At 64.2% G+C, this 56,185-nt stretch carries 53 protein-coding genes, 1 tRNA gene and 5 pseudogenes (1 of these 59 cut by a window edge); 41 read left to right on the top strand and 18 right to left on the bottom strand.

Going from position 1 to position 56,185, the window contains the following annotated elements:
* On the bottom strand, positions 1-96 hold the 5' portion of the coding sequence (edd, locus tag ACP7DD_RS19890; RefSeq protein ID WP_426176528.1) for a phosphogluconate dehydratase. 1,821 nt of this gene lie to the left of the window's left edge; only the first 96 of its 1,917 coding nucleotides appear in the window; its start codon is at positions 94-96; its stop codon lies off the left edge, out of view.
* Between the two features lie 212 nt (positions 97-308).
* Between edd and pgi the strand changes: the two genes are divergently transcribed.
* The 8 genes and pseudogenes from pgi to ACP7DD_RS19850 all read left to right on the top strand — a co-directional run bounded on the left by pgi (position 309) and on the right by ACP7DD_RS19850 (position 9,900).
* Positions 309-1,952 (top strand): glucose-6-phosphate isomerase, encoded by a 1,644-nt coding sequence (gene pgi / locus ACP7DD_RS19885; protein ID WP_426176527.1) that lies wholly within the window; start codon positions 309-311, stop codon positions 1,950-1,952.
* Complete coding sequence (locus tag ACP7DD_RS19880) at positions 1,949-2,842, top strand: SMP-30/gluconolactonase/LRE family protein (protein ID WP_426176525.1); 894 nt, start codon at positions 1,949-1,951, stop codon at positions 2,840-2,842. The genes pgi and ACP7DD_RS19880 overlap by 4 nt, the downstream gene beginning before the upstream one ends.
* 135 nt (positions 2,843-2,977) lie before the next feature.
* The gene (locus ACP7DD_RS19875) at positions 2,978-4,534 is read left to right on the top strand and encodes an ATPase domain-containing protein (RefSeq protein ID WP_426176524.1); all 1,557 of its coding nucleotides are present in this window, start codon (positions 2,978-2,980) and stop codon (positions 4,532-4,534) included.
* A complete protein-coding gene (locus ACP7DD_RS19870) occupies positions 4,531-5,766 on the top strand; it encodes a sensor histidine kinase (protein ID WP_426176523.1) in 1,236 nt (411 codons plus the stop codon). The genes ACP7DD_RS19875 and ACP7DD_RS19870 overlap by 4 nt, the downstream gene beginning before the upstream one ends.
* Before the next feature lie 160 nt (positions 5,767-5,926).
* Positions 5,927-7,393 carry a glucose-6-phosphate dehydrogenase gene (gene zwf, locus ACP7DD_RS19865; RefSeq protein ID WP_426176522.1) on the top strand — a complete coding sequence of 489 codons (1,467 nt, stop codon included), beginning with the start codon at positions 5,927-5,929 and terminating at the stop codon, positions 7,391-7,393.
* Complete coding sequence (locus ACP7DD_RS19860) at positions 7,393-8,247, top strand: SIS domain-containing protein (protein WP_426176521.1); 855 nt, start codon at positions 7,393-7,395, stop codon at positions 8,245-8,247. Before zwf ends, ACP7DD_RS19860 begins: the two co-directional genes overlap by 1 nt.
* 253 nt (positions 8,248-8,500) lie before the next feature.
* Positions 8,501-9,204: pseudogene (locus tag ACP7DD_RS19855) on the top strand (C4-dicarboxylate ABC transporter); the annotation flags it as partial.
* An 87-nt stretch (positions 9,205-9,291) separates the two neighbouring features.
* Positions 9,292-9,900: pseudogene (locus ACP7DD_RS19850) on the top strand (TRAP transporter small permease subunit).
* A gap of 29 nt (positions 9,901-9,929) precedes the next feature.
* Here the strand turns inward: ACP7DD_RS19850 and ACP7DD_RS19845 are convergent.
* Positions 9,930-10,453: pseudogene (locus ACP7DD_RS19845) on the bottom strand (glutathione S-transferase family protein).
* A gap of 9 nt (positions 10,454-10,462) precedes the next feature.
* Positions 10,463-10,585, bottom strand: a complete 123-nt coding sequence (locus tag ACP7DD_RS19840) for a hypothetical protein (RefSeq protein WP_426176520.1) — start codon at positions 10,583-10,585, stop codon at positions 10,463-10,465.
* Positions 10,586-10,730: 145 nt separating this feature from the next.
* Here ACP7DD_RS19840 and ACP7DD_RS19835 point away from each other — a divergent pair, with 145 nt between their 5' ends.
* A complete protein-coding gene (locus ACP7DD_RS19835) occupies positions 10,731-11,231 on the top strand; it encodes a GAF domain-containing protein (RefSeq protein WP_426176519.1) in 501 nt (166 codons plus the stop codon).
* A 63-nt stretch (positions 11,232-11,294) separates the two neighbouring features.
* Here the strand turns inward: ACP7DD_RS19835 and ACP7DD_RS19830 are convergent, their stop codons facing one another.
* A complete protein-coding gene (locus tag ACP7DD_RS19830) occupies positions 11,295-11,801 on the bottom strand; it encodes a porin family protein (protein WP_426176518.1) in 507 nt (168 codons plus the stop codon).
* A gap of 172 nt (positions 11,802-11,973) precedes the next feature.
* On the opposite strand from ACP7DD_RS19830, the pseudogene ACP7DD_RS19825 reads away from it, so the two are divergent.
* Positions 11,974-12,126, top strand: a pseudogene (locus ACP7DD_RS19825) (IS1595 family transposase); the annotation flags it as partial.
* 113 nt (positions 12,127-12,239) lie between these two features.
* Here ACP7DD_RS19825 and ACP7DD_RS19820 read toward each other — a convergent pair.
* Complete coding sequence (locus ACP7DD_RS19820; RefSeq protein ID WP_426176517.1) at positions 12,240-12,641, bottom strand: hypothetical protein; 402 nt, start codon at positions 12,639-12,641, stop codon at positions 12,240-12,242.
* Between the two features lie 208 nt (positions 12,642-12,849).
* On the opposite strand from ACP7DD_RS19820, the gene tal reads away from it, so the two are divergent.
* The 3 genes from tal to ACP7DD_RS19805 all read left to right on the top strand — a co-directional run bounded on the left by tal (position 12,850) and on the right by ACP7DD_RS19805 (position 15,253).
* Positions 12,850-13,782: a transaldolase gene (gene tal, locus ACP7DD_RS19815; protein ID WP_426176516.1), complete on the top strand. Its 933-nt coding sequence runs from the start codon at positions 12,850-12,852 to the stop codon at positions 13,780-13,782.
* A gap of 234 nt (positions 13,783-14,016) precedes the next feature.
* Positions 14,017-14,613 carry a DUF4360 domain-containing protein gene (locus ACP7DD_RS19810; protein WP_099791217.1) on the top strand — a complete coding sequence of 199 codons (597 nt, stop codon included), beginning with the start codon at positions 14,017-14,019 and terminating at the stop codon, positions 14,611-14,613.
* 76 nt (positions 14,614-14,689) lie between these two features.
* Positions 14,690-15,253 carry a DUF4360 domain-containing protein gene (locus tag ACP7DD_RS19805; protein ID WP_426176515.1) on the top strand — a complete coding sequence of 188 codons (564 nt, stop codon included), beginning with the start codon at positions 14,690-14,692 and terminating at the stop codon, positions 15,251-15,253.
* A 62-nt stretch (positions 15,254-15,315) separates the two neighbouring features.
* On the opposite strand, the gene ACP7DD_RS19800 is transcribed toward ACP7DD_RS19805, so the two are convergent.
* Entirely contained in the window at positions 15,316-15,930 is a 615-nt protein-coding gene (locus tag ACP7DD_RS19800; RefSeq protein WP_426176514.1) for a TetR family transcriptional regulator, read from the bottom strand.
* Positions 15,931-16,095: 165 nt separating this feature from the next.
* Between ACP7DD_RS19800 and ACP7DD_RS19795 the strand changes: the two genes are divergently transcribed.
* The 4 genes from ACP7DD_RS19795 (at position 16,096) to ACP7DD_RS19780 (ending at position 23,635) form a co-directional block, all read left to right on the top strand.
* A complete protein-coding gene (locus tag ACP7DD_RS19795) occupies positions 16,096-17,262 on the top strand; it encodes an efflux RND transporter periplasmic adaptor subunit (RefSeq protein ID WP_426176513.1) in 1,167 nt (388 codons plus the stop codon).
* 21 nt (positions 17,263-17,283) lie between these two features.
* On the top strand, positions 17,284-20,442 hold the full coding sequence (locus tag ACP7DD_RS19790; RefSeq protein WP_426176512.1) for an efflux RND transporter permease subunit: 3,159 nt from the start codon (positions 17,284-17,286) through the stop codon (positions 20,440-20,442).
* Complete coding sequence (locus ACP7DD_RS19785; protein WP_426176511.1) at positions 20,442-21,842, top strand: efflux transporter outer membrane subunit; 1,401 nt, start codon at positions 20,442-20,444, stop codon at positions 21,840-21,842. Before ACP7DD_RS19790 ends, ACP7DD_RS19785 begins: the two co-directional genes overlap by 1 nt.
* A gap of 188 nt (positions 21,843-22,030) precedes the next feature.
* Positions 22,031-23,635, top strand: coding sequence for a methyl-accepting chemotaxis protein (locus ACP7DD_RS19780; RefSeq protein ID WP_426176510.1), 1,605 nt, complete (start codon positions 22,031-22,033; stop codon positions 23,633-23,635).
* Positions 23,636-23,689: 54 nt separating this feature from the next.
* On the opposite strand, the gene hemW is transcribed toward ACP7DD_RS19780, so the two are convergent.
* From hemW to ACP7DD_RS19755, 5 genes are all read right to left on the bottom strand, one after another.
* Positions 23,690-24,925 (bottom strand): radical SAM family heme chaperone HemW, encoded by a 1,236-nt coding sequence (gene hemW, locus ACP7DD_RS19775; RefSeq protein WP_426176509.1) that lies wholly within the window; start codon positions 24,923-24,925, stop codon positions 23,690-23,692.
* Positions 24,922-25,506 (bottom strand): RdgB/HAM1 family non-canonical purine NTP pyrophosphatase, encoded by a 585-nt coding sequence (gene rdgB / locus ACP7DD_RS19770; protein ID WP_426176508.1) that lies wholly within the window; start codon positions 25,504-25,506, stop codon positions 24,922-24,924. Before rdgB ends, hemW begins: the two co-directional genes overlap by 4 nt.
* A 61-nt stretch (positions 25,507-25,567) precedes the next feature.
* Complete coding sequence (rph, locus tag ACP7DD_RS19765) at positions 25,568-26,296, bottom strand: ribonuclease PH (protein ID WP_426176507.1); 729 nt, start codon at positions 26,294-26,296, stop codon at positions 25,568-25,570.
* Positions 26,297-26,316: 20 nt separating this feature from the next.
* Positions 26,317-27,267, bottom strand: a complete 951-nt coding sequence (locus tag ACP7DD_RS19760; RefSeq protein ID WP_426176506.1) for a PP2C family protein-serine/threonine phosphatase — start codon at positions 27,265-27,267, stop codon at positions 26,317-26,319.
* Between the two features lie 14 nt (positions 27,268-27,281).
* Positions 27,282-28,265, bottom strand: a complete 984-nt coding sequence (locus ACP7DD_RS19755; protein ID WP_426176505.1) for a serine/threonine protein kinase — start codon at positions 28,263-28,265, stop codon at positions 27,282-27,284.
* A gap of 102 nt (positions 28,266-28,367) precedes the next feature.
* Here ACP7DD_RS19755 and ACP7DD_RS19750 point away from each other — a divergent pair, with 102 nt between their 5' ends.
* From ACP7DD_RS19750 to ACP7DD_RS19730, 5 genes are all read left to right on the top strand, one after another.
* Positions 28,368-29,255 carry a YicC/YloC family endoribonuclease gene (locus tag ACP7DD_RS19750; protein ID WP_426176554.1) on the top strand — a complete coding sequence of 296 codons (888 nt, stop codon included), beginning with the start codon at positions 28,368-28,370 and terminating at the stop codon, positions 29,253-29,255.
* A 79-nt stretch (positions 29,256-29,334) separates the two neighbouring features.
* Complete coding sequence (gene gmk, locus ACP7DD_RS19745) at positions 29,335-29,982, top strand: guanylate kinase (RefSeq protein ID WP_426176504.1); 648 nt, start codon at positions 29,335-29,337, stop codon at positions 29,980-29,982.
* Between the two features lie 41 nt (positions 29,983-30,023).
* Positions 30,024-30,227 (top strand): DNA-directed RNA polymerase subunit omega, encoded by a 204-nt coding sequence (gene rpoZ, locus ACP7DD_RS19740; RefSeq protein ID WP_094441537.1) that lies wholly within the window; start codon positions 30,024-30,026, stop codon positions 30,225-30,227.
* Between the two features lie 80 nt (positions 30,228-30,307).
* Positions 30,308-32,554: a RelA/SpoT family protein gene (locus ACP7DD_RS19735; RefSeq protein WP_426176503.1), complete on the top strand. Its 2,247-nt coding sequence runs from the start codon at positions 30,308-30,310 to the stop codon at positions 32,552-32,554.
* Positions 32,555-32,697: 143 nt separating this feature from the next.
* Positions 32,698-33,177 (top strand): VOC family protein, encoded by a 480-nt coding sequence (locus ACP7DD_RS19730; protein WP_426176502.1) that lies wholly within the window; start codon positions 32,698-32,700, stop codon positions 33,175-33,177.
* A 10-nt stretch (positions 33,178-33,187) separates the two neighbouring features.
* On the opposite strand, the gene ACP7DD_RS19725 is transcribed toward ACP7DD_RS19730, so the two are convergent.
* The 5 genes from ACP7DD_RS19725 to ACP7DD_RS19705 form a co-directional block, all read right to left on the bottom strand.
* Complete coding sequence (locus tag ACP7DD_RS19725; protein ID WP_426176501.1) at positions 33,188-33,433, bottom strand: hypothetical protein; 246 nt, start codon at positions 33,431-33,433, stop codon at positions 33,188-33,190.
* Between the two features lie 37 nt (positions 33,434-33,470).
* On the bottom strand, positions 33,471-33,842 hold the full coding sequence (locus ACP7DD_RS19720) for a hypothetical protein (RefSeq protein ID WP_426176500.1): 372 nt from the start codon (positions 33,840-33,842) through the stop codon (positions 33,471-33,473).
* Positions 33,843-33,955: 113 nt separating this feature from the next.
* Positions 33,956-34,996 carry an alpha/beta hydrolase gene (locus ACP7DD_RS19715; RefSeq protein ID WP_426176499.1) on the bottom strand — a complete coding sequence of 347 codons (1,041 nt, stop codon included), beginning with the start codon at positions 34,994-34,996 and terminating at the stop codon, positions 33,956-33,958.
* 214 nt (positions 34,997-35,210) lie between these two features.
* A tRNA-Thr gene (locus ACP7DD_RS19710) sits at positions 35,211-35,287 on the bottom strand.
* Between the two features lie 147 nt (positions 35,288-35,434).
* On the bottom strand, positions 35,435-35,596 hold the full coding sequence (locus ACP7DD_RS19705; RefSeq protein WP_426176498.1) for a hypothetical protein: 162 nt from the start codon (positions 35,594-35,596) through the stop codon (positions 35,435-35,437).
* Between the two features lie 7 nt (positions 35,597-35,603).
* Between ACP7DD_RS19705 and ACP7DD_RS19700 the strand changes: the two genes are divergently transcribed.
* Positions 35,604-36,023, top strand: a complete 420-nt coding sequence (locus ACP7DD_RS19700) for a hypothetical protein (RefSeq protein WP_426176497.1) — start codon at positions 35,604-35,606, stop codon at positions 36,021-36,023.
* Positions 36,014-36,328: a DUF1993 family protein gene (locus ACP7DD_RS19695; protein ID WP_426176496.1), complete on the top strand. Its 315-nt coding sequence runs from the start codon at positions 36,014-36,016 to the stop codon at positions 36,326-36,328. The genes ACP7DD_RS19700 and ACP7DD_RS19695 overlap by 10 nt, the downstream gene beginning before the upstream one ends.
* A gap of 118 nt (positions 36,329-36,446) precedes the next feature.
* Here the strand turns inward: ACP7DD_RS19695 and ACP7DD_RS19690 are convergent, their stop codons facing one another.
* A complete protein-coding gene (locus tag ACP7DD_RS19690; RefSeq protein WP_426176495.1) occupies positions 36,447-36,878 on the bottom strand; it encodes a YciI family protein in 432 nt (143 codons plus the stop codon).
* 339 nt (positions 36,879-37,217) lie between these two features.
* On the opposite strand from ACP7DD_RS19690, the gene ACP7DD_RS19685 reads away from it, so the two are divergent.
* The gene (locus ACP7DD_RS19685; protein ID WP_426176494.1) at positions 37,218-37,781 is read left to right on the top strand and encodes an RES family NAD+ phosphorylase; all 564 of its coding nucleotides are present in this window, start codon (positions 37,218-37,220) and stop codon (positions 37,779-37,781) included.
* On the opposite strand, the gene greB is transcribed toward ACP7DD_RS19685, so the two are convergent.
* The gene (gene greB / locus ACP7DD_RS19680; RefSeq protein WP_426176493.1) at positions 37,747-38,313 is read right to left on the bottom strand and encodes a transcription elongation factor GreB; all 567 of its coding nucleotides are present in this window, start codon (positions 38,311-38,313) and stop codon (positions 37,747-37,749) included. The genes ACP7DD_RS19685 and greB overlap by 35 nt on opposite strands.
* 73 nt (positions 38,314-38,386) lie before the next feature.
* Here greB and ACP7DD_RS19675 point away from each other — a divergent pair, with 73 nt between their 5' ends.
* The 16 genes and pseudogenes from ACP7DD_RS19675 to nirB all read left to right on the top strand — a co-directional run.
* Positions 38,387-38,983, top strand: a complete 597-nt coding sequence (locus ACP7DD_RS19675; RefSeq protein ID WP_426176492.1) for a hypothetical protein — start codon at positions 38,387-38,389, stop codon at positions 38,981-38,983.
* Between the two features lie 16 nt (positions 38,984-38,999).
* On the top strand, positions 39,000-40,130 hold the full coding sequence (locus tag ACP7DD_RS19670; protein WP_426176491.1) for a histidine kinase: 1,131 nt from the start codon (positions 39,000-39,002) through the stop codon (positions 40,128-40,130).
* On the top strand, positions 40,127-40,774 hold the full coding sequence (locus tag ACP7DD_RS19665) for a response regulator (protein ID WP_426176490.1): 648 nt from the start codon (positions 40,127-40,129) through the stop codon (positions 40,772-40,774). The genes ACP7DD_RS19670 and ACP7DD_RS19665 overlap by 4 nt, the downstream gene beginning before the upstream one ends.
* Positions 40,775-40,895: 121 nt before the next feature.
* Entirely contained in the window at positions 40,896-42,479 is a 1,584-nt protein-coding gene (locus ACP7DD_RS19660) for a GGDEF domain-containing protein (RefSeq protein ID WP_426176489.1), read from the top strand.
* Between the two features lie 442 nt (positions 42,480-42,921).
* The gene (locus tag ACP7DD_RS19655) at positions 42,922-44,850 is read left to right on the top strand and encodes a flagellin (protein ID WP_426176488.1); all 1,929 of its coding nucleotides are present in this window, start codon (positions 42,922-42,924) and stop codon (positions 44,848-44,850) included.
* A 74-nt stretch (positions 44,851-44,924) separates the two neighbouring features.
* Complete coding sequence (locus ACP7DD_RS19650) at positions 44,925-45,284, top strand: flagellar protein FlaG (protein ID WP_426176487.1); 360 nt, start codon at positions 44,925-44,927, stop codon at positions 45,282-45,284.
* A gap of 141 nt (positions 45,285-45,425) precedes the next feature.
* Positions 45,426-46,916, top strand: coding sequence for a flagellar filament capping protein FliD (gene fliD, locus ACP7DD_RS19645; protein ID WP_426176486.1), 1,491 nt, complete (start codon positions 45,426-45,428; stop codon positions 46,914-46,916).
* A 34-nt stretch (positions 46,917-46,950) separates the two neighbouring features.
* Positions 46,951-47,430 (top strand): flagellar export chaperone FliS, encoded by a 480-nt coding sequence (gene fliS, locus ACP7DD_RS19640; protein WP_426176485.1) that lies wholly within the window; start codon positions 46,951-46,953, stop codon positions 47,428-47,430.
* A gap of 3 nt (positions 47,431-47,433) precedes the next feature.
* On the top strand, positions 47,434-47,757 hold the full coding sequence (locus tag ACP7DD_RS19635; RefSeq protein ID WP_426176484.1) for a flagellar protein FliT: 324 nt from the start codon (positions 47,434-47,436) through the stop codon (positions 47,755-47,757).
* A gap of 82 nt (positions 47,758-47,839) precedes the next feature.
* Positions 47,840-49,129 carry a flagellar hook-length control protein FliK gene (locus ACP7DD_RS19630; RefSeq protein WP_426176483.1) on the top strand — a complete coding sequence of 430 codons (1,290 nt, stop codon included), beginning with the start codon at positions 47,840-47,842 and terminating at the stop codon, positions 49,127-49,129.
* On the top strand, positions 49,122-49,451 hold the full coding sequence (locus ACP7DD_RS19625; RefSeq protein ID WP_426176482.1) for an EscU/YscU/HrcU family type III secretion system export apparatus switch protein: 330 nt from the start codon (positions 49,122-49,124) through the stop codon (positions 49,449-49,451). Before ACP7DD_RS19630 ends, ACP7DD_RS19625 begins: the two co-directional genes overlap by 8 nt.
* A 43-nt stretch (positions 49,452-49,494) precedes the next feature.
* Complete coding sequence (locus tag ACP7DD_RS19620; RefSeq protein ID WP_426176481.1) at positions 49,495-50,229, top strand: flagellar brake protein; 735 nt, start codon at positions 49,495-49,497, stop codon at positions 50,227-50,229.
* Positions 50,230-50,295: 66 nt separating this feature from the next.
* The gene (locus ACP7DD_RS19615; protein WP_426176480.1) at positions 50,296-50,940 is read left to right on the top strand and encodes an ANTAR domain-containing response regulator; all 645 of its coding nucleotides are present in this window, start codon (positions 50,296-50,298) and stop codon (positions 50,938-50,940) included.
* A gap of 25 nt (positions 50,941-50,965) precedes the next feature.
* Positions 50,966-52,165: a CmpA/NrtA family ABC transporter substrate-binding protein gene (locus ACP7DD_RS19610; protein ID WP_426176479.1), complete on the top strand. Its 1,200-nt coding sequence runs from the start codon at positions 50,966-50,968 to the stop codon at positions 52,163-52,165.
* A gap of 318 nt (positions 52,166-52,483) precedes the next feature.
* Positions 52,484-53,806, top strand: a complete 1,323-nt coding sequence (locus tag ACP7DD_RS19605) for an MFS transporter (protein WP_426176478.1) — start codon at positions 52,484-52,486, stop codon at positions 53,804-53,806.
* 11 nt (positions 53,807-53,817) lie between these two features.
* Positions 53,818-56,070 (top strand): annotated as a pseudogene (gene nirB / locus ACP7DD_RS19600) (nitrite reductase large subunit NirB); the annotation flags it as partial.
* Positions 56,071-56,185 lie beyond the last annotated feature (115 nt).

Genomic DNA, 56,185 nt, shown 5'->3' with positions numbered 1-56,185 from the left:
CGCCGCGTCGAGGTGCGCAAGATAAGCCCCGCGCGACGGCCGGCTGCGTTTGACAATGCGGTCGGTAATCGCCTGAACCACTGGATGGAGCGCCATGATCGTCCCTTAAAAATTCGATTTCTGAAATTTTACTACGTTTTCAAATCCTTGGCCGTTTTGCGTACATCTAGCAATAGCTGGCAAGCGCCAGCCCATATGTAAGACAGCTGGAAAAGCTGATGGTTCGGCGATTCTTTTGGCTACCTCGTAGTGAATTTACGTTCATTTCAGGTATTATTCACTCAACCACAAACCGACCAAGAATCGACATGCGCCAGCCTGCCCTTACCTCTACCGCCAGCTTCCAGGCGCTTGCCACTCACGCCGTCGATATCAAGGATACGCGCATGCGCGACCTGTTCGGCGCCGACCCGCAGCGCTTCAAGACGATGTCGCTGGAAGCGGCCGGCCTGTTCCTAGACTATTCAAAAAACCGCCTTGACGGGCGCACGCTTGAACTGCTGGCGGAGCTGGCGCGCGAGCGCGGCGTCGAAGCGCGGCGCGAGGCGATGTTCGCCGGCGAGAAAATCAACCTCACCGAACAGCGCGCGGTACTGCACACCGCCCTGCGCGCACCAAGCGACGCCATGCTCAGCGTCGACGGCCAGGACGTCATCGCCGATGTCCATTCGGTGCTGGCGCGGATGCGCGCGTTCAGCGACGCGGTGCGCTCCGGCGCGTGGCTGGGCCACAGCGGCAAGCCTGTCACCGACATCGTCAACATCGGTATCGGTGGCTCCGACCTGGGCCCCAAGATGGTGTGCCTGGCGCTGCGCCAGTACGCCCATCCGCGCCTGGCGATGCACTTCGTGTCGAACGTCGACGGCCACGACATCGACAACACGCTGTCGCGGGTCGACCCCGAAACCACGCTGTTCATCGTCGCCTCCAAAACGTTCACCACCAGCGAGACGATGCTCAACGCGCAGACCGCGCGCATGTGGTTCCTGGCGCACGCCAAGCCGGCCGCGCTGGCGCGCCACTTCGTGGCCGTCTCCACCAACGTCGAGGCGATCAAGCAATTCGGCATCGACCCGGCCAACATGTTCCCGTTCTGGGACTGGGTTGGCGGGCGCTATTCGGTGTGGTCGGCGATCGGGCTGCCGATCGCGCTGGCGGTCGGCTTTGGCTACTTCAGCGATTTTCTCGCCGGCGCGCATGCGATGGACCAGCACTTCGCCCTGGCGCCGCTCGAACAGAACATGCCCGTGCTGCTCGCGCTGGTGGGCTTCTGGAACCGCCAGTTCCTCGACTGCGCGTCGGTCTCCATCGCGCCTTACCACCAGGACCTGAACCGCTTTCCGGCCTACCTGCAGCAGCTCGAAATGGAGAGCAACGGCAAGCGCGTGACCCGTACCGGCCAGCCGGTCGACACGGCGACCTGCCCGGTCATCTGGGGCGACTGCGGCACCAACGGCCAGCACGCCTACTTCCAGCTGCTGCACCAGGGCAGCGACCTGACGCCGATCGACTTCATCGCCAGCCTGCGTCCAGGGCATGAGCTGGCGCAGCACCACGCCGCGCTGCTGGCGAACTGCTTCGCGCAGTCGGAAGCGTTCATGCGCGGCAAGGACATCGACGAAGTGCGCGCCGACCTGCAGGCGCAGGGCCTGACGGCGGCCGAAGTCGAGCGCCTGGCGCCGCACAAGACCTTCCCTGGCAACAGTCCCAGCAACACCATCCTGATGGAGTACCTGACGCCGTACACGCTGGGCGCGCTGGTGGCGCTGTACGAACACAAGACGTTTGTGCAGGGCGTGCTGTGGGACGTGAACAGCTTCGATCAGTGGGGCGTCGAACTGGGCAAGGTACTGGCGAAAAACATCGAGGCCGAACTGACCGGCGCGCCGCGGCCGGACCTGCACGACAGTTCCACCAATGGCCTGATCGCCATGGCCAGGGCGGCGGTATGAACGACGGCCTGCAGGTAGCATACGAGAAGCCGATGGCGGTCGGCGAATGTCCGCTGTGGGATGCGGCCGCGTCGATCCTGTACTGGGTCGACATCGACGGCTTCGCGGTGCACAGCCTTGAGCCGGCCAGCGGCGCGTATCGCGCCTGGCCGATGGTCAGCGAGCCGGCGGCGATTGCGCTGCATGCCGGCGGCGGCCTCCTGGTGGCGCTGCGCTCCGGCTTCGCCCATCTCGACACCGGCAGCGGCGCGCTGACGGAGATAGCGCCGGCGCCGTACGACACCACACTGTATCGCTTCAACGATGGCCGCGCCGATGCAGCCGGGCGCTTCTGGGTCGGCACCTTGTACGAGCCGCGCACGCAGGCGGTGGCCGAGATGTTCTGCCTCGAGCGCGGTGAAGTGCGGTGCGCCTGGTCGGGCGGGATGACGGTGTCGAACGGCCTGGCCTTCAGCCCGGACGGCAAATACATGTACCACGCCGACACCACCAGCCACCGCATCGATCGCTACGGGTTCGACGCCGGCAGCGGCGTGGCGTCGGCCCCCGAGCCGTTCCAGCGCTTCGACACCGACAAGGCGGCGCCGGGCTATGGCGGGCGCCCGGACGGCGCGGCGGTCGACAGCGAAGGCGCCTACTGGTGCGCGATGTTCGAAGGCGGCCGCGTGCTGCGCTTTTCGGCCGATGGCGCCCTGCTGCGCGAAGTGAAGGTGCCGCTGCGCTGCCCGACGATGGTGGCGTTTGGCGGCGACGACCTGCGCACGCTGTACATCACCAGCGCCGGCCTGAAGCGGCCCGACGCCGAGCGCGAACAGTATCCGCTCAGCGGCTGCCTGCTGTCGCTGCGAGTCGATGTGGCAGGCCTGCCGGAGCCGCTATACCGTCCCTAGGCGCTTGCCTGACTTCAGCAGTCCACCATCGCAGCCGTGGCCATATAGCAACACTATTCCTTGCGTGCGCCTGCGTACAAAGCGGCGCTGTAACATGGCAACCGATTTTAGTTAGTTGCGTCGGGGGAAATCTACGTGGATACGGTCAAAACGGGCATCGCCGGACTCGATGAAGTTCTGCTCGGCGGTGTGCCGCGCCACAACAACCTGATCGTCGAGGGCCCGCCGGGCTCGGGCAAGACGACGCTCGGCCTCGGCTTCATCTATGCCGGCGCCACCGAATACGACGAACCGGGCGCGATTGTCTCGTTCGAGCTCGATGCGGCCAAGCTGCTGCGCGACGCGGGCGGCTTCAACTGGGACTTGCAGGGCCAGATCGACGCCGGCAGGATCAAGGTGATCCAGACCAGTCCCGCAGTGCTACTGAGCGAATTTCGCAATCCGGACGGCGCGTTTGCCGCGTCGCTGCGGGCGATGGGCGCCAAGCGCCTGCTGATCGACGGCCTGACGCCGATGCGGCTGTACGCCGAAGTGCACGACCTGCCGTTTCGCGAAGACATTCACGTGCTGATTGAAGGCCTGAACCGGCTCGGCGTGACCACCATGGTCACGGCCGAACGCGACGACAGCCTCGACGCGGTGCCGGCGCACGAGCGCTTCGTGTTCGACACTATCGTCTCGCTGACGCGCGGCGAGAACAAGCGGCGCGTGCAGCGGCGCCTGACGGTGCTCAAGTCGCGCGGCCAGGATTTCATCGGCGGCAGCCACACGATGCGCATCGAAGCGGGCCGTGGCATCCACGTCTACCGGCGCGCGCAATCGCGCCCGGTGTACTCGAACGACCAGCCGACGTCCGACGTGCGCCTGTCGATCGGTTCGGCGGCGATCGACACGATGATGGACGGCGGCATTTACCAGGGCTCGGTGACGATGGTCAGCGGTATCTCCGGCACCGGCAAGACGGTGCTCAGCGTGCAGTTCCTGTCGTCGGCGATCGCGGCCGGCCACAAGACGCTGCTGGTGAGCCTCGACGAGCACCCGCGCCAGCTGATGCGCAACGCCGGCTCGCTCGGCTTCGACCTGGCCGGCATGGTCGAACGCGGCGACCTGTTTATTCATTATGAGTCGCCGCTCGAACTCGAACTCGACGTCCACTTCGACCGCATCATCAAGCTGGTCGAAGAACAGGGCATCGACTGCGTGGTATTCGATTCGTGCGCGGTGTACGAGATGACCAGCCCGGAAGAAGTGGCCGACTACCTGTACGCGATGGCGACGTTCTTCAAGAACCGGCTGGCGACGGTGTTCTTCAACTACGAGAGCCCGGAGCTGCTCGGCTTATCGCAGATCAGCCAGGAGCTTAACGGCTCGCACCTGGTCGACAACATCATCCTGCTGAACTACGTCGAAATCTCCACCATCCTGCGCCGCGCAATCGCCATCCCGAAGGTGCGCGGCAGTCACAACCTGCAGATCACGCGCGAGTACGTCATCGCCGTCGGCGGCCTGCAGCTGCTCGATGAAGCGAGCGGTGACGGCGACTCCGCGGTGGTGCCGCAGCTGCCGTTCTCGTCGTACTACGGCCTGCTGTCGCGCTCACCGTCGCGCCAAAGCCCGCTGATCGAGGACGCCGTCGCGCATGGCACCAAGATGCCCGACTCGATTCAGCTGCCGACGCAAACCCAGTCGTGATCAGCGTCGGCCGGCCGCAGCACCCTGAAGTCCACTGGGAGGAATGGGGTCCGCCGTTGCACCAGTTCGGGCAGGCCACCGGCCTGACTGTATCGGTCTATGACGCCGGCGGCATTCGCATGGTCGGCCCGCTGGTGGCGTCGCGCACCGCGCGCTTTCTGCAAGCGTCGACGCTGTGGCACGACGATGGTCCCGGCAGCGAACTTGAACAGCGCATCGTCGCCGCCGTCGCCGCCAGTGGCAAGGCCATGGAAGACGAAGACTTTCACGGCCTGCGCGTGTGCAGCCTGCCGCTGACCCAGTTCGGCAAGGTGTACGGCGTGCTGGTGTTCGGCTGGTGTTTTCGCGACTTCAGTTCGCCGATGGCGTGCGAGCAGATCGCGCGCCTGATCGGCGCGCCCGGACACGCCATGTGGAACGAAGTGCGGCTCGAGACGCCGATGTCGGACGCGCGCATGGCCACCAACGTGGCGCTGCTGCGCACGCTGGCCGGCTCCATCGACCGCCAGCGCGAGACGATCGAACAGCTGAACCGGGTCAGCCGCACGCGCGACCTGTTCCTCGCCACCGTGTCGCACGAAATGCGCACGCCGCTGGCGGCGCTGTCGATGCGCGTCGAACTGATTATCAAGACCCACCCCGACCTGCCGCCGGCAGTGGCCAGCGGCCTGAATGCAATGCGCGTGCACGTGCGCCAGGAAGCGGCAATGGTCGACGACCTGATCGACGCCGCGCGCACGCTCACGGGCCAGCTGTCGGTGCTGCGCGCGCCGGTCACGCTGGGGCGCATCGTGCGCGACGCGGTGTCGACGATCGAAGTGAACGCCCACGAAAAAGGCATCTCCTTCAGCGTCTCGCCGCTCGATTACGGCGACGGCATCGCCATCGCCGGCGACGCGCGGCGGCTCCAGCAGGTGCTGTGGAACCTGCTGCTCAACGCGATCAAGTTCACGCCGGCGGGAGGATCGATCCAGGTCAACATCAGCGCCACCGCCGGCCAGGTGCGCATCGACGTCGTCGACAGCGGCCAGGGCATCGACGAGGACGACCTGCCGATCGTGTTCGGCGCCTTCACGCTGCAAACGCACGCCAACGCCACCGGCCTTGGCCTCGGCCTGTACATCGCGCGGCGCATCGTCGAACTGCACGGCGGCGAGCTGACGGTGAGCAGCGGCGGCATCGGCCAGGGAAGTACCTTCACGATCCGGCTGCCGCGCGAGCTGATACGCTAAGTTGCCACGGCCGTTGCCGTAGTAAAATTTCTTGATAATCGCGCTTTTGTGTAGTAAATTTACATAGACAGCATTTCGCTTAGATTGTCGCTGCCGTGCGCCAGCGCGGGCGCGATAGCGGCATCATCCAACCGGCTCCTTTTTTTGCGATCACACTACTATGGCTCTTAACGATTTTGACCTCGTCCTGTTTGGCGGCAGCGGCGACCTGGCGATGCGCAAGCTGCTGCCGGCTATGTACTCGCGCAACGTCGCCGGCGACCTGCCGGACGGATCGCGCATTATCTGCGTCGGCCGCCACCAGTGGTCGCAGGAAGAATTTCTGCGGGAAGTCGAGACCACGTCGAAGCCGCACGTCAAGTCGCCGGCCGAGCCGCAATGGGCGCAGTTCCTCGAGCGCGTGGTGTACGTCACGCTCGACGCGACCAACGTCGCCAGTTACGGCGCGCTGGCCGACGCCCTGCGCAAGGACGCCAGCCTGACGCGCGTGTACTACCTGGCCACGCCGCCGCACCTGTTCGCGCAGATCTGCGACAACCTCGCGGAGGCCAAGCTGGTGACGCCGAATTCGCGCGTGGTGCTGGAAAAGCCGCTCGGGCGCGACCTCGCCAGCGCCAAGCGGATCAACGCCGAAGTGGGCAAGGTGTTCGCCGAATCGCAGATTTACCGTATCGACCACTACCTTGGCAAGGAGACCGTGCAGAACCTGCTGGCGCTGCGCTTCGGGAACATCCTGTTCGAGCCGCTGTGGCGCCGCGAATGGATTTCCGACGTCCAGATCACCATCGCCGAGAAGATCGGCGTGGGCAACCGGATGGGTTACTACGACACCTCGGGCGCGCTGCGCGACATGCTGCAAAATCACCTGCTGCAGCTGCTGTGCATCGTCGCGATGGAGCCGCCGACGTCGATCTCGTCGGATGCCGTGCGCGACGCCAAGTTGCAGGTACTGCGGTCGCTGAAGCGCTTCACGCCGACCACGCTGGCGCAGAACATCGTGCGCGGCCAGTACCGAGCCGGCCACGTCGAAGGCCAGGCGGTACCGAGCTACCGCGACGAGCCGGACGCGCCGGAAAAATCGAGCACCGAGACCTTCGTCGCGCTGAAGGCGGAGATCGATACCTGGCGCTGGGCCGGCGTGCCGTTCTATCTGCGCACCGGCAAACGGATGGCCGACCGGCTGGCCGAGATTGTCGTGCGCTTCAAGCCGATTCCGCATTCGATCTTCAACCAGCCGACATCGAGCTTCCAGCCAAACAGCCTGGTGATCCGACTGCAGCCTGACGAGGGCCTTTCGCTGAACCTGATGGCCAAGACGCCGGGCGACAGCATGCGCCTGAAGCAGGCCGAGCTCGAACTCGACTTCCGCGAGCAGTTCAAGACGCCGCGCATGGACGCGTACGAGCGCCTGCTGCTCGACGTGCTGCGCGGCCAGCTGACGCTGTTCATGCGTGGCGACGAACTGGAAGCGGCGTGGGAATGGGTCGAGCCGATCCTCGACTACTGGGAGCAGGACGACAGCAATCCGACGCCGTACACGGCCGGTACCTGGGGACCGGCTGCGGCCAGCGCGCTGATTGGGCGTGATGGACTGCAGTGGCGCGAAGAAGCGTTACCGGAGGACTAATGCTTCTAGACTCGATCCGTACTCAGCTCGACACGCTCTCCAAGTCGGAGCGCAAGGTCGCGCTGGCGGTGTTGGAACAGCCTTCGGCCACGGTAAGCCAGAACATCACGGCGCTCGCCAAAAGCGCGCAGGTGTCCGAACCGACCGTGGTGCGTTTTTGCCGCACGCTGGGCTACGATGGCTGGCACGAATTCAAGCTGAAGCTGGCGCAAGGCCTGGCGCTGGCGCTGCCTGGCGTGAGCGAGCAGCCGGCCCAGGACGACCTGGCGTCGGACCTGGTCAACAAGATCTGCAGCCGCTCGATCAACACCCTGCTCGACCTGCGCAACAACCTCAATCCGGAAGCGATCCAGAAGGCGCTCGATATTCTGTCGCGCGCGAACAAGATCGAGTTCTACGGCCAGGGCACATCGGGTATCGTTGCCGCCGACGCGCAGCACAAGTTCTTCCGCTCCGGCGTGCCGACGGTCGCATATGCCGACCCGAACATCCACAGCATCGCCGCGGCGCTGCTGCACGGCGGCGATGCGGTGGTGGCCATTTCGCAGCGCGGCAACAGCCCGGCGCTGGTGCGCTCTGTGAAGCTGGCCCGCCGCGGCGGCGCTGATGTCATCGTCCTCGCGCCGTCGGGCACGCCGCTGGCGGAACTGGCGACGGTGCTCATTCCGATCGATCTGGTATTTAACACCGATCCCTACACGCCGATTTCGGCGCGGCTGGCGTATTTGGTGGTGATAGACGTGCTGGCTGTTGGCCTGGCGCTGCAGCGCGGTCCCGAGTTTCGCAAGAAGATGCAGAATGCCCAGAAGGCGTTGCAGGAATTCGACATGCAGTTCGATTCGTTTATTGGCTGACCTTGTCAGCCAACGGATTTCGATCCGTGCGGAGGCACCACGGTCCATGCCGCGCATGTCGAGCAGCAGCGCGCCTTCGCCGAACTGCTGCCCGCCCATCGCATGGCGGCCGCCACAGATCGAGACCGGCAGGCCGCGGGCCGCAGTGTCGGCAATTGCCGCCTGAATGCCGGCCGCGCTGCGCGGGAAGATCATGTCGGCGACACGGTTGGCGTTCTGCAAGGAGTGCACATCGTTGACCAGCAATTCGGCGGTGCACAACTCGATCGGCGCCAACGTGGTCTCCTACCTTACCGGCCCGATGCCGACCCAGCCGCTGGGCTGGTTCAAGAAACCGATCACCAGGCAGGAAGACTTGAAAGGCATGAAGTTCCGCACCAACGGCCTGGCGATCGACCTGTTTACCGCCATGGGCGCGGCGGTCAATGCCTTGCCCGGCGGCGAGATCGTGCCGGCCATGGACCGCGGCCTGCTCGATGGCGCCGAGTTCAACAACGCCTCCTCCGACCTCCTGCTCGGCTTCCCCGACGTCTCCAAGGTGTGCATGCTGCAAAGCTTCCATCAAAGCTCGGAACAATTTGAAATTTCTTTCAACAAGACCAAGTTCAACGCGTTGCCGCCGAAGATAAAGACGATCATCGACAACGCCGTCGAGGCGTCGTCGGCCGACATGTCGTGGAAGGCAATCAACCGCTACTCCCAGGATTACCAGCAGTTGCAGTCCAAGCACGGCGTGAAGTTCTACAAGACGCCGGACGCGCTGCTGCAGCAGCAACTAATGGTCTGGGACACGGTGGTGGCCAAGAAAGGCGCCGACAATGCGCTGTTTCGCGAAGTGGAAAATCGCAGCGCGACTTTGCCGAGCGCGCCATGAAGTGGGACATGGACACCAACAATCCACGCCGCATGACCTACAACCACTACTTCGCCCGCAAAGCGGCGCCGAAGAAGGCGTAACAGCGCCGTCCTGGGCGCCAAGAAAAGCTCCTTCCGGCGCCGCCGGACGGAGCGCTCGCGTGCGGCCCGTGTACCAGCAGTAGCTCAATGCAGAACGTATTGTTTTTTGTCGACAGGCTCAGCAGTTGGATAGGCCAGGCATTTTCCTGGCTGATCGTCGCCCTCACCTTCCTGATCAGCTGGGAAGTGTTCTCGCGCTACGCCTTCAACAATCCAAATCCGTGGGCCTTCGACCTGATGATCATGATGTAGGGCGCCGCATTCATGATGGCCGGCGCCTACACGCTTGCCAAGAACGGCCACGTACGGGGCGACGTACTGTACAGTTTCTTCCCGCCGCGCCTGCAAGCGGGGCTCGACTTGCTGCTGTATTTCGTTTTTTTCATTCCCGGCGTGGTGGCGCTGGTGTGGGCCGGCTACGCCTACGCCGCCGAGTCGCTTGCAATTAACGAACACTCGACCCTCACCGCCAACGGACCGCCGCGGTACCCATTCAAGATGGTGATCCCGATATCGGGCGCCTTGCTGCTGCTGCAAGGTCTGGTCGAGGTTGCCCGCTGCATCATTTGCCTGCGCACGGGCGCCTGGCCGGCGCGCGAACGCGACGTCGAAGAAGTCGAGCGAGACCGGGCCCGCCCGTTCCCAGGCAAAGCGCCGCACCGAATACTGCACGCCGTACAGACTTGCGCAATATAAAAGCAATGGCACATCTCATTGCACTCATTTCAATCAACACTCGTTTGGCTTGCGTGGTAAGCCCCCAATTGGGCAGAAAAAGAGCGCTGGTAGGCAGGCCGTGCTTCACCGCGGGCGACTAACGCGGCAAGGTTTGCATAGTCGTCCAGAATGCCCGATGAGCGCAACCTGAGCAGCACCGACACCATCAGCAGGCGCCGGCACTGAACGCGCCGTCTAGCGATTCGGCATCGCCCAGGCGCCGCGAAAGCTGGCCGAGCCGCTGGCGAACGCGATCGTCCATCAGCGGCAGGCGGTCCGCGTACCAAGGCTTGTCGCGCTCCGTGATCATGGCGCCGGTCAGTTCAAGGATCGGCGGTTCCACCGTATTGAGTGCGGCAAACATCCAGGTGATCGCGCGGGCCCGGGCATTCGGCGCGTGCGGCAGCAAGCCGGCATGGCGCTCGGCGATATGAAACACGATGGCGCCCGTTTCGAAAATCGCCAGATCGCCTTCCTCGTAGGTCGGAAGCTGCCCGAAAGGATGCAGTGCCAGGTGCGCCGGCTCCTTGATCGCATTGAATCACAGCAGGCGCACTTCGTACGGCTCCCCTGCTTCTTCCAGCGCCCAGCGAACGCGCGTGTCGCGCGCCAGTCCTTTGCCGCGATCGGGCGATGCTTCAAAGGCGGTGATGGTAATCGTCATTCGGCGGCTCCTTGGGCCGAATCAGCTAAATGGGTTGGCAAAGTATAAGCAACTACCCGCTGTCACCGCCAAGTCGGCTGCCGCGCCCGCTCGATGGCAGCCCGATCAGATAAAATAGCTGTTTCGAAACCAAGCCACTACGACCATGCACATCACTCCCGCCGCCAGCACCAAGCCCGACTACGCAATGCTGGTACGCCAGGTCGACAGCATCCTCGAAGGCGAGCGCGACCTGACTGCCAACGCGGCGCAGTTCTCGGCCTTCATCTACGACACCATCGCTGAACTGAACTGGGCGGGTTTCTACCTGACGCGCCCGGCCAAAAAGGGCAATGGCCAGGAACTGCTGGTCGGCCCGTTCCAGGGCAAGGTTGCGTGTGCGCGGATCCCGTTCGGGCGCGGCGTGTGCGGCGCCGCGGCAGCTGAACAGCGCACGATGCTGGTGGCGGACGTGCATGCGTTTCCCGGCCACATTGCGTGCGACTCGGCCTCGAATGCCGAAATCGTTATTCCGCTGATGAAAGACGGCGTGGTGCTGGGGGTGTTCGACATCGACAGCCCGACGATGAACCGGTTCAGCGAGGAAGACCAGGCGGGACTGGAAGCGCTGGTCCACGCGTTCATGGCAGCCACTGATTTTATTTGAGCAAGAGGCGGACGGCGCCGATCGGCGGCCGGGCGCCGTCCTGTAGAGACAACGAAGCGGTCGTTAGAACTTGTACGACACGCCGATGCTGACGTTGCTCGAATCGCTGCTTGGCTTCTGGACTTCAACGCGCGCGGCAATCTTGGCGTTGAACGCGTAGCCGACGCCGACGCCGTACAGCACGCCGTTGGTCGAGTCGGCAGCGCTGAAACCGGAAACGCTGCCTTTCGCTTCCAGGTGGTTGTAGCCAAGGCGGCCGAACACGTTGAAACCGCTCGACAGCGGCAGCGTACCGATGAACGATACAGCGGTCTGGTTCAGCTTGACGCCGACCTTGGTGCCGCTGACGACGGTGTCGAAGTCAGCCAGGCTGCGGTAGCCGAGTTCTACTGCCATGTTCTGGTGGAACTGATAGCCGATGAAGCCGCCGAAGCTGGTCTCGCGGTCGGAGAAACCGTCGAGCTTGGTCGAGCCGACGTCGACGCCGGCGTAGACCGATGGATTCTCAGCAGCGAACGACGAGGTCGACAGGATTGCCAGTGCGGCGGCGAAAGCGATCTTCTTCAACATGGTAAAGCCCTTTAGAGAATTCAAAAAAAGGCCGGCCGATGGCAACCATTGTCCGGCGGGCCGCATTATTGCACAGTTTTGCCGCAAAGCAATTACGAGCCAGATTTCTGCTCAAGAAAAATAGCTATGTCACCGTTAGGCGGGGGATTTTGAACTACCGCCCAACCGTTCGCTTGCGGGCATCACCGAAGCGGACGAGACATATTTGCTCGAGTCAAAAAAGGGATCGCGCTGCCTGGACCGGCCGGCGCGCCGTCGTGGCGGATCGGCCCGGCGACGCGGCATCTCGCGTGAGCACGACTATATCCTGGTGGCCCGTGACCGCTGCCTGGCGCCGGCCGTCGCCGCCGATATCGCGCTGGTCACCGACTCTTGGCGGTGACATAGCCAAAAAAAACCCCTGAAACCAGGGGCTTTTTTCGCTCCGCGGAAGCGAACTTACATGCTCGCCGCTTTAGCCGCCTTGGCTGCCTTGGCCGCCTCGGTGGTGCCGCCGGCTGACGAGTGGTCGTTCGCCTCGCCCGTGACCGGCGCTTTTACCTTGCCGCTTTTGACCTTGTCGCCCATTGGCTTGACCTTCGGGGTACCGGTCCGGGTGGCGTTGGGCGACGTGTGATCATTTGCCTCGCCTACTTTGGGCGCCTTCACCGCGCCGCTCTCGCGGGCGTGATTCATTGGCCTCACCTTGCCCTCCGGGCGCTTCTCGGCGCCGGCCGACGTATGGTCGTTCGCCTCGCCGGTGACCGGCGCCGCCTTTTGCGCCTGGGCAGAGAATGCGCCCAGCAGGACGACGGTGGCGGAAACGCCGAGCAGTGACTTGATGACGGTATTTTTGAACATGTGTATCTCCTGAAGAGGTGAATGGAAGGAACAAGCCTGGGAGAAAATTAATTGGAATTAACAAGCCCAGGCCAGTGTAACGTTGGCAACTACTGCGCAGCGCGCGTTTGCAATCGGGCAACTTATGGCGCTCGCCAAAGCGCGCACCAACCGCCCTGGCCCTGCTTGGTACAATACAACCTCGACTACCATCAACGGCGTGCACACCATGAATCAACTCGAACAGCTCAAGCAATTCACCACCGTCGTCGCCGATACGGGCGACTTTCAGTCGATCAAGGCGTACGCGCCGCGCGATGCGACCACCAACCCATCGCTGATCTTGAAGGCGGTGCAAAAGCCTGAATACCGCCCGTTGCTGGAACAGGCCGTGCGCGACTTCCCCGACCTGTCGACCGGCGACGTGATCGACCGTGTACTGATCGCTTTCGGCGTCGAGATCCTGAAGATCATTCCGGGCCGCGTCTCCACCGAGATCGATGCGCGCCTGTCGTTCGATACGGAAGCGACCGTGGCCAAGGGCCGCGAGCTGATCGCGCTGTACCAGGCGGCCGGCATCGGCCGCGAGCGCGTGCTGATCAAGATAGCGTCGACTTGGGAAGGCATCCGCGCCGCCGAGATCCTCGAACGCGACGGCATCCGCTGCAACATGACCTTGCTGTTCGCGCTGCCGCAGGCAATCGCCTGCGCCGAAGCCGGCGCCCAGCTGATCTCGCCGTTCGTCGGCCGCATCTACGACTGGTACAAGAAATCGACCGGCATCGAATACACCGGCGCGGACGACCCGGGCGTGCAGTCGGTCAAGCGCATCTATAACTACTACCGCAAGTTCGGCTACAAGACCGAGGTGATGGGCGCGAGTTTCCGCAACACGTCGCAGATCCTGGAACTGGCCGGCTGCGACCTGCTGACCATTTCGCCGGACCTGCTGCAACAGATGGCCGACACCGAAGCGCCGGTCGCGCGCAAGCTGGCCAAGGACGCCGCCGGCGTCTCGGTCGACAAGGTGTCGATCGACGAAAAAACGTTCCGCTTCATGATGAATGAAGACGCCATGGCAACCGAAAAACTGGCCGAAGGCATCCGCGCGTTCTGCGCCGATTCGGGCAAACTGAAGCAAATCATCGCCGGCATGCGCTAGCGCGAGCGTCACGTGCAGCTGGCAAGGCCAGCTTGCATGCATGGCGATACGGCGCGAGCTGCACTCTGGCGTCGTCTGCAGCACGGATGTATTTACCAACGCTTACAGATGACACACGCGAAATACACCTGAGATATGTCTCGGCGGCTATTGTTCCTCCACGCACTCGGCTCAACCGCAGGTTGAAGCCAGGCGCGATAGCCTTCCGCAGTTCATCCTCTCAAGGAGATTTCCATGAAATCAGGTGTTTTCGTATTCTCAGCCCTCATCCTTTCGGCCCCGGCGTTCGCGGCGAATGACATTTCTCTTGGCACGCCTGGTTACGGCGGCACCGGTTGCCCTTCAGGATCCGTGTCGGCCACCCTTAGCCCGGACGCCAAATCCCTAAGCCTGCTGTTCGATCAGTACCAGGTCGCCGTCGGTGGCACCACCGGCAAGAGCTTCGATCGCAAGAGCTGCAACATCGCCATTCCCGTGCACGTGCCGCAAGGGATGAGCGTTGCGGTGATGAAGATCGACTACCGCGGCTTTAACCGATTGCCGGCAATGGCGTCGTCGCAGTTCAATGTCGAATACTTCTTCGCCGGCACCAGGGGCCCCGCATTTACGCGCAGCTTCCGCGGCGTGCTCGACGAGGACTACCTGATCAACAACGAATTGGTCGCCGAGTCGATGGTCTGGTCCGGATGCGGCGCCGACGTCAACTTGCGGACCAATTCGAGCATGAAGGTGCAGACCTCTGCCAATAAAGAAGCGGTTTCCTCGATCGATTCGCAGGACGTCAATGCCGGCATCATTTACCAGCTGCAATGGCGCAAGTGCGGCAGCTGATCAGCTGCCGATCCGGTTGGCCCCCGCGCGGGCCACATTCACGACCAGGAGGATCACCATGAGGTCGAAAATAGCGATGTTGCTGGCATGTGGTGCAGTATTTGCGCTACCGGCGCAGGCGGCGCAGGATGGTTGTCCTCAGGGCAGTTATTCGGTGGTCGTCTCCCCCGACCATACCACCCTCAGCATCTTGTTCGACAAGTTCCACCTCGACGGCGGCGGCGCCGCATCGGCCGCCGGCGGCACCGTGAGCAGGCTGTGCCATATTGAACATCCGCTGATGCTCCCGGCCAATATGTCGCTGGGCGTGTACAAGGTGGACTACCGCGGATTTGCCAAGCTCGCGGCGAACGAGCAAGCGTCCCTCGAGGTCCGCTATGCGCTGAGCCCGCACGGCAATGAGCAGGGCCGCGTGTTCCGGCGCAAGGTCAAGGGCGCGCACGACGGCGACTATCTGTTTTCTGAAAACCTCGGCGCAGGGCAGATGAAGCGGGTCGGATGCGGCGCCGGCGCCAAGCTCGACATCACTATCGCCCTGGCGCTCACTGCTGGCGGCGAGGCAATGGCATCGCTCGACACCAGCGATGGTGTGGGGGCGGCAATGGTCTATCACCTGAATCTGAAAAAATGCGACGCGTAGTGTGCAGGCGCTGCCCGCTTGTGTTGCACTAGATTCTCCGCGCCCGTGCGGCCGCTGCACTGCTACGGTGCGCGGATCGATCGCAGGTGGGTATCGACGATCCGTGCGCCCAACGCAGCCAGATCGAACGCCTGCTGGTCCAGCAGCCAGGCGCGCAGCAGGCCGTCGACGATCGCCCATAACCCCAGCGCCACCGCGTAAGGGTCGACGTCGCCGCTTACCTGACCGTTCGCCTTGGCCTGGCGAACACGCGCTTCCGCGCGATCCATCCACGCCTGCTGATTCTGCTGCCGGCGTTCCCGCACCGCGTTCAGTTCATCGGTAAATTCCAGTTTCAGCGTCGCAATCTCGAACACCGCGCGCGCCTTCGGGTCCGTCACCGTCACCCGAAACACGCACATCACGTTCTCGCGCAGTGCTTCGAGCGGATCGGCCGCGTTGGCCTCCTCGCGCAGCATGGCTGACTCGAGCGGCATCTTGACCCGTTCCATCATGGCGTTGAACATCGCGCCCTTGTCGAGGAAGTGCCAGTAGATTGCGCCGCGCGTCACGCCCGCCGCCGTTGCGATATGCTGCAGGGTCGTCCCTGACACCCCCTGCTTTACGAACAACTTCTCCGCCGCATCTAAAATGCTGTCGCGAGTCGCCAACGCATCTTCCTTGGTCCTGCGTGCCATCGACATCCTTTCGTTCTTGGGGCCCTGCAACGCTTAACATACAGTCGTGATAGTATATATCAAATTCGACAAATGCCAGCGATGCGGGCGCCTATCCGGTGCCTGCCCCGCCGATACCATAAGGATGCACCCGCAATGCGCCACGCCCACCCCTCCACTTTGTCCATGACGCGCATCGCCGTCTGTACCCTCGCGGCACTGGCCGCCCTGACCGCTTGCGGCCCGAAAGACGCTGCCGCACCCGGCGGCGCCCGGCCGGCGCCTGAAGTCGGCGTCATCGTCACAAAATTTGAACCGGTCGCGCTGCAGACCGAGCTGCCGGCGCGCGTCGAGCCGGTGCGCGTGGCCCAGGTCCGCGCCCGCGTCAACGGCGTCGTGCTCAAGCGCACGTTCCAGGAAGGCAGCGAAGTCAAGGCGGGCCAGACGCTGTTCCAGATCGATCCGGCGCCGTACCAGGCCGCGCTCAACAGCGCCCGCGCCAACGTCGGCAAGGCCGAAGCAAACCTGCACCAGGCCGCCACCCAGGCCGCGCGCTACAAGCCGCTGGTCGAGGCGAACGCCGTCAGCAAGCAGGAATACGTCAATATCGTCGCTGCCCAGAAATCGGCGGAAGCGGACGTCGCGGCGCAGCGCGCGGCGTTGCAGATCGCCCAGATCAACACCGGCTACGCCAACGTGCAGGCGCCGATTGCCGGGCGCATCGGCCGCGCGCTGGTCACCGAAGGCGCGCTCGTCAGCGCCACCGAGGCGACCCAGCTGGCGGTGATCCAGCAGACCAGCACCGTGTACCTGAACATTACCCAGTCGGCCACCGACCTGCAGCGCCTGCGCAAGAACGCCGGCAGCAAGCTCGGCGGCGCTCTGCCGGTCACCGTGCTGATGGAAGACGGCGCCGAACTGCCGCGCAAAGGCAAGCTGCTGTTTTCCGACGTGACGGTGGACCCGACCTCGGGACAGGTCACCTTGCGCGCCGAAGTGGCCAACCAGGACGGCCTGCTGTTGCCGGGCCAATATGTGCGCGTGCGCCTGTCGCAGGCTGAGCTGCCGGCGGCGATCTTCGTGCCGCAACAGGCAGTTACCCGCGGCACCCAGGGCGACACCGTCATCGTCGTCGGCGCCGACGGCAAGCCGGCACCGCGCCCGATCAAGATCGGTTCGCAACAAGGCGCGAACTGGATCGTCCTCGAAGGGCTCAAACCAGGCGAGCAAGTCGTCGTCGATGGCTTCCAGAAGATGATGGTGCCGGGCGCCCCGGTCAAGGCCGTGCCATGGACAGCAACGGCGACCGCCGTCGCTGCCGCACCAGCCGCCGCGCCTGCCGCCAGTCGTTAATAAATTTACAGGAATCCCTTCATGGCTCGCTTTTTTATTGACCGCCCGATTTTTGCATGGGTGATCGCATTGTTCATCATGGTGGTGGGCGGCGTGGCAATTACCCAGTTGCCAGTCGCCCAGTACCCTACCGTCGCGCCGCCGTCCATCGTGGTCAGCGCCGCCTATCCGGGCGCGTCCGCCCAGACGCTCGAAGACAGCGTCATCAGCGTCATCGAACGCGAAATGAACGGCTCGCCCGGCCTGATCTACATGGAGTCGATCAGCCAGGCCAACGGCACCGGCTCGCTGACCTTGTCGTTCGAGACCGGCACCAATCCGGAGCTGGCCCAGGTCGACGTGCAGAACCGGCTCGGCCGCGCGTCCCCGCGCCTGCCGCAGGCGGTGGTGCAGCAAGGCGTGCGGGTCGACCAGGCCCGCGCGAACTTCCTGATGTTTACCATCCTGTCGTCGGACGACCCGAAATGGGACCCGATCGCGCTCGGCGACTACGCCTCGCGCACCGTGCTGCCTGAAATCCAGCGCATCAAGGGCGTCGGCCAGGCCCAGCTGTTCGGCACCGAAAAAGCGATGCGCGTCTGGATCGATCCGGCCAAGCTGCAAGGCTTCAGCCTGTCGCCGAACGACGTCAACGCGGCGATCCGCACGCAGAACGCGCAAGTGGCGTCCGGCTCGATCGGCGACCTGCCGCTCGAAGCGGGCCAGACCATTTCAGCCACCGTCGTCGTCACCGGCCAGCTCACCTCGGTCGAGCAGTTCGGCAACATCGTGCTGCGTGCCAATCCGGACGGCTCGACCGTGCGGCTGCGCGACGTCGCCCGCATCGAAATCGGCGGCCAGAGTTATGCCACCGCGGCGCGACTGAACGGCAAGCCGTCGACCGGCATCGGCATCCAGCTGTCGTCGTCGGGCAACGCGCTCGAGACGGCCACGCTGGTCAAGAAGCGCATGGCAGAACTGTCGAAGTATTTCCCGCCCGGCGTCAAGTATGCGATCCCATTCGACAGCTCGCGCTTTGTCGACATCTCGATCAAGCAAGTGGTCGAAACGCTGGCCGAAGCGATCGTGCTGGTGTTCCTGGTGATGTTCCTGTTCCTGCAGAACTTCCGCTACACCATCATCCCGACCATCGTCGTGCCGGTCGCGCTGCTCGGCTCGCTCGGCGCGCTGCTGGCGCTTGGCTTCTCGATCAACGTGCTGACCATGTTCGGCATGGTGCTGGTGATCGGTATCGTCGTCGATGACGCCATCGTGGTGGTCGAAAACGTCGAGCGCATCATGAGCGAGGAAGGCTTGCCGCCGCTCGAAGCGACGCGCAAGGCGATGGGCCAGATCTCCGGCGCCATCATCGGCGTGACGGTAGTGCTGATGTCGGTGTTCGTGCCGCTGGCGTTCTTCGCCGGCGCGGTCGGTAACATCTACCGCCAGTTCTCGGCGGTGATGGTGTCGGCAATCTTGTTCTCCGCCTTCATGGCGCTGTCGCTGACGCCGGCCCTGTGCGCCCACTTCCTCAAGCCTGTGGAAAAAGGCCACGGCCACGCCAAGACCGGTTTCTTCGGCTGGTTCAACCGCGGCTTCACCCGCACTGCCAAGAACTACGAAGGCTTTGTGGCCGCCACGCTGGGCAGAACCGGCCGCGCGCTGCTGTCGTTCGTGCTGGTGATCGGCGTCGTCGCGCTGATGTTCATCCGCATGCCGTCGTCGTTCCTGCCGAACGAAGACCAGGGCTACATCATCGCCAACATCCAGCTGCCCGCCGGCGCCACCACGCAGCGCACCAGCCGTGTGCTGGCCGACGCCGAAGCGTTCATCATGAAGCAGCCGGAAGTGGCCAACATGGTCGGCGTGGTCGGCTTCAACTTCTCCGGCCAGGGCCAGAACGTGGCGCTCGCCTTCATTCCACTGAAGGACTGGAAGGACCGTTCCGGTCCTGGCCAGGGCGCGCAGGATGTGGCCAACCGCATCACCGGCGCCATGAGTCGCCAGCGCGACTCGTTCGTGTTCGCCCTCTCGCCGCCGCCGATTCCTGAACTCGGACGCGGCACCGGCTTCTCGTTCCGCCTGCAGGACCGCGGTGGACTCGGACGCGACGCGCTGCTCGCCGCGCGCAACCAGATGATGGGCATGGCCAGCCAGAGCAAGATCCTCACCGGCGTGCGTCCTGAGGGACTGGAAGACGCGCCGCAGGTGCAGCTCGACATCGACCGCGACAAGGCCAACGCGCTTGGCGTGTCGTTCGACGCGGTCAACGCAGCGCTGTCGACGACGCTCGGTTCGGCCTACATCAACGACTTCCCGAACGCCGGCCGCCTGCAGCGCGTGGTGGTCCAGGCCGATGCGCCGTCGCGCATGCAGCCGGACGACCTGCTGCGCCTGAACGCGATGAACGCCAAGGGCCAGCCGGTGCCGCTGTCGGCATTTGCCACCACCCGCTGGGTGACCGGCCCGATGCAGACGGTGCGCTACAACGGTTATTCGACGATGCGCCTGTCGGGCGACGCCGCGCCGGGCCACAGTACCGGCCAGGCGCTCGACGAGATGGAACGCCTGGCCGCGCAGCTGCCGGCCGGTTTCGGTTTCGAGTGGACCGGCCAGTCGCGCGAGGAAAAGCTGTCCGGCTCGACCGTGTTCATCCTGCTCGCCTTTGCGATGCTGGCCGTGTTCCTGGCGCTCGCCGCGCTGTACGAAAGCTGGTCGATCCCGGTCGCCGTGCTGCTGGTGGTGCCGCTCGGCGTGCTCGGCGCGCTGCTGGCCGCCACGGCGCGCGGCATGCCCAACGACGTCTACTTCAAGCTTGGCCTGATCACCATCATTGGCCTGGGCGCCAAGAACGCGGTGCTGATCATCGAGTTCGCCAAGGACCTGCAGGCGCAGGGCGTGCCGCTGAAGGAAGCGGTGCTGCGCGCCTGCCACCTGCGCTTCCGCCCGATCCTGATGACGTCGATGGCGTTCATCCTTGGCGTGCTGCCGCTGGTAGTCGCCAGCGGCGCCGGCTCGGCCGGCCAGCGCGCGCTCGGCACCGGCGTCATGGGCGGCATGGTTACCGCGACCGCACTTGGCCTCATTTTCGTGCCGGTGTTCTTCGTGGTGGTACGTAATCTATTCAAAGGCAGCGACCGCCAGCGCAAGAAATATGCGCATCAAGAAGGCGCCGCGCCCGCAATCGAGGAAAAAATATGATGACAAAAATGACTCTCCGTTCCACGCCGCTGATGCTGACGATGGCGCTTGCGCTGTCGGGCTGCATGTCGCTCGCGCCCAGGTATGAGCGGCCGGCGGCGCCGGTGGCCGCGGCGTTCCCCGCCATGGCCAACAGCAGCGCCTCGAACGAAGCGGCCGCCAAGATCGAGTGGCAGCGCTTCTTCGCCGACGCGCGCCTGAAGCAGCTGATCGACCTGGCGCTGGTCAACAACCGCGACCTGCGCGTGGCGATCCTGAATATCGAGCAGGCGCGCGCGCAGTACCAGATCCGCCGCGCCGACCAGTTGCCGACGATCGCCGCAGCAGTTTCCGGCAGCCGCGCGCCGGGCGCCAACGACAGCATCGTCAGCACCTACTCCGCCGGCTTCGGCGTCAGCGCGTTCGAACTGGACCTGTTCGGCCGCGTGCGCAACCTGTCCGAGGCGGCGCTGGCGCAGTTCCTCGCCACCGAGGAAGCGCGCAAGAGCACCCAGATCAGCCTGGTGGCATCGGTCGCCAATACGTACCTGGCGGTGCTGGCCGACGACGAGCTGCTCGAACTGACGCGCCAGACGCTAGGCGCGCGCGAAGAATCGCTCAAGCTGACCCGGCTCAAATACGACAACGGCGTCGTCTCGAACCTCGACTTGCAGCAGGCGCTGTCGCTGGTCGACACGGCGCGCGTGGTGCTGGCGCAGCAGCAGCGCCAGCGCGCGCAGGACGCCAACGTGCTGGTACTGCTGGTCGGTGGACCGCTGCCGGACACGCTCGCCGCCGGCAATACGCTGGCGCAGACGGCGCTGTCGGAGCTGCCGGCCGGCCTGCCGTCGGACCTGCTGTCGGTACGGCCGGACATCCGCGCCGCCGAGCAGCAGCTGATCGGCGCGAACGCCAACATCGGCGCCGCGCGGGCCAACTTCTTCCCGCGCATTTCGCTCACCGGCACCGCCGGCAGCGCCAGCTCGGAGCTGTCGGGCCTGTTCAAGGGCGGCTCGTTCGGCTGGACTTTTGCGCCGCAGGCGGTGCTGCCGATCTTCGACTATGGCCGCAACACGGCCAACCTGGGCAGCGCGCGCGCCGCGCGCGATATCGCCGTCGCCCAGTACGAGCGCAGCATCCAGGTCGCGTTCCGCGAAGTGTCGGATGCGCTGGCCGGCCAGGCCACCTTCGCCGAACAGCTGCGCGCGCAGCGTGCGGTGGCGGCGGCTGAAGCGGAGCGCTTCAAGCTGTCGGACCTGCGCTACCGCGCCGGTGCGTCGTCCTACCTCGACCTGCTCGATGCGCAGCGCTCGCTGTTTGGCGCCCAGCAGGCAGCGGTGCAGGCCAATCTGCAGCGCCTGCAAAACCAGGTCACGCTGTACCGCGTTCTTGGCGGCGGCTGGACCGAGCCGGTACGCTGATCTGATGTGATGTGCCACGCCAGGCCGGAGCTCTCCGGCCTGGCACCCTCGCCGCCCTGTCCTGAGCGGCAATGACGCAAGTTTCCCTAAAACAACACTTGACCCGATATTAGTAGGCCATTTACAGCTGTCGTTGGATAATAATCGCCAAGTGGTATCAATTATCTAACTAAAGAATGGTACATAAAATGTTTTCCAATATTCGAATCGGCTCGCGCCTGGCCGTCGGCTTCGCCCTTGTTCTGCTGCTGTCGATCGCCTCGACGACGTTTGCGCTGATCGCCGCCCGCGACGCTACCGAAGCGACCAGCCGCATGACCGACCTGCCGCTGAAGAAGGAACGCCTGGTCTCCGACTGGTACGTCAACACTTACAACGCCATCAATCGCACAGCGATGATCGCGCGCAGCACCGACGAAACACTGTCGACGGTGTTCGCCAAGCCGATCGCCGACAGCGTCACCAGCACCAGCACGCTCGTCAAGCAGATCGAGCCGCTGCTCACCAACGACAGCGAAAAGGCGATGCTGAAGTCGATTCTCGACCAGCGCGCCCGCTACCAGGCCGCCAAGGTCGAGGTGATGGACGCCAAGAAGGCCGGCGACGCCGAGGGCAGCGTGCGCAAGTTTAACCAATCGTTCATGCCGGCGGCCGACTTGTATTCGGCCCAGCTAAAGAGCCTGCTGTCGCTGCAGCGCAAGTCGATCGACGACTTCGCGCTCGAGCTGGAGTCGTCCAGCGAGCGCTCGTTCAAGCTGCTCGTCGCGCTTGGCGCGCTGGTGGTGCTGCTCGGCACCCTCGCCGCCTACCTGATCACCCGCAGTATCACGCAGCCACTGCGCGCCGCGGTCGACGTCGCCGAGACGGTCGCCAACGGGGACCTCAGCACCGTCTTCAAGGCGGCGCCGCGCGACGAGATCGGCGACCTGATGCGCGCCCTGAAAGGCATGAACGAATCGCTCTTCAAGGTAGTGTCGGAAGTGCAGTCGGGCACCCGCTCGATCGCCACCGCGTCCAATGAAATCGCCGCCGGCAACCTCGACCTGTCGTCGCGTACCGAGCAGCAAGCCAGTTCGCTCGAAGAGACCGCGGCGTCGATGGAAGAACTGACGTCGACGGTGCGGCAGAACGCCGACAACGCCGAGCAGGCCAACCAGCTGGCGCTGACCGCGTCGAGCGTGGCCGAAAAGGGCGGCAACATCGTCGACAAGGTGGTCGACACGATGGGCCGGATCGACGCCGCCTCGCGCAAGATTGTCGACATCATCGGCGTCATCGACGGCATCGCCTTCCAGACCAACATCCTCGCGCTGAACGCGGCGGTGGAAGCTGCGCGCGCCGGCGAACAGGGGCGCGGCTTTGCGGTGGTTGCGTCGGAAGTACGCTCGCTGGCGCAGCGTTCGGCCAGCGCGGCCAAGGAAATCAAGGACCTGATCGGCGACTCGGTCAGCCAGGTCAACATCGGCACCAAGCTGGTGCAGGAAGCCGGCACGACGATGCGCGAGGTGGTCGACAGCGTCGCCCGCGTCAACGACATCATGTCCGAGATCACGTCGGCGAGCAAAGAGCAGCGCATCGGCATCGACCAGGTCAACGAGGCGATCGCCCAGATGGACCAGGTGACGCAGCAGAACGCGGCGCTGGTGGAAGAAGCGGCGGCGGCGGCAGCAAGCCTGGAAGACCAGGCCCAGGGCCTGGCCAACATCGCCGCCGGCTTCAAGCTGGCGAGCGCGCCGGCCGCCGGGCGCCGCCGTCCGGCAGCCGCGATGGAACCGAAACTGCAGCTGACCTGAGCGTCATCCCCGCGAACGCGGCGATCCCATTTCGCAGCGCCGCCGCCAGCTGCCTCAGCCGGCCAGGAACATCTGCTGCAGGTCGTTGAGGAAGCGCTGTCCCAGCTCGGTCGGCCGAATGATCATGTGGTCGCGGTACAGCAGGCCTTTCGCCTCGGCCGCATCGAGCATTGCATCGATCGCGTTGATCCCCATGCCGGTGCGCTCGCCAAACAGGTTCGGCGAAAATCCGCCCGTCAGCCGCAAGGTGTTGAGCATGAACTCGAACCCCATGTCGGCGCGCGCGATCTCGTGCTCTTCCTGCACCGGATTGCCGGCGCGCGCGGCGTTGATGAACGACTCGGGCTGCTTGAAGCGGGCCTGGCGCAGCACCCGGTGCGGGAACGATATCTTCGAATGGGCGCCGGCGCCGATGCCGAGATAATCGCCGAACTCCCAGTAATTGACGTTGTGGCGCCCGCGCCGCCCCGGGCGCGCATACGCCGATACCTCGTAGTGCTCGAACCCGGCCGCCGTCATCGTCGCGGCGATCATGTCCTGCATGTCGGCGCTGGCGTCGTCGTCGGGCAGCACCGGCGGGTACTTGGCGAACACCGTGTTCGGCTCCATCGTCAGGTGGTACAGCGACAAGTGCGGCGGCGCGAACGCCAGCGCGGTGCCCAAGTCTTGGCTGGCCTGCTCCAGCGTCTGCGCCGGCAGCGCGTACATCAGGTCGAGGTTGAAGTTGTCGAAATTGGCGTGCGCGATTTCCACCGCGCGCCGCGCCTCGTTATCATCGTGGATACGGCCGAGCGCTTTCAGGTGGGCGGCGTTGAAACTCTGGATGCCGATCGACAGCCGGTTCACGCCGCTGGCGCGAAACGACTTGAATTTCTCCGCCTCGAACGTGCCGGGATTCGCTTCCATCGTGATCTCGGCGTCGATCTCGAGCGGCAGCAAGGTGCGCACGTCCGACAGCAGGCGGTCGAGCCCCTGCGCCGACATCAGGCTCGGCGTGCCGCCGCCGATGAACACGGTATGGATCTTGCGGCCCCAGATCAGCGGCAGCGACTGTTCCAGGTCGAGCCGCACTGCGTCGAGGTATTCGTGTTCCGGAAAGGCGCCGCGCGCCTCGTGCGAGTTGAAGTCGCAATACGGGCACTTGCGCACGCACCACGGAAAGTGAATGTACAGCGACAGCGGCGGCAGCGCCGTCAGGTTCAGCGCACCTGGCTTGAGGTACTGCAGTGCGCTGGCGGCGGGCGAGCGCGGCGCCGCGGCCGGTGCGCCGACGACTTTGATGGGAATCATTTGAGCTTTCCGACCAGCGCGCGCAGCGCCTGGCCGCGGTGCGACAGGGTGTTCTTTTCCGCCGGCGTCAGTTCGGCGGCCGACTTGCCCAGCACGGGCAGCCAGAAATGCGGATCGTAGCCGAAGCCGTTGGCGCCGCGCGCGGTGGCGCTGATTTCGCCGGCCCAGACGCCGTCGGCAATCACCGGCTGCGGGTCGTCGGCGTGGCGCACATACACCAGCACGCAGTAGTAATAGGCCGACTTGTCGGCGTGCGCTTCGAGGTCGGCGATGACCTTTTCGTTATTGCGCGCGTCCGATTTCGGTTCGCCCGCGTAGCGCGCCGACCACACGCCCGGTGCGCCGCCGAGCGCGCGCACGCACACGCCCGAATCGTCGGCCAGCGCCGGCAGGCCGGTCAGGCGCGACGCGTGGCGCGCCTTTTCGAGCGCGTTCTCGACGAAGGTGGCAAACGGCTCGGCGCATTCGGGCACGCCCAGTTCACCCTGCGCGTGCAGCTCGAAGCCGAGCGGCGCCAGGATCTGGCCGAATTCTTTCAGCTTGCCGGCATTGTTGGAGGCGAGGACGAGGCGTTGGGTCATGGCGGTTCACACTTTGGGGTAAGGCGGTATTTTACCCCCTTCACGCACCAGGCATGGCCGCCTAGATCCCGAGCGCCTGCTTCTGCAAGCGCACCAGGTCGGCGATGCCGCCCTGCGCCAGGTCGAGCAGCCGGTTCATGCCGGCGCGGTCGAACGCGGCGCCCTCGGCCGTGCCCTGCACTTCGATGAAATGGCCCGCCTCGGTCATCACCACGTTCATGTCGGTGTCGCAGCCGGAGTCCTCGACGTAATCGAGATCGAGCACAGGCATGCCCTGGTAGACGCCGACCGAAATCGCAGCCACAAAACTCTTTACCGGCATCGCGTCGATCGCCCCGCGCGCATGCAGCCTGGAGAAGGCGTCGTACGCGGCCACCATCGCGCCGGTGATCGACGCGGTGCGCGTGCCGCCGTCAGCCTGGATGACGTCGCAGTCCAGGTGCAGCGTGCGCTCGCCGAAGGCCTCGAGGTCGAATGCGGCGCGCAACGAGCGGCCGATCAGGCGCTGGATTTCCTGGGTGCGGCCGGACTGCTTGCCGCGCGCGGCCTCGCGGTCCATGCGGGTGTGCGTCGAACGCGGCAGCATGCCGTATTCGGCCGTCAGCCAGCCCTTCCCCTTGCCCTTCAAGAAACCCGGCACCTTGTCTTCGATGCTGGCCGTGCAAATGACCTTGGTGTCGCCGCATTCGATCAGCACCGATCCCTCGGCATGCTTGGTGTATTGTCGCGTCAGGATGATGTCGCGCAGCTGGTCGACTGCGCGCCCGCTCGGGCGGCTTTCAAATGTCATGGCATTCCTTGTGGTGATGGTTATTTGACGACCTGCGTCGACTTCCCGATGGCGTCGCGGATCTCGGCGATCGCCTTCTCGATCTCGTCGTCGTTGAAGGCGTCGATCTCGAGCGGCATGTCCGGCTGCGCCGTGCTCTGGATGGTGGTGCTGACCAGGTTATCGGGCAGCATCTTGGTCGAGATGACGGTGGCCATGTCGGCCGTCAGCGTCGACGGCATTTCGACATCCGGGGAGCCCTGCCACATGATCGCCAGCGCGGTCGTGTTGTCGCTGGTGGCGCCGGCGATGGCGACCGCCTTTTCGATCAGCTCGGGCACCGCGCGCACGATGGTCTGGGTCGACAGGCTGTGCGTGATCTCTTCGTCGGGCAGCATCGCCCACAGGCCGTCGGAGCACAGCAACAGCACGTCGCCGGCCTGCAGGCTGGCCTGGCGCCCCACTTCGATCTTCGGCAGCGACGACGCGCCGACGCAGTTATACAGCTTGTTGCGGTCCGGGTGCGTCGAACGCTCGGACGGATCGGCCAGGCCGCGCGCGATCAGGTGCTCGATGTGCGAATGGTCCACCGTGCGCGCCAGCACCTGGCCGCGCCGCAGCCAGTACAGGCGCGAGTCGCCGCAGTGCGCCCAGATCGCCGTGTTGTGCTGGATCAGGCAGGCCACCACGGTGGTGCGCGGCGTCTCCGGCATGTTGTGATCGAAGCGGTAACGATGGATCTCGTGGTGCGCTGCCATGAACGCCTCCTCGAGGAAGCGCTCGGGCTTCTTGACGTACGGCGTGGCGTGCTTCTGGAACAGCGTCGATATCGTCTGCATCATGATGGTGGCGGCCATTTCGCCGCGCAGGTGGCCACCCATGCCGTCGGCCAGCACCAGCAGCAGCGCGTCGCGCGTGAAGCTGTAGCCCATGCGGTCCTGGTTGACCTTGCGGCCACCGATGTGGCTCTCCTGGTAGACTGAGAATTGCATCGATCGCTCCGAAATCAGGTGTTGGTTTTCTTGCGCCCGAACGCGCCGACGCGTTCGACCAGCGCGCGCCACTGGCCACCGAGTTTATCGGTGGGCGCACAAGGCGCTGCTACAGGCATCGCCGCCTGCAGCACCTTCTGCAGCGCGAATACGCTTTGCGGGCGCGCCAGCGCATCCATGTCCAGGCACGAGCGCACCATCGCCACCAGCTCGGGCGAATAGCTCGCCGCCAGCTTGTCGTAGTGCGGTCCCATCTTGTCTTCCGTCTTGCGCTGGTCGGCCGCCTGCGCCGGCGCGCCGGCCATGCAGGCGAACATCGAGGCGCCAATGCTGTAAATATCCGACCACGGCCCCAGCGTCGCCGCTTTCGAATACAGCTCGGGCGGCGCGAAGCCCGGCGTGTACATCGGCGTCAGCTTCGGCACGTCGGCGTTGATGGTCTGGCGGGCGGCGCCAAAATCGAGCAGGATCGGCGTGCCGTCGGTGCGCAGGTAGATGTTGGCCGGCTTGAGGTCCAGGTGCAGCAGCTTGTTGGCATGGACCTCGCGCAGGCCGCCGCACACGCCGCTGAAAATCTGGCGGATGAACGCCTCGCCCAGTTTGCTGCCCTTGGCGTTCAGGCGCGCGATGTGCTCCTGCAGCGAATAGCCAGATTCATATGCCATCACCATGTACACGGTTTCGTTGGCGCGGAAAAAATTGAGCACTCGCACCACATTCGGGTGGGCGATCATCGCCAGCGCCCGGCCTTCTTCGAAAAAGCACTTCAGGCCGATGCGGTAGACGGGCAGATTCTGCCTGGCGATGACGGGAATGAGCTCGCCCGGCTGGCGCAATGCGAGCGCGCTGGGCAGGTATTCCTTGATGGCGACGGCGTCGCCGTCAGCGTCATACGCGAGATATACAATACTGAACCCACCGGACGCAATTTTCTTTACAATGCGATATCCAGCAATTTCCAGCCCATCGGGCAATGGAGCGTTGTTTTGTGCGGCCATGAGGGGAGTTCCTTGCTTAACACGGCGATTGTGTGGATAAATCACAGCTTTGTAAAGAAAAGATAAAAAACAAAACCGGGGACTCCTTTGAGCATTTCAAGCATGACAGGTTACGCGGTCGCCACCAGCGAAGGCGCCGCCGGCACCCTTACGATCGAGATCAAAAGCGTTAATTCCCGTTTCCTGGACTTGCAGTTCCGTATCAACGACGAACTTCGCGCGCTGGAACCGGACTTGCGCGCTGCGATTATGGCTGCCATTACCCGCGGTAAAGTTGAGGCGCGTCTGAGTTTCGGACGCAAGGTGGCAGGCGGCTCGCAGGTGCTCAACACGGCGATGCTGGCCGACCTGGCGCGCATGCAGAGCGAAGTGGCGCGCCACTTCACCGCCGCGCAGCTGATGTCGGTGGGCGAATTGCTGCGCTGGCCTGGCGTGATCGAAGAAGCGCAAGTGGGCCAGGAATCGCTGCAGGCCGATGTTGCCGCCTTGACAGCACGCACCGTCGCCGCCTTTGTCGACAGCCGCCAGCGCGAAGGCGCCGCGCTCGAAGCGATGCTGCTGACCCGGATCGACGCGATGGACGTCATCGTCAGGCGTATCACGCCGCTGATTCCGCAAGTGATCGCGCAGTTCCAGCAAAAGGCCATCGAGCGCATGCAGGACGCGCTCGGCCTGGCCGGCCACGGCGCCCCATCGACCCTGACGCGCCAGGAGGCGTTCGAGCGGATCCGCCAGGAAGTGACGCTGTACGGCATCCGCATCGACGTCTCGGAAGAGCTGTCCCGCCTGACCGCGCACCTGATGGAAACGCGCCACATCCTCAAAAAAGGCGGCCAGGTCGGCAAGCGGCTCGACTTCATGATGCAGGAACTGAACCGCGAAGCGAACACGCTTGGCGCCAAGGCGTCCGTCAAGGAGCTGGCCGACGCGTCGATGGAACTGAAGCTGCTGATCGAGCAGATGCGCGAGCAGGTGCAGAACCTGGAATAATTGGCAATAAAGTAATAAGTAATAAGTAATAAGTAATACGTAAGAGCGCTTCAAGTCGAAGCGAGAACCGAGGAGTTTTATGAGTATCCAACCCGCCCTCGCCGGCAGCCTGTTCATCGTCGCGGCGCCGTCGGGCGCCGGCAAGTCGACCCTGGTCAACGCCCTGCTGGCCGAAGAACCCGGGATCAAGCTGTCGATCTCGACCACCACGCGCGCACCGCGCCCGGGCGAAACCCACGGCAAGGAGTATTTCTTCACCAGCGCCGACGACTTCGTCGCCCGCGCCGAGGCCGGCGAATTCCTCGAGTGGGCCGAAGTGCACGGCAATTACTACGGCACCTCGCGCCTGATCGTCGAGCATGAAATGAAAACCGGCACCGATATCCTGCTCGAGATCGACTGGCAGGGCGCGCGCCAGGTGCGCAAGCAGTTTCCCACTGCCGCCGGCATCTTCATTTTGCCGCCGTCGATTGCCGCTTTGGAAGAGCGTCTTTACAAGCGCGGCCAGGACGAACCGCACGTCATTACCAAGCGCCTGCTGGCCGCCGGCGGCGAGATCGCTCACGCTCCGGAGTTCGAGTATGCTATTATCAATGAAGAGTTCAACGTCGCCTTGTCCGAGATGAGAGCGATTGTCAGAGCGACACGAGCCCGCTTTCCACAGCAAGCCGCGCGTAACGCCTCGCTTTTTGCCCAACTGGGTATCCATGCGCTGCAGTCGTCGTAACCCATCCGTTCGGCACACACATCACCAGATCAGGAGTAATAATGGCCCGCATTACCATTGAAGATTGCTTGAAGCAAATCCCTAACCGTTTCCAGCTGACCCTGGCCGCGACCTATCGCGCGCGTCAGTTGTTGCAGGGCCACACCCCGAAGGTCGATGCCAAGGACAAGCCGACCGTCGTCGCCCTGCGCGAAATCGCCGCCGGCAAGGTCGGCATCGAGATGCTGAAAAAGGTGCCGATGTAATTGTGTTCGGCAAGCCTGATTACGTGTCAACCCGCCATTCTGGTATCCTTTCATCACACTGCGGCTGATTGACTTTGCGTATGAACCTGACCACACCGGATTCGACACACTCAGGCACGCCAAAGACCCGCGCCGCACGCGCGGCGTCGAAGTCGCCAGACAATGCCGCCCCGGCCCCCGCGCCGGGCGTCGCTTCGGTCACCCAGTTGTCGGCCAAGCTGTCCGAATACCTCACCCCTTCCGAACTGAAAAAGGTCAAGGAAGCATATCGTTTCTCCGACGAGATGCATCTGGGCCAGGTCCGCAAGTCGGGCGAACCCTACATTTCCCATCCGATCGCGGTCGCCGAAATCTGCGCCGACTGGAAGCTTGACGCCCAGGCCATCATGGCCGCGCTGTTGCACGACGTGATGGAAGACCAGGACGTCAAGAAGGAAGAGCTGATCGAACGCTTCGGCGCGCCGGTTGCCACCCTCGTCGACGGCCTGTCGAAGCTGGAAAAAATCGAATTTCAGACGCTGATCGAGGCGCAGGCGGAAAACTTCCGCAAGATGCTGCTGGCGATGGCGTCCGACGTGCGCGTCATCCTCATCAAGCTGGCCGACCGGCTGCACAACATGCGCACGCTCGAGCACATGACGCCGGCCAAGAAGCGCCGCATCGCCGCCGAGACGATGGAAGTGTATGTGCCGATCGCGCACCGCCTTGGCCTCAACAACATCTACCGCGAGCTGCAGGACCTGGCCTTTTCGCACCTGTATCCGATGCGCTACCGCACGCTGTCGAAGGCGGTCAAGGCGGCGCGCGGCAACCGCCGCGAAGTGGTCAAGAAGATCCTCGAGTCGGTCAAGGCCACGCTGGCCAACGCCGGCATGCCGGCCGAAGTGTACGGGCGCGAAAAAACGCTGTACGGCATCTACAAGAAAATGCGCCTGAAGCACCTGTCGTTTTCGCAGGTACTCGACGTGTACGGTTTCCGCGTGGTGGTCGACAACTTCGCCGACTGTTATGTTGCGCTCGGTACCTTGCACGGCCTGTACAAGCCGATGCCAGGCAAGTTCAAGGACTACATCGCGATCCGCAAGCTCAATGGCTACCAGTCGCTGCACACGACGCTGATCGGCCCGTACGGCACGCCGGTCGAGTTCCAGATCCGCACCCAGGAAATGCACCGCACCGCCGAATCCGGCGTGGCCGCGCACTGGCTCTACAAGAGCGGCGAATCGAACCTGACCGAGCTGCAGCAGCGCACCCACAGCTGGCTGCAGTCGCTGCTCGACATCCAGCAGCAGACGGGCGACTCGGCCGAATTTCTCGAGCACGTCAAGGTCGACCTGTTCCCCGATTCGGTCTACGTGTTCACGCCGAAGTCGAAGATCATCGCCCTGCCGCGCGGCGCCACCGCGCTCGACTTCGCCTACACGATCCACACCGGCATCGGCGACCATACCGTGTCGGTCAAGATCAACAACGAAGCGGCGCCGCTGCGCACCGAGCTGCGCAATGGCGACATCGTCGAGATCGTCACCGACCCGAATTCGCGCCCGAGCCCGACCTGGCTGGCGTTCGTGCGCACCGGCAAAGCGCGCTCGGCAATCCGCCACCACCTGCGCACGATCAACCTCAACGAGTCGGTCGAGCTTGGCCAGGAACTGCTGGCGCAGGCACTCACCACGCTCAACATCAACCCGGACCTGCCGCAGCCGACGATCGAAAAGCTGCTCAACGAATCGTCGGCCAAGTCGATGGACGACCTGTACGCCGAGATCGGCATCGGCAAGCGCATGGCCGCGCTGGTGGCGCGCCACATCTTCGGCCTGATCGACGACGACCTCGGCAACCTGCCGTCACAGCACCACCTGGTGCCGGCCGAGCTCGATCCGGTGACGATCTACGGCAGCGAAGGCGTGTCGGTGCAGCTGGCGCCGTGCTGCCTGCCGATTCCAGGCGACCAGATCATTGGCCAGCTGCGGCGCGACCAGGGCCTGGTGGTGCACACCAGCGACTGCATGCCGGCCAAGCGCCTGCGCATGAAAGAGCCGGACCGCTGGATCGCGGTACAGTGGGGCGCGGAACTGAACCGCCGTTTCGACTGCCGCATTCGCCTCTTGATCAACAACGAAAAAGGCATCCTCGCGCGCGTGGCGGCCGAGATCGGCGAGTCTGACGCCAACATCACCTACGTCGGCATGGACGAGGATGAAGAACACGTGATGACGCAGCTGCGCTTCACCATCCAGATCAAGGATCGCGTCCACCTGGCGCACCTGATCCGCAACCTGCGCCGCGTGGCCGGCGTGACCCGCGTCGAGCGCGAACGCGCGTGAGGCTGCCCGACGAGCCGGCTACAATTCCACCTTCCAACCTCTGCAACAGCCACGTGACAGGGTCAGACCCCGGACGCGCCCGCCTGTCAGCCGTCAGGGTTATGGATTAAGCTACGTATTCGTTCATCCATTGGAGAACTAATATGGTCAGCAAAAACACAATTTGTCTTTGGTTCGACGGCACGGCAGAAGAAGCGGCGAAGTTCTACGCGGCGACATTTCCTGATAGCTCTGTGGGGTCGACCGTGCGCGCGCCCGCCGACTATCCGTCCGGCAAAGAAGGCGACGTCCTCGTGGTCGAATTCAACGTACTCGGCATTCCGTGCGTTGGTCTGAACGGCGGCCCCGGAGTGACGCACAACATGGGTTTCTCGTTCCAGGTTGCCACCGACGACCAGGCCGAAACCGACCGGCTGTGGAATGCGATTGTTAGCAACGGCGGCCAGGAAAGCCAATGCAGCTGGTGCATCGACAAGTGGGGCATTTCGTGGCAAATCGCGCCGCGCGTGCTGACCGAGGCGATCGCCAATCCGGATCGCGCCGTTGCCAGGCGCGCCTTCGAGGCAATGATGCACATGACAAAAATTGACATCGCCGCCATCGAAGCGGCCGTGCGCGGTTAGACCAGGCGCGTTAGTACGCCGGCGCGCTCTGCCGGCTCTTTTCCTGCAGATGCGCCAGTTTCGCTGAATAGCGTTCGCGTCCGTCCGGCGTGGCGCTGGTCTTCACCGCCAGCGCCAGCTGTTCGCGCGCCTGCGCCGTTTCGCCCAGGTACAGGTGAGACAGCGCCAGCCAGAAATGGAATTCGTCGGAGTACGGCGCGCGCTTGACCTCGCGCGCGAACAGTTCCTTGGCGGCGCCATATTCGGCGCGATCCATCGCCGCCCGCCCCAGGTTAAAGAAATGGTAAGCCGGTTCAGGTTCGATGGCTGCCAGGCGCTGTTCGAGTACCTGCGCTTCCACGCCCCGGCCAAGCTTGGCCAGCACGGGCACCAGATTGCGCATCGTCGCGCGTCACCGTCGCGTTGTAATCGAGTTGCAGCTCGCCCTTCCGGTAGCGCGCGTCGAACAGGCCGTGCTCGGGCCCCCTGGCGCGTAGCTCGGCGCGAAACGCGTCACTGTTGAGATATGCGCGCATTTCCGGACTGAGGGTGAACAGGTCGTCGACGCCGATACGTTCCGTCGGCGGTTTGAACGCGGCGTCCTTGAACAAATGAGACGGGTCGGGCTTGATGCTCGCGCAGCCTGCCAGCAGCAAGGTCAGGAACAGGGTTGCCAGGCATTTCATACCGCCTCCAATCAGATCATGCGCAACGGTCGCGCATGAAACTTCCTGGTTGCAGTATCTCGCCGAAGTGGGCGCCTGTCAAAGACGTCGTGGCAGGCGCCGCACTCCAACGCTTACTGTTTCGCGGCGAAAGCCTTCTTCAGCTGGTCGGCCGCAAATTGCTCCGCTTCGTTCGCCTTTGGCACTACCGCGCCCATGCCGAAGAATTCGTGCGCGACGCCGGTATATTCCTTGTATGTCACGTTGACGCCGTCCTTTTTCAGGCGGTCGCCATACGCCTTGCCTTCGGATAGCAGCGGATCGATCTCGGCGGCGATGATCGTCGCCGGCGGCAGCCCTTTCAGCGATGCTGCTTTCATCGGCACGGCGTATGGATTGGTCACATCGGCGCCATAGTACTTGAAGAACCACGCCATCATCGGCTTGTTCAACGGCTTGGCGGCGGCGTTACGCTGGTATGACGGCGTGGTCATGTCGTCGCTGACGACCGGATAGACCAGCAGTTGATGCACGGGCATCTGAATCTTCTTGTCGCGCGCCATCATCGAGACGACGGTCGCAAGGTTGCCGCCCGCGCTTTCGCCGCCGACCGCCACGCGCGCCGGGTCGCCGTTAAACTCCTTGGCGTGCGCCAGGGTCCACACGTAGGCGGCGTAGGCATCATTCGGCGCTGCCGGGAACTTGTGTTCCGGCGCCTGATGGTAGTCGACCGCGACCATGATGGCGCCGGCCATTTTTGCCAGCGCGCGCGGCGACGCATCATACGTCTTGGTGTCGGCGATGACGAAGCCGCCACCGTGGTAATACACCATCACCGGGAATGGGCCTTTGCCCTCCGGTGTGTAGATGTGGATCGGGAACTCGCCCAGCGGACCGGCGATCATCATGTCCTTGACGGTGACCCCGGCTTCCGGCGCGGCGCTCTTGCCCGTTTCTGCCAGCACCTTTTTGACGGCGTCGGCCGGCGTCGGCTGCTTGCGTGCCTCGGCGGGAGTGAGCGTTTCGATCGGCTTGCCGCCGAGCGAAGCCAGTGCATCGAGGACTTTCTGCATGTGCGGTTCCGCCTTTGGCGCTTTTTGCGCGCCCTGCGCGTAGACGGCGCCGCTGACAACGGCTGCGGCAGCAACTGCCGTGAACACGATAGTTTTCTTCATTATTTGCCTTCGTAAATTTTGCTAGCTGGAGACCGCAGCGAGCCGCGGTGAAATGTAAGCCAACAGATATACATGACGCAGTCGAAACGGTATGTTCGGCACTTCGCTTTTGTCTCGAAACAGAGGGGCGCGAAACGCCTCGCAACGACAGGCGAAAAAAAACCTGGCTCGCCGTTTGAAGGGCGCAGCCAGGTCTTTTTCTACTACGAATTATTGGTGCCAACTGCCGGATTCGAACCAGGCGACCTGATGATTACACTTCATCCACTCTTCCAACTGAGCTAAGCCGGCACGTGCCACTATAATAACAGATGAGCTAGTTGCAATCATGCACGATTGAAAACGGCATGTGGCCTTCAGATGAGTAGTCAAATGACAGCGCCGCCGTTTCCGGGCGGCGGCGAACGCGGCTCGAACGCCCATGTTACCGTACGACTTTTAACGGTTAAGGCCGCAGATGCGAAATTCAACGATGTTGATGGTGTTGGTGCTCTCGGCCACCGCTTGCGCCAAACCCGAGCCTGCCGCGCAAGTTGCGCCATCGGCGACTGCGCCTGCGGCGGACAGCGCAGCCAGCGCGTCACCCGCACGAATCGCCAAGCCAGTCTTGTCCAAAGCCGGCTATGGTCCGGTCATGTTTGGAGACACGTTAAGCGCCATCGAACAGAAACTCGAAGAAAAAAGTACACCGCTCGGCGTGCGCGATCCTGCTTGCAGTTCCGTGCGCTTCGGTCAACTGCCGGGCGCGCGTTTCATGGTCGAAAAAGGCGTGATCACACGCGCCGATGCCGATGCCGGCACGCCGAACGAACTCGGCGTTGCGGTCGGCGACACGCTGGCCCAAGCGAAGCAAAAGTATCCCACCATTGAAGTCGGTCCGCACAAGTACTGGCCGGCCGGCCATTACCTGACCGCCCGGAGCGTCGATGCAAAAGCGGCGATCGTGATGGAAGAAGATGGCAAGCACATCACGAAGATCCGTGCCGGCCTCGAGCCCGCTGTGAGCTACGTGGAAGTGTGTCTGTAGTCCTGGTTCAAGCATCGCCCACATTCGCCGATGACGAAACCACTTTCGCCCAGCTGCAGGATCGCATCGCCGCGACCATCGCCTACATCGAGAGCGCCGATCCGGCGCAACTCGGCGCAGGCGAAGAGCGTGAAATCAAGCTGAACTGGACCGCGTCCGGGCCAACCTTTACCGGCGCCAGCTACCTACTGACGTTTGCGCCGCCAAATTTTTACTTTCACGTCGTGACGGCCTACGACATCCTGCGCAACCAGGGCGTCAACGTCGGCAAGCTCGATTATCTTGGCGCATTCGATCAGCAATGATTGGCTGGCGCGCGCGCCGAGCGATCGCCTCTAAGCGAGCTCAGTATCGGTCCCAGCTGCGCGCGGATGACGGTATATTTTTTCGTCCGACTGTAGCAACCGGGGATCGGCGGCTTGCCTAGCCCTTTTGCTTGGCGAGCTCGGCGCGCTGGTGCTCTTCCTGGGCGCGCAGTTCAGGCGTGAATTCGGCGCCAAGATCTTCCATCTCAACGATCTGGCGAATTTCAATCGTCGCCTCACCGCTGATCATCGGCATCGGCACCTTCTTGACCCACTCGATCGCCTCTTCCTTCGACTTCACTTTCCAGATCCAGAAGCCGGCCAGCATGCCGCCGGTCCGTTCAAAAGGTCCGTCGGCAACGCTGACGTTGGCGCCGGAAAAGTGCACGCGCGCCCCTTTCGAGCTTGGCTGCAGTCCCTCGCCCGCCTCCATCACGCCAGCCTTGATCAGCTGCTCATTGAAGTTCCCCATGTCGGCCAGGAGCTGTTCGCTCGGCATCACGCCGGCTTCGGTGTCCTTGTCGGCCATTAACAAAATCATGAATCGCATGCTGGTCTCCGAAGGGTTATTTCAGATAGATAGAATTATCACGAAACCCGAGCGCGTGCCCAGCAAAACATCTGTGCGAAAGACGAGGGTGCATCGGAATACGACGGGCGCTCGTCTTCGCTCAGAATTAAATAATCCGACGCATGTCTACCATTCGCGCTGAGATCGATCTATTTTTGGAGAATCCTATGACAACCTTGTGGTCGCGATGGGCGCTGCGATCAGCAATAAAAGATTCCATTGCGTTAAATGACGGGGTGGGTGCTTCGCACCCGGACAATGCTGATTTGTTCACGATGCCCACTTCCGAGCTGGCCGGATCGAGTTTGGAATCGTTTCGTGACTACGCCCGAAACACACTGGTGGAGAATCTCCCGGCAGACGCGTAAACTTGACGCTGAAGACATGACAGGGAGTGGAGCAAAAACCCACGGTGGGCGATGGAACAAGCCAGCCAAAGCGGTCACTTACACGTCGACCTCTATCTCTTTGGCAATACTTGAGACGCTTGCGCATTTGGCTGGCGTCGTGGCGATTCGCAACTCCTTCCTGGTCAAGTGCACGGTTCCGGACGAAATCTGGAGTCGACGACAACAGGTGTCGTCGGATGCGTTACTACCGTCCTGGCGTGCGCAGCCGGCCGGATCGAAGTCTGTCAGGTTTGGAGATGCATGGCTCATCTCCAACACCAATGCGCTCATGCTGATTCCCTCCGTTATCGTGCCGGAAGAGTACAACGCTTTGGTCAACCCTGCACATCCAGACCGCGCAGATTTCGGCTATGGCGGTACGTCAGCTGATCTACGATCCACGTCTAAAAATAACGTCGTACGCGCTAGCAAGGGAAATCGGTTCTGCGGCCAAACGTTCAATCCGGCGAAGGCGCCGGATATTCCACGCTGAGCAGTTCGAGTTCTTCCGGCCCGAGCGGCGTCTGCAAGGTGACGACGTCGCCCTCGCGCGCCTTCGTCATGGCCCGCGCCACCGGGGAGACCCAGCTGATCTTGCCTTTGAGCGGATCCAGTTCGTCGATTCCGACAATGGTGACGCTGTGCTCTTCGCCGGCAGCGTTGCGGTAGCCGACGGTGGCGCCGAAAAAGACCTGATCGTTGCCGAAATGGACGCTAGGGTCGACCACCGCGGCCGAGTCCATGCGCTTGGTCAGGAAGCGGATGCGCCCGTCGATCTGGCGCAGCCGCCGCTTGCCATATATATAGTCGCCGTTTTCCGAGCGGTCGCCGTTCGAGGCGGCCCAGTGCACGATGCGTACCACCTCGGGCCGGTCGACGTCGATCAGCTGCAGCAGCTCGTCCTTGATGCGCTGGTAGCCGGCCGGCGTGATGTAGTTCTTGGCGCCGGCGGGAATGGCCTGCGCCAGGGCCAGCGCTTCCTCGTCGTCATCGTTGTCGGACTCTTTGACAAATGCTTTATTCATCAGCCTATTGTAACGGCACGCAGCCGTCCTGTCCGCGTGTCCGCGCCTGAACTTTTGACGTATGATGGCCGCAATGAAAAGTTCCCGCACATTGCGCAACCGGCTGCTGTCGCCCCTGGTGTACCTGGCGGCGCTGTTGCTGCTGCTCGAGGACTGGCTGTGGGATCTCGGCCTGCGCCTGGTGCGGCTGGTGGTTGCCTGGCCGCCATGGAAGGCGCTCGAACGCCACATCATCGCGCTGCCGCCGTACGCCGCGCTGGCGGCCTTCGTGCTGCCGGCAATCTTGTTGCTGCCGGTTAAACTGCTGGCCCTGTTCGCCATTGCCAGCGGCCATCCGATCTCGGGCATCAGCGTCATCATCGTGGCCAAGGTCGGCGGCGCGGCGCTCGTGGCGCGGCTGTATGTGCTCACCAAGCCGACCCTGCTGTCGTTGCCGTGGTTTGCGCGCTGGCACGAGAAATTCATGACACTCAAGGATTACTGGATCGGCCGCCTGAAAGCGACGGACGCGTTCCGCCGCGTCAGCATGCTGTCGGCGATGATGCGCGGCGCCGCCCGTGCCGCCCTCGCTCGCCTGCGCCGGAAGGCCGGCTTCGGCGCCCGCCACGCCAGCCGTCCGGCGCGCATGCTGCGCCGCTTCATTGCCATCTGGCGCGCGCGCCGCCGTTGAACCTGTGCATCTGCCCATGACCACCACGCCCGCGCTGTCCGCCCGCGAATCCGACCTGATCGAAGAGCTGGCCCGCTACCAGGCACGCTTCAATGCCATCGTCAGCAATACGCCGGGGCTGGTCTATCAGTTCGTGCTGGACGCCGGCGGCACCGTCAGCTTCCCTTACCTCAGCGAAGGCTGCGCCGCGCTGCTGGGCCTGGGCGCGGCGGCGCTGCAGAAAAAGCCGCAGCTTTTCCTCGGCCTGATCCTGCCGGAAGACCGCAAGGGCTACAGCGACTCGATGCACGCCTCGGCGGCCGGCATGTCTAGCTGGAACTGGGAAGGCCGTATCTGGGTCGACGCCTGGAAGGACGTCAAGTGGATCAACCTGCGCTCGAGCCCGCGGCCGTTGCGGGACGGCGGCGTGCAGTGGGAAGGGATCATGACGAACATTACCGCCAGCAAGGCCGCGCAGCTGGAAGTGACCAATTCGCGCGCCCGGCTGGCCGAGCTGACCGCCCACATCGAGGAAGTCAAGGAACAGGAGCGCACCCGCATCGCGCGCGAAATCCACGATGACCTCGGCGGCAACCTGACCGCCATCAAGATGGCGCTGGCGATGTTGTCGAAGCGCCTGCCGACCGACCAGCCGCAGCTGGCCGACAAGGCCGTCTACGTCGATTCGCTGGTCGACCGCACGATCGAGGCGGTGCACCGCATTTCGCTCGACCTGCGCCCGTCGATGCTCGACTTCGGCATCGTCGCCGCGCTCGAATGGCAAGTCAACGAATTCGAGAAGCACATCGGCGTGCCGTGCAGCTTCACATCGAACGAGAAGGACATCGACCTGGCCGCCGACCATGCCAGCGCGCTGTTTCGCATTTTCCAGGAAGCGCTGACCAATATTGCCAAGCATGCCCATGCGACGCGGGTGACGGTGTCGCTGACGCGCCTGCGCCATCACATCTGCCTGAGAATCAGCGACAACGGTGGCGGTGTCCAGGCGGCCGACCGCATCAAGCCCGGCTCGTTCGGCCTGCGTGGCATGAGCGAGCGCGCCCTGGCGCTGGGCGGCACAATGGCCTTGTCGCGCACGCGCGGAGGTGGCACCATTGTGGCCATCAAGATCAAGCTGGCCTCGCCAGGAACCGAATCGCCCCAATGACCGAAAAAGCCACCATCCGCGTTTTCATCGCCGACGACCACGCCATCGTGCGCGAGGGCCTGAAGCAGATCCTCGCCGAGCAGCGCGACATCGTCGTCGCCGGCGAAGCCGAAAACGGGCTCGACGCCATCAAGTTATTTCGCAAGGCTAAGTGCCACGTGATGCTGCTCGATATCTCGATGCCCGACCGCAGCGGCATCGAGGTGCTCAAGCAGGTCAAGAAAGAGCATCCCGAGATGGCCGTGCTGATGCTGTCGATGCACCGCGAAGACCAGTACGCGATCCGTTCGCTCAAGGCGGGCGCGGCCGGCTACCTGACCAAGCAGAGCGCGCCGCAGGAACTGGTGGTGGCGATCCGCCAGGTCGCCGCCGGCCAGAAGTATGTCAGCGCGGCGCTGGCGCAGGAGCTGGCCAGCCAGCTCGGCGACGGCCACGACAGCGCGCCGCATGAGGCGCTGTCGGACCGCGAATACCAGACCCTGACGATGATCGCCTCCGGCAAGACGGTCAGCGCGATCGCCCAGGAACTGTCGCTGTCGGTGAAGACCATCAGCGAATACCGCGCCCGCCTCTTGGTGAAAATGAAGTTGAAAAACAGCGCCGAACTGACCCATTATGCGATCAAGAACCAGCTGATCGAATAAGTCGGTTTTAATGCCGTCAGGGAAGATGGGTTTTCTGCCTTCTAATTAAACGTTCGCCTGTCGGCAAAAGCGCTTATCATTACGCCATCAGATACCAACCCGAGCCGTTCCCGCTTTCGCCATGTCGCTCCCTCCCGCAAAACCGCCGGCCGCTCCCGGTCAGAATCCCGCCGACATCGCACGCGAAGCATTTCGTCGCCTGGCCACGCGCCGCATCGCGCCGACGCCGGACGCCTATCGCGCCATCTATGACGAGATCGCCGGCATCGTCGCCGAGCCGGTGGCGCCGCCCGCGCCTGCCGACAGCGGTGCCGAGACGGTGCTCGGCAACTTCGCCAGCAAGCTGACCGACACGCCGGGCGAGCTGGCCGAGTTCGGTCGCCGCTTCAATCGCGCCGTCAAGGCGCGCGACTGGGACGGCTACGCGCGCGGCCTGTCGCAGCTGGTGGAAAAGCATTTTCGCAAGGCCAGTACGATTGAGCTGGCGCCGCTGTCCGAAGCGGCCGAGTCGAAGCAGCTGCGCGACCTGCTCAGCCGCACCTTGACGGTCGCCGTCGCCTCGCTGCTGACCGGCATGCCGGCGCTGGTGACCGAGGCGGAATCGCTCGGCGCCGCCGCCAAGCTGGCGCACACCGACGAAGCCCTGGGCGAAATCGCCGTGCGCCTGAAGCAGCTGTGCTACCAGATCGAGATCAAGAGCGGCGACGTCGCCGAACAGCAGGAATTGCTGCTGCGCCTGTTCAAGCTGCTGCTGGAAAACGTCAGCGAACTGCTCGATGACGACAGCTGGCTGCGCGGCCAGATCGACGCCGTGCAGGAGCTCATTTCCGGGCCGATGGACCAGCGCGCACTGGAAGACGCCACGCGCAGCCTGAAAGACGTGATCTACAAGCAAAGCCGGCTCAAGCACAGCCTGTCGGACGTCAAGTCGACCGTCAAGAACATGATGATGACGTTCATCGACCGGCTCGGCTCGGTCGCGGCCAGCACTGGCGACTTCCACGAAAAGATTGGCGGCTTCTCCGAAAAGATCAGCAAGGCCGACAACATCGACGACCTGAACGTGGTGCTCGGCGACGTGCTGCGCGAAACGCGGCTGGTGCAGACCGAGGCGCTCAAGTCGCGCGACCGCATGATCGCCGCGCGCCAGGAAGTGCTGGAAGCCGAGCAGCGCATCGTGTCGCTGGAGGCGGAGCTGCGCCACATGAGCGAGCTGGTGCGCGAAGACCAGCTCACCGGCAGCCTGAACCGGCGCGGGCTCGACGACGTGTTCGAGCGCGAAACGGCGCGCTCGGACCGCCGCGGCACGCCGCTGTGCCTGGCCATCCTCGACCTCGACGACTTCAAGCGCCTCAACGATACTTACGGCCACCTGGCTGGCGACGGCGCCCTCAAGCACCTGGTCAAGATCGTCAAGGAAACGCTGCGCTCGATGGATGTGATTGCCCGCTTCGGCGGCGAGGAATTCCTGATCCTGCTGCCGGAGACCACGGTCGAGGCGGCGGCGCAGACGATGACGCGTCTGCAGCGCGAGCTGACCAAGCATTTCTTCCTGCACGAGAACGAGAAGCTGCTGATCACGTTTTCGGCTGGCGTGGCGCTGCGCTACCCGAACGAGGCGCAGCCGGCGCTGGTGGCGCGCGCCGACAAGGCGATGTACCAGGCCAAGAAGAGCGGCAAGAACCGCGTCATCGTCGCCGAGTAATATCCTCAGTACAAGCCTGCGTTCGAGCGGACGCAGGGCCCGCATCCCGATTCCCTCCCTGAACTTCACGTCACCTCTGTTGCCTCGGTATCACGCCTCGCGCTGACCGCGGTTCCGTTGTCGGCGAAATAACAGACGCCGCCACGCGCTGCCGAGACTGTCAAATTCGTGAGTAAAACGATAACAAAACGTCGGCCCCGGCGACACAAAATAAAATTAATTTCGCCCTAAAGTTCACCTTTTCGCTGTCGTTTAAGCGCACCGGATTTGCCAAAGCTGAGAGTGAAACCACAGATTTATTATTGTTTTCTCCTATCAACTTTTTGAGGGGAGCGACGTTACCAGATTCAACTGCGGTTTGATTGTCTCGGAACAGCGAGGCAGACCAAAGTAAGACGCGGCACGTAGCCCACCCCGGAATTACCCAGTTTGGAGAATTAAAATGGCTGCATTTATTAACACCAACATCGCTTCGCTGAATTCGCAACGTAACCTGAATTCGTCGCAAACCGCTCTCACGACTTCGCTGCAGCGTCTGTCGTCCGGTCTGCGTATCAACAGCGCAAAAGACGACGCCGCCGGTCTGGCAATTTCGGAGCGTATGACGTCGCAGATCAACGGTTCCGACCAGGCAGCTCGTAACGCCAACGACGGTATCTCGCTGGCTCAAACGGCCGAGGGCGACCTGGCTCAGATCGGTACCAACTTGCAGCGTATGCGTGAGCTGGCTGTGCAGGCTTCGAACGGCACCAACTCGGCATCGGACCGCGCAGCACTGAACGGCGAAGTCCAGTCGCTGGCAGCTGAAATCGACCGCGTCGCACAGAACTCGTCGTTCAACGGCGTCAAACTGCTCGACGGTTCGTTCTCGTCGCAGGACTTCCAGATCGGCGCCAACAACACCAGCAACGACCGCATCACGATCGAGTCGATTTCCAGCGCACGTACTTCCCAACTGGGCGGCGTGGGCACCAGCTTCGATGCCAAGATCAGCAGCGGCGCAACCACCGGCGCTCTGTCAGCCGGCGACATGACCCTGAACGGCTTCCAGGTCGGCGCGTCGGCGATGGGTGCAGCACCAGGCCAAAGCGCCTCGAGCGCCTCCTCGATCGCAGCAGCGATCAACAAGATCTCGGCCGACAGCGGCGTGACCGCATCGGCTGACGTGAACAAGGTGTCCGGCAGCTCGGCGACGACCTTCGGCGCCACCACCGGTGCCATCGCCGCCGATACGTTCAGCATCAACGGCGTCAACGTCGGCGCAGTCAGCGGCGGCGCAACCGCAGCCGGCCAGGGCGCCAACGTTGCGGCGGCCATCAACAAGATCGCTACCCAGACCGGCGTGACCGCGTCGGCCAACGCCACCACCGGCGCGCTGACCCTGACCGCTTCCGATGGCCGCGACATCAGCATCGGCCTGAACGGCACTGCAGCAAGCACCGCCGCCGTCGCGACCGACAAGACCGCGTTCCTGGCCCAGACTGGCCTGGCTACCGCCGCTGTCGGCACCAAGGGCGGCACCGAGACGACCGAAGTAGCGTTCGGCGCCTACACTGCACTGAGCTCCACTACCGCGACCGATAAGTTCTCGATCAGCGTCGATGGCCAATCGCTGCTCGCATCGACCGCCGTCGGCACCGGCATCACCGCTGCAACGGTGCAGGCAGGCGTCGATTCGTTCGCCACCGCCAACTCGGCTACCCACAGCGTCAGCGGCACCGTCGCTGGCGGTGACCTCAAAATCACCAAGCTCGACGGCACCGCATCGGCAGTCAAGATCGAATCGTCCAACGCCGCCGGCTCCGCCGTCGCTGTCGGTACCCCTTCGGGCGGCTTCGCCAGCCAGGCTAACATCGCCTACGGCGGCGCTGCTGTCAGCACCACGGCCGGTACGGGCACCGGCGTCGCCGTCGGCGTCGCAAAAGCGAACCACGGTACCGTCACCCTGAGCAGCAGCAGCGCAAGCGGCATCGTCTACGGCGGCGCGAACCTGGCCAAAGCTGGCCTGGCAGCAGCCGGCGGCGTAGTCGCAGCAACGACGACATCGTCGGTGTCGAGCCTGTCGAGCATGGATGTACTGACCTCCGCCAACGCTGCCAAGGCCATCTCGGCCATCGACGGCGCGCTGGCCACGGTCGGCACTTCCCGCGCTTCGCTGGGTGCTTACCAGAACCGTTTCGCTTCGGTCGTATCGAGCCTGCAAACGTCGTCGGAAAACTTGTCGGCTTCGCGTAGCCGGATTCAAGATACCGACTTCGCCAAGGAAACCGCTTCGCTGACGCGCGGCCAGATCCTGCAACAAGCTGGTACCGCCATGCTGGCACAGGCTAACTCGCTGCCAAACGGCGTGCTGGCCCTGCTGCGCGGTTAATCAACAAGTCTTCACCGCAACACGAAACCCGGTCCGGTTCTCCCGGCCGGGTTTTTTCCGTTTAAGGAATTAGCATGGAAATCCGTCCACAAACGAGCGCAGCGGCGCCACCAACGCCGCCCGCCGACAAGAGCGCGGCCATCGCCGCGCGCAACGACGCGGCGCCGACCCAAACTGTAATGGCCGCCAAGCAACCAGCGGCGACGGCAACGGAAGACGAAGTCTCGCACGCACTCAAGAGCATCAACCACGCGCTGAAGGAACGCTCGCAGGACCTCGAGTTCTCGGTCGACGACGACAGCGACCGCACCATCGTCAAGGTGGTCGACAAGAGCACCCAGGAAGTGATCCGCCAGATGCCGACCGAGGAAGCACTGGAAATTGCGAAGGCGCTCGACCGCCTGCAAAGCCTGCTCGTCAAGCAAAGCGCCTGAGTGGCGCCAGCTGTGTAGTTCCAGAATAGACAGGTGATCGTCCCTCTAAAGTCCAGTTGGCTTGGGCCGTTAACAACGTATATTTAACTTTTGAAGCAGGGGGCAACAGTGGCGGGATCTCTTTCTGGCATCGGTTCATCCATGGACATCGAGGGCATCGTCACGAAGCTGATGTCCGTCGAGCGCCAGCCGCTCGCCCGCATGATCAAGCAGGAGACCAGCTACCAGATGAAGCTGACCGGCTTCGGCACGCTCAAAGGCGCCCTGTCGCAGTTCCAGAGCTCGGTGCGCGCGCTGTCTGAGGTCAGCAAGTTCCAGGGCACCAAAAGCTCCCTGATCGACACCACGATCGCCTCCGTTACCTCCACCACTGCCGCCGCCCCCGGTACCTATGCGCTCGAAGTGAGCCAGCTGGCCAAGGCGCAGAAACTGGTCGTCGACGGCACCGGCAGCGACACCGTCGCGCTCGGCAAGGGCGTCATCAAGTTCGACCTCGGCACCATTGTCGGGCCCCTCGGCGCCGATGGCAAGCCCGGCCCGGCCACCCTAGGCGCCGACGGCAAGTACATCGACGCGACCGCTTTTACGCCCGGCGCCGGCACCACCAAGAGCGTCACCATCGACGGCGGCAGTTCGCTGGCCGATATCCGCGACGCCATCAACAAGGCCGGCATCGGCGTCACCGCCGCCATCGTCAACGACGGCAGCGCCACGCCGTACCGCCTGACCCTGACGCAAAACAGCACCGGCCAGGCGAGCAGCATGAAGATCTCGGTGGTCGACGCCGACCCGGCCGGCAGCCCGCTGCTGTCGGCCCTGCTGACCCACGATCCGATGGATCCGGCCAAGGCGATGAGGGAGACCGGCACCGCCGTCGACGCCAAGTTCAAGCTCGACGGCATCGACGTGTCAAAACCGTCCAACACGGTCGACGACGTCGTCACCGGGGTCACCTTGAACCTGCTCAAGACCAACGTCGGCACCACCACCGCGCTGAACGTGGTGCGCGACACCGGCGCCGTGTCGACCGCGGTGACGTCCTTCGTCAAGGCCTACAACGACATCAGCCAGACGCTGCGCGACGCGATGGCCTACAACCCGACCACCAAGACAGCGGCCATCCTGAACGGTGAAGCGAGCGTTCGCGCCATCCAGACCCAGGTGCGCGGCGTGCTGGCGGCGGCAATTCCCGGCGAGGGCGGCTTGACGCGCCTGTCGGAAGTGGGCGTGACGGTGCAAAAAGACGGCACGCTGGCGCTCGACAGCGCCAAGCTCAACAAGGCACTGGCGAGCAATTTCGACGACTTCGCCGGCCTGTTTGCCGCCGTGCCGGCCAACGGCACCGGCGACACCGCCAAGCCCGCCACGACCGGCTATGCGGCCCAGTTCGAGAAACTCGCCAGCTCCCTGTTGGCGGTGGGCGGTCCGCTGGCATCGCGTACCGACGGCATCAGCGAATCGATCCGCAACATCACCAAGCGCGAAACGGAGTTCAATGCGCGCATGGTCACAGTTGAAAAACGCTACCGTGCGCAGTTTACCGCGCTCGACCTGTCGCTGAGCAGCATGAACAACACCAGCACTTACCTGGCGCAGCAGCTGACGGCAATTAGCAACCTGAACAATCGGTAGTAATCAGTCGAAATATATTTAGGAGGGAGCATCCATGTTTGGAACGTCACAAAGAGGGGCAAACAGCTACGCCAAGGTCGGCCTCGAAACCGGCGTCGTCGCTTCCAGCCCGCACCAGCTGATCGTGATGCTGTTCGAAGGCGCGCTGGTGGCAGTGCGCGCCGGCCACGCGCACATGAAAGCGGGCGAGATCCAGAAGAAAGGCATGGCCATATCGAAAGCCATCCTGATCATCGAGAACGGCCTGCGCGCCAGCCTCGACAAGCAGGCCGGCGGCCAGATCGCCGAGAGCCTCGACTCGCTGTACGACTACATGGGCCGGCGCCTGCTGATGGCCAACGTCAGCAACAAGCCGGAAATTCTCGAGGAAGTGCAGACCTTGCTGCTCGACCTGAAGGGCGCGTGGGACGCCATCGGCGCCGCCGCCAAGCCAGCTGCAGCCGCCATCGAACCGCCGCGCGCCGCGTACGACAGCCTGGCGCCGCGCACCGCATCGTTTTCCATTGCAGGGTAAATCATGAACAGCGAACAAGTCATCTCGCTTTACGAAACCGTCAACGAACTGACCGGCAAGATGCTGCTGGCGGCGCAGTCGCGCGACTGGGAAAACCTCGCTGCCCTCGAGACCGATTGCGCCAGCCACGTGCAGACGCTCAAGGCCGGCGAACCGGTCGCCGCCCTGTCCGGCCCGATCCGCGCCCGCAAGGTCGAGATCATTCATCAGATCCTCGCCCACGACCGCGAAATCCGCAACCTGACGACGCCGTGGATGGCCGAACTGTCGGCCCTGATCAACAGCAGTGGCGCCTCGCGCAAGCTGTCGGCGGCTTACGGCGCCTGAAGTGAATGCCCGCCATGCCCGCCAGCGCGGTCGCTGATGCCGTAGGGTCTGGTGTTTGTAGCCGGGCCGCGGCAGGCGCACGATGATCCCCGCCGCCGACATCGTCAACGTCGCGCCGGTCGCCCGGATCACGCCGGTCACCGCCGCCGAAGCGGTCGCCGATGCCCGCCAGCAGGAGTTCCAGCGTTCGCTGTCCGGCCAGGTCGGCAAGTCGATGCAGGCCGAAGTGCTGTCGCGCCTGACCGACGGCAGCTTTCTGGTCAGGGTCGCCGGCACGCCGGCGCGCATGATGCTGCCATCCAATCCGCAGCCCGGCGCCGAAGTGCCGCTGACGCTCGTTGCCCTGACGCCCCGCCCTACTTTCAAGGTCACCGGCTCGCCGCAGTCCGCGCCGATTCCCGCCTTTGTCGCCGATAGCCTGGCCGAGCCTGGCGCGGGCGCCGGGTCCCTCGCCAGCACTGCCGCTAGTCCTGCCGCTGGTCCTGCCGCTGGTTCCGCAGCCGGTTCCGCCGCAGGCGCAGCCGCCGGCGCCGGCGCGGCCAGGGCTGGCGCCATGCAGCGCGCCGCCAGCCTGTTCAGCGACGCACCGGCGGCAAGCCTGCTGTCCGAATCCGATTCCTCCAGCACCCGCTCGACGCTGAGCGACGCGGCGCGCGTCATCACCACCGTGCTCGGCGCGGCAGCGCGCGCGCCCAACCCGCAGAACACCATCGTCGCGCCACTGCCGCTGCTTCCGGCCGCTTCCGCCGACCCGGTCAAGCTGGCCGCAGTACTGAAGGACGCCATCGGCGCCAGCGGACTGTTCTACGAATCGCACGTGGCCGAATGGTCGGCCGGCAAGCGAGCGCTCACCGAGCTGCAGCGCGAGCCGCAGATGCAGCGCGCCGCCGCCAGGCAGGAAGCCGGGCCGGCGGTGCAGGCGTCGGCCTCGCCAGCGTCGGCCGCGGCCGCGTTCGCGCCAGGCGGCGCCATCCCCGCCGACCCGGCCACCGCCCAGTTCATCAACCTGCAGCTGTCGAGCCACGAGCAGGGCCGCGTCGCTTGGCAGGGCCAGCTGTGGCCGGGCCAGCACATGTCGTGGCAGATCAGCCGCGACCCGCCCGAGCGCAGCGAGCGCCAGTCGCCCGGCGGCGAAGCGCCCGAAGCACCCTGGCGCAGCGCGCTGCGGCTGCGCTTTGCCGCGCTCGGCGAAATCGGCGCCACCGTCGTGCTCGCCGGCGACCAGCTGCACATCCAGCTGCAGCCGGGCTCGGACGCCATCGGCAACCTGCTGCGCGCGCGCGCCGGTGAACTGCAGCGCGCGCTCGAAGCGTCCGGCAATCCGCCCGCCTCGCTGACCGTCGGCGCCGCCCGGGAACCGGGCAATGTCTGACGACGCCGCCAGCCGCCGGCACCAGAACGCGGTCGCGCTGGCCTATCAGGACGGCGACGGCGCACCCAAGGTGGTGGCCAAGGGCAAAGGTCTGATGGCGCAGCAGATCATCGGCCGCGCCCAGCAGGCTGGCGTGTTCGTGCACGAATCGAAAGAGCTCGTCGCGCTGCTGATGGAAGTGGACCTCGACCGTCAGATTCCGCCGGCGCTGTATCGCGCGATTGCGGAACTGCTGGCCTGGCTATATCATGTTGAATCTGCACAAGGAAATGGCGGCCCAGCGACGCCGGTTCCCGACGTGGCCCGACTCATCAATACCTAAAATACCCGGCTGGCGAACGATGCAACCACTAAACGATGTAGATATGGAAAACTGGCACGATTTCGAGGTCAGCTCGCGCCGTGAAATCATCGCGCTGCTGCGTAGCATCGGCGAAAAGAACCAGCTGGTACGCATGTTGATCCAGGGCGAGGCCGACGTCTGCGTCACTTCGGTACTCGACGTCGACCCCGACACGAACTCGGTGATCCTCGACCGCTCGATCGACAACGCCCAGAACCTGCGCATCCTGCGCGGCCAGCGCATTTCCTTCGAAACCTCGCTCGACAAGATTCGCATCCTGTTTTCCGGCGAAGGCGTCACCGAGACCATGTTCGAAAACGCGCCGGCGCTGAAACTGGCGTTGCCGCTATCGCTGATCCGCCTGCAGCGGCGCGAGTTCTACCGCATGGCCACGCCGGTCAGCAACCCGGTAAGCGCGATGATCCAGATGCCCGATGATCTCGGCGGCGGCACAGTCGGCTTTCCGCTGTCGGACATCAGCTGCGGCGGCATCGCCATCCTCGACAACAAGCTGGTGCTGGGCGACACCATCGGCATCAACTACGAAGGCTGCCGCATCGACCTGCCCGAAATCGGCGCCGTCACGACCACGCTGCAGGTGCGCAATTCGGTCGACCTCACACTGCTCAACAACAAGACCAACCGCCGCCTCGGCTGCCACTTCATCGACATCTCGCGCGGCAACTTGGCGATGGTGCAACGCTACATCACCAAGCTCGAGCGCGAACGCAACGCCCGCATCGCCGGCCTGAACTGATCACGTCGCGCCGATCGGCGAAGAAATCACAAAACGCCCGGCACAAATCTTGCTTGCAGTACCGGCATGAAATCGCGTCAACCTCCTCCGTCGAAGCTGCGCATCGTCGTCGCCACCACCATCGTGCCGGCCGGCGAGCACGATGACGCCGCCATCGCCGCCCAGGTCCGGCGCGGCAACGCGCTGCGCATCGGCCTGCTCGAAGCCGGCTACGACCTGGTCGCCTCGCTGCCGGCCGACATGTTCCTGCCCGAGCGCATCGCCCAGCTGCAGCCCGACCTGATCATCATCGACGCCGAATCCGACGCCCGCGACGTGCTCGAACACATCGTCATCACCAGCCGCGACGAGCGCCGCCCGATCGTCCTGTTCACCGAAGACGACACCACCGCCAGCATGGAAGCGGCGATCGCGGCCGGCGTCTCGGCCTACATCGTCGCCGGCCTCAAGGCCGAACGCATCAAGCCGGTGCTCGGGGTTGCGCTGGCGCGCTTTCGCCAGGAACAAAAGCTGCTCGACGAACTGGCCGACACCCGCCACAAGCTGGCCGAGCGCAAAGTCGTCGAGCGCGCCAAGGGGGTGCTGATGGCGCACCGGCATCTGACCGAGGAACAGGCCTTCCAGAAGCTGCGCAGCATGGCCATGAACAAGAAGCTCAAACTGTCCGAGATCGCCCAGCGCATCCTCGACGTCGAAGACCTGCTGGGCTGACCCGGCGCACCAACCAAGGAGTGGTATGGCAGGACTGGCAAATGCGCGAGTCGGCGCACCCGAGCAGGAAACCGTGCGGGTCGGCTTCATGCCGCTGACCGACTGCGCGTCGCTGGTGATGGCGTCGGTGCTCGGCTTCGACCAGCGCTACGGCATCCGCATCGACTTGCGCTGCGAGATGTCGTGGTCGTCGGTGCGCGACAAGCTGTGCGACGGCGCGCTCGACGCCTCCCACGCGCTGTACGGCCTGGTCACCGGCGCCCACCTCGGCCTTGGCGCCCGCCGGCGCGACATGGCCGTGCTGATGGGCCTGAGCCAGAACGGCCAGGCGATCACGCTGTCGCGCCGCCTCGCCAGCCGCGGCGCCGTCGACGGCCCCTCGCTCAAGGCGCTGCTGGCGGTGACCGAGCGGCGCATGACCTTCGCCCATACTTTCCCGGGCGGCAATCACGCGTTGCTGCTCAGCTACTGGCTCGCCGCCCACGGCATCGATCCGCAGCACGACGTGCGCCTGGTCACCTTGCCGCCGTCGCAGATGGTCGCCAGCCTCGAAGCGGGCCACCTCGACGGCTTTTGCGCCGGCGAACCATGGAGCGCGCGCGCCGTGCAAGACAGCTGCGGCGTCACCGCCGCCACCAGCCAGCAAATCTGGCGCAACCATCCGGGCAAGGTGCTCGGCGCCAGCGCCGACTTCGCGCGCCGCAAGCCGCGCACCTGCATCGCGCTGGTCGCCGCCGTACTCGACGCGGCCCGCTGGATCGATGCCGACGAAGCCCACCGCGAGGCTGCCGCCGAAGTGCTCGCCAGCCCGGCCTACATCAACGCCGCCCAGGAGTTGATCGCGGCACGCCTGCTGGGCCGCTACCAGGACGGCCTTGGCAAGAGCTGGACCGACCCCGACCGCCTGCGCTTCCATGGCGATGGCGACGTCAACTTCCCCTGGCTGTCCGACGCGATGTGGTTCATGACCCAGCAGCGCCGCTGGGGCATGCTGAAGGCCGATCCCGACTACCTGGCGGTGGCCGGCGCCGTCAACCAGGTCGACCTGTACCGCGAAGCGGCTGAGCTGAGCGGCACGCCGGTCCCGGCCGGCGTGATGCGCAGCGCCGTCCTCCTCGACGGCAAGCGTTGGGACGGCAGCGACGCTGCCGGCTACGCCGCCTCGTTCGACAACGGCATGATGAATACTACTGCGCTCCCATCGTTGCGTTCCGAGCCAGATTAGTACCGCCGACTTGCAGACCGTCGTTCCCGCGCGGGCGGGAACCCCTGCTGAGCATGCGTTCGCACGTTTCACGCTGCAGCGCATCATTTTCGGGCATGCACGCACCGCCATGATGCGCATCGGATAGCCCTTCTCCGCCCCACGGGCACGCACCTCTGGCACGCTTCCTGCTCATACAACCATAACGGATCAACGGCGATCCCCTTAGATAAACAGCGCTGGTCCAATGGCGGACCGGCACGGACAACGGCGTCCGCCCAACCTGGTTGCTTCAACCGGGCTTGTGCGGACGCCTTTTCGTTTTTAACGGGAGCCACAATGGCCAGCAAAGCAACCAGCATCAAACTGTTCTCCTTCTCGACGCCACCGATGCGCGCCTTCCACCTGACCTGGATGGCCTTCTTCGTCTGCTTCTTCGCCTGGTTCGCCTGCGCCCCGCTGATGCCGGTCATCAAAGGCGAATTCGGCCTGTCGATCGCGCAGATCGCCAACATCAACATCGCCGCCGTCGCCATCACCATCCTGGTCCGCCTGATCATCGGCCCGATGTGCGACCGCTACGGCCCGCGCAAGACCTACACCGGCCTGCTGCTGCTCGGCGCCATCCCGGTGCTCGGCGTGGCGCTGTCGCAAAGCTACGAAAGTTTCCTGTTCTTCCGCCTCGGCATCGGCGCGGTCGGCGCCAGCTTCGTCATCACCCAGTACCACACCTCGGTCATGTTCGCGCCCAACGTCGTCGGCACCGCCAACGCCGCCGCTGCCGGCTGGGGCAACACCGGCGGTGGCGCCGCCCAGGTCCTGATGCCGGTGCTGATGGCCGCCGTCATCATGATGGGCGTGAGCGAAACGCTCGGCTGGCGCGTCGCCCTGCTGGTCCCTGGCGTGCTGATGCTCATCATGGCCGGCCTCTACTTCCGCTACACCCAGGACTGCCCACAAGGCAACTACGCCGAAATGCGCGCCGCCGGCATCGCCATCGATGGTGGCAGGGCGGGAGCGGGGGGCGCTCCCGCCGGCGGCTGGGACAGCTTCAAGGCCGCCAGCGCCAACTACCGCGTCTGGCTGCTGTTCATCACCTACGGCGCCTGCTTCGGCATCGAGATCTTCATCCACAACATCGCCGCTGTTTACTATGTCGACCATTTCGGCCTGTCGCTCGGCGCCGCCGGCATGGCCGCCGGCAGCTTTGGCCTGCTGGCGCTGTTCGCCCGCGCCCTCGGCGGCTACCTGTCCGACCGTGGCGCCGCCCGCGGCAACCTGAATAGCCGCGTCACCCTGCTGTTCATCATGATGATCGGCGAAGGCCTCGGCCTGCTGTGGTTCGCCAACGCCGACACCGTCACCTACGCCGTCATCGCCATGCTGTGCTTCGGCCTGTTCACCCACATGGCCTGCGGCGCCACCTACGCGCTGGTGCCCTTCATCGACAGCAAGGCGCTTGGCGGCGTGGCCGGCATCATCGGCGCCGGCGGCAATGTCGGCGCGGTAGCCGCCGGCTTCCTGATGAAAGGCACCGGCGACATCCAGCAGACCCTCAGCATCCTGTCCGCTCTGGTGGTGATCGCCGCGCTGTTCGCCATCGCCGTCCGCTTCACCATCAACACCACCACCGAACTTGCCCCGGCCGGCGCCGCGGCATAAGGAGAACACGCATGAAAATCATCGTCATCGGTCACGGCATGGTCGGCCACAAATTCCTCGAAACGCTGGCCCTGGAAGCGGCACATCTCGAAGTGACGGTCCTGTGCGAAGAGCCGCGCCCCGCCTACGACCGCGTGCACCTGTCCGAATTTTTTGCCGGTAAATCGGCCGACGACCTGTCGCTGGTCGCGCCAGGCTTCTTCGACAAGGGCAACGTCGCGCTCAAGCTCAACGCCAGGGTGACGGCGGTCGACCGCGCGGCGAAAACGGTGACTGTCAACAGTGGCGAAGTGCTCGCCTACGATAAGCTCGTCTTCGCCACCGGCTCCTACCCGTTCGTGCCGCCGCTGCCCGGCAAGGACCGCAAGGACTGCTTCGTCTACCGCACCATCGAGGACCTCGAAGCGATGCTCGAATGCGGACAGCGCTCCAAGACCGGCGTCGTGATCGGCGGCGGCCTGCTCGGCCTCGAATGCGCCAAGGCGCTGCGCGACATGAAGCTCGACACCCACGTCGTCGAATTTGCACCGCGCCTGATGGCAGTGCAGGTCGACGACGGCGGCTCGCGCGTGCTGCGCAAAAAAATAGAGCAGCTCGGCGTCACCGTCCACACGCAAAAGAACACCGTCGAAATCGCCGAAGGCGAAGCGCGCACCCACCGGATGCAGTTCGCCGACGGCAGCCACCTCGACGCCGACATGATCGTCTTCTCGGCTGGCATCCGCCCGCGCGACGAACTGGCGCGCGACTGCGGCCTGGCCGTCGGCCCGCGCGGCGGCATTGCCATCGACAACAGCTGCCTGACCTCCGACCCCGACGTCTACGCCATCGGCGAATGCGCGCTGTGGGGCGGCCAGATTTTCGGCCTGGTCGCACCCGGCTACGAAATGGCGCGCACCGCCGCGCGCCATCTGCTTGGCGGCGCGCCCGCCTTTACCGGCGCCGACATGAGCACCAAGCTCAAACTGATGGGCGTCGACGTTGCCAGCATTGGCGACCCGCACGCCACCGAAGAAGGCAGCCGCTCCTACCAGTTCACCGACGAGCGCAAGCAGGTCTACAAGAAGATCGTCGTCTCCAGCTGCGGCAAATACCTGCTCGGCGGCGTGCTGGTTGGCGACGCCGCCGAATACGGCACCCTGCTGCAGATGATGCTGAACCGGATCGGGCTGCCCGAGTCGCCCGAATTTTTGATCCTGCCGCAAAGCGACGGCAGCGCGCGTCCCGCGCTTGGCGTCGACGCCCTGCCCGACACGGCCCAGATCTGCTCCTGCAACGACGTCTCCAAGGGCACCCTGTGCGCCGCGGTGTGCGGCGGCGCCGTCACCATCGGCGACCTGAAAAGCTGCACCTCGGCCGGCACCAGCTGCGGCGGCTGCGTCGCCCTGGTAACCGAGGTGATGAAGGCCGAAATGACCAGGCAAGGCCTGGCCGTCGACAACCACATCTGCGAGCACTTCGCCTATTCGCGCCAGGAGCTGTTCCACCTGATCCGCGTCGGCCAGATCAAGACCTTCCCCGACCTGCTGGCCGCCCACGGCAAAGGCCTCGGCTGCGACGTCTGCAAACCGGCCGCCGCCAGCATCCTCGCCTCGACCTGGAACGACTTCGTCCTCACGCCCGTGCACGCGGCCGTACAGGACACCAACGACTACTACCTCGGCAACATCCAGAAGGACGGCACCTATTCGGTGGTGCCGCGCATGCCGGGCGGCGAAGTCACCGCCGACGGCCTGATCGCCGTCGGCCAGGTCGCCAAGAAGCACGGCCTTTACACCAAGATCACCGGCGGCGCCCGCGTCGACCTGTTCGGCGCCCGGGTCGACCAGTTGCCACTGATATGGGAAGAGCTGATCGCCGCCGGCTTTGAATCGGGCCACGCCTACGGCAAGTCGCTGCGCACCGTGAAGTCCTGCGTCGGCTCGACCTGGTGCCGCTACGGCGTCGGCGACAGCATGGGCTTCGCGATCGCGCTGGAGAACCGCTACAAGGGCCTGCGCACGCCGCACAAGATCAAGTTCGGCGTCTCCGGCTGCACCCGCGAATGCGCCGAAGCGCAGGGCAAGGACATCGGCCTGATCGCCACCGAAAACGGCTGGAACCTCTACGTGTGCGGCAACGGTGGCATGAAGCCGCGCCACGCCGAACTGCTCGCGACAAGCCTCGATGAAGCCACCGCGGTGCGCTACATCGACCGCCTGCTGATGTTCTACACCCGCACCGCCGACCGTCTGCAGCGCACCAGCGTATGGCGCGACAACCTAGCCTGAATGTTTCACAAACTGCCACAGCGGCCTCCGGGTTGCCGACACTGGACTTGTTTGGCTGTAATCGGAATGTCGCGGGCGATGTCGCCCCTACCCAATTGAACGGGACATC

It is taken from the genome of Massilia sp. TWR1-2-2 (assembly GCF_049897565.1).
GTDB lineage: Bacteria > Pseudomonadota > Gammaproteobacteria > Burkholderiales > Burkholderiaceae_D > JAFCUW01.
This window is presented reverse-complemented; position numbering and strand designations above follow the sequence as displayed.

Excerpts from the sequence above, each read along its gene's own strand:
- ACP7DD_RS19790 (WP_426176512.1), top strand. The coding sequence starts at position 17,284 with ATGGCTCGCTTTTTTATTGACCGCCCGATTTTTGCATGGGTGATCGCA.
- rdgB (WP_426176508.1), bottom strand. The coding sequence starts at position 25,506 with ATGACCCAACGCCTCGTCCTCGCCTCCAACAATGCCGGCAAGCTGAAA.
- ACP7DD_RS19730 (WP_426176502.1), top strand. The coding sequence starts at position 32,698 with ATGGTCAGCAAAAACACAATTTGTCTTTGGTTCGACGGCACGGCAGAA.
- ACP7DD_RS19785 (WP_426176511.1), top strand. The coding sequence starts at position 20,442 with ATGACAAAAATGACTCTCCGTTCCACGCCGCTGATGCTGACGATGGCG.
- ACP7DD_RS19820 (WP_426176517.1), bottom strand. The coding sequence starts at position 12,641 with ATGTTCAAAAATACCGTCATCAAGTCACTGCTCGGCGTTTCCGCCACC.
- ACP7DD_RS19880 (WP_426176525.1), top strand. The coding sequence starts at position 1,949 with ATGAACGACGGCCTGCAGGTAGCATACGAGAAGCCGATGGCGGTCGGC.
- ACP7DD_RS19780 (WP_426176510.1), top strand. The coding sequence starts at position 22,031 with ATGTTTTCCAATATTCGAATCGGCTCGCGCCTGGCCGTCGGCTTCGCC.
- ACP7DD_RS19735 (WP_426176503.1), top strand. The coding sequence starts at position 30,308 with ATGAACCTGACCACACCGGATTCGACACACTCAGGCACGCCAAAGACC.
- rph (WP_426176507.1), bottom strand. The coding sequence starts at position 26,296 with ATGACATTTGAAAGCCGCCCGAGCGGGCGCGCAGTCGACCAGCTGCGC.
- ACP7DD_RS19755 (WP_426176505.1), bottom strand. The coding sequence starts at position 28,265 with ATGGCCGCACAAAACAACGCTCCATTGCCCGATGGGCTGGAAATTGCT.
- pgi (WP_426176527.1), top strand. The coding sequence starts at position 309 with ATGCGCCAGCCTGCCCTTACCTCTACCGCCAGCTTCCAGGCGCTTGCC.
- ACP7DD_RS19615 (WP_426176480.1), top strand. The coding sequence starts at position 50,296 with ATGAAATCGCGTCAACCTCCTCCGTCGAAGCTGCGCATCGTCGTCGCC.
- ACP7DD_RS19630 (WP_426176483.1), top strand. The coding sequence starts at position 47,840 with ATGATCCCCGCCGCCGACATCGTCAACGTCGCGCCGGTCGCCCGGATC.
- ACP7DD_RS19750 (WP_426176554.1), top strand. The coding sequence starts at position 28,368 with ATGACAGGTTACGCGGTCGCCACCAGCGAAGGCGCCGCCGGCACCCTT.
- ACP7DD_RS19860 (WP_426176521.1), top strand. The coding sequence starts at position 7,393 with ATGCTTCTAGACTCGATCCGTACTCAGCTCGACACGCTCTCCAAGTCG.
- ACP7DD_RS19725 (WP_426176501.1), bottom strand. The coding sequence starts at position 33,433 with ATGGATCGCGCCGAATATGGCGCCGCCAAGGAACTGTTCGCGCGCGAG.
- ACP7DD_RS19675 (WP_426176492.1), top strand. The coding sequence starts at position 38,387 with ATGAAAAGTTCCCGCACATTGCGCAACCGGCTGCTGTCGCCCCTGGTG.
- ACP7DD_RS19620 (WP_426176481.1), top strand. The coding sequence starts at position 49,495 with ATGGAAAACTGGCACGATTTCGAGGTCAGCTCGCGCCGTGAAATCATC.
- ACP7DD_RS19840 (WP_426176520.1), bottom strand. The coding sequence starts at position 10,585 with ATGACGATTACCATCACCGCCTTTGAAGCATCGCCCGATCGCGGCAAA.
- ACP7DD_RS19810 (WP_099791217.1), top strand. The coding sequence starts at position 14,017 with ATGAAATCAGGTGTTTTCGTATTCTCAGCCCTCATCCTTTCGGCCCCG.
- ACP7DD_RS19690 (WP_426176495.1), bottom strand. The coding sequence starts at position 36,878 with ATGCGATTCATGATTTTGTTAATGGCCGACAAGGACACCGAAGCCGGC.
- ACP7DD_RS19660 (WP_426176489.1), top strand. The coding sequence starts at position 40,896 with ATGTCGCTCCCTCCCGCAAAACCGCCGGCCGCTCCCGGTCAGAATCCC.
- ACP7DD_RS19805 (WP_426176515.1), top strand. The coding sequence starts at position 14,690 with ATGTTGCTGGCATGTGGTGCAGTATTTGCGCTACCGGCGCAGGCGGCG.
- ACP7DD_RS19835 (WP_426176519.1), top strand. The coding sequence starts at position 10,731 with ATGCACATCACTCCCGCCGCCAGCACCAAGCCCGACTACGCAATGCTG.
- ACP7DD_RS19610 (WP_426176479.1), top strand. The coding sequence starts at position 50,966 with ATGGCAGGACTGGCAAATGCGCGAGTCGGCGCACCCGAGCAGGAAACC.
- ACP7DD_RS19760 (WP_426176506.1), bottom strand. The coding sequence starts at position 27,267 with ATGCAATTCTCAGTCTACCAGGAGAGCCACATCGGTGGCCGCAAGGTC.
- ACP7DD_RS19720 (WP_426176500.1), bottom strand. The coding sequence starts at position 33,842 with ATGAAATGCCTGGCAACCCTGTTCCTGACCTTGCTGCTGGCAGGCTGC.
- fliD (WP_426176486.1), top strand. The coding sequence starts at position 45,426 with ATGGACATCGAGGGCATCGTCACGAAGCTGATGTCCGTCGAGCGCCAG.
- zwf (WP_426176522.1), top strand. The coding sequence starts at position 5,927 with ATGGCTCTTAACGATTTTGACCTCGTCCTGTTTGGCGGCAGCGGCGAC.
- ACP7DD_RS19795 (WP_426176513.1), top strand. The coding sequence starts at position 16,096 with ATGACGCGCATCGCCGTCTGTACCCTCGCGGCACTGGCCGCCCTGACC.
- tal (WP_426176516.1), top strand. The coding sequence starts at position 12,850 with ATGAATCAACTCGAACAGCTCAAGCAATTCACCACCGTCGTCGCCGAT.
- ACP7DD_RS19665 (WP_426176490.1), top strand. The coding sequence starts at position 40,127 with ATGACCGAAAAAGCCACCATCCGCGTTTTCATCGCCGACGACCACGCC.
- hemW (WP_426176509.1), bottom strand. The coding sequence starts at position 24,925 with ATGATTCCCATCAAAGTCGTCGGCGCACCGGCCGCGGCGCCGCGCTCG.
- ACP7DD_RS19650 (WP_426176487.1), top strand. The coding sequence starts at position 44,925 with ATGGAAATCCGTCCACAAACGAGCGCAGCGGCGCCACCAACGCCGCCC.
- ACP7DD_RS19670 (WP_426176491.1), top strand. The coding sequence starts at position 39,000 with ATGACCACCACGCCCGCGCTGTCCGCCCGCGAATCCGACCTGATCGAA.
- ACP7DD_RS19655 (WP_426176488.1), top strand. The coding sequence starts at position 42,922 with ATGGCTGCATTTATTAACACCAACATCGCTTCGCTGAATTCGCAACGT.
- greB (WP_426176493.1), bottom strand. The coding sequence starts at position 38,313 with ATGAATAAAGCATTTGTCAAAGAGTCCGACAACGATGACGACGAGGAA.
- ACP7DD_RS19715 (WP_426176499.1), bottom strand. The coding sequence starts at position 34,996 with ATGAAGAAAACTATCGTGTTCACGGCAGTTGCTGCCGCAGCCGTTGTC.
- ACP7DD_RS19625 (WP_426176482.1), top strand. The coding sequence starts at position 49,122 with ATGTCTGACGACGCCGCCAGCCGCCGGCACCAGAACGCGGTCGCGCTG.
- ACP7DD_RS19800 (WP_426176514.1), bottom strand. The coding sequence starts at position 15,930 with ATGGCACGCAGGACCAAGGAAGATGCGTTGGCGACTCGCGACAGCATT.
- ACP7DD_RS19605 (WP_426176478.1), top strand. The coding sequence starts at position 52,484 with ATGGCCAGCAAAGCAACCAGCATCAAACTGTTCTCCTTCTCGACGCCA.
- rpoZ (WP_094441537.1), top strand. The coding sequence starts at position 30,024 with ATGGCCCGCATTACCATTGAAGATTGCTTGAAGCAAATCCCTAACCGT.
- gmk (WP_426176504.1), top strand. The coding sequence starts at position 29,335 with ATGAGTATCCAACCCGCCCTCGCCGGCAGCCTGTTCATCGTCGCGGCG.
- ACP7DD_RS19635 (WP_426176484.1), top strand. The coding sequence starts at position 47,434 with ATGAACAGCGAACAAGTCATCTCGCTTTACGAAACCGTCAACGAACTG.
- fliS (WP_426176485.1), top strand. The coding sequence starts at position 46,951 with ATGTTTGGAACGTCACAAAGAGGGGCAAACAGCTACGCCAAGGTCGGC.
- ACP7DD_RS19830 (WP_426176518.1), bottom strand. The coding sequence starts at position 11,801 with ATGTTGAAGAAGATCGCTTTCGCCGCCGCACTGGCAATCCTGTCGACC.